Annotated in this window: 56 protein-coding genes and 3 pseudogenes (1 of these 59 running past the window's edge); 25 read left to right on the forward strand and 34 right to left on the reverse strand. The window is 52.1% G+C overall.

Annotation, left to right across the window (positions count from 1 at the left end; translation table 11 throughout):
* Positions 1 to 77: 77 nt before the first annotated feature.
* Positions 78 to 233 (reverse strand): annotated as a pseudogene (locus Q4A85_RS05245) (IS1 family transposase); the annotation flags it as partial.
* Positions 234 to 309: 76 nt separating this feature from the next.
* On the reverse strand, positions 310 to 1,044 hold the full coding sequence (locus Q4A85_RS05250) for a hypothetical protein (protein WP_303108275.1): 735 nt from the start codon (positions 1,042 to 1,044) through the stop codon (positions 310 to 312).
* A gap of 60 nt (positions 1,045 to 1,104) precedes the next feature.
* On the opposite strand from Q4A85_RS05250, the gene Q4A85_RS05255 reads away from it, so the two are divergent.
* The gene (locus tag Q4A85_RS05255) at positions 1,105 to 1,590 is read left to right on the forward strand and encodes a pilin (RefSeq protein ID WP_303108277.1); all 486 of its coding nucleotides are present in this window, start codon (positions 1,105 to 1,107) and stop codon (positions 1,588 to 1,590) included.
* An 86-nt stretch (positions 1,591 to 1,676) separates the two neighbouring features.
* On the opposite strand, the gene Q4A85_RS05260 is transcribed toward Q4A85_RS05255, so the two are convergent.
* The 3 genes from Q4A85_RS05260 to Q4A85_RS05270 all read right to left on the reverse strand — a co-directional run bounded on the left by Q4A85_RS05260 (position 1,677) and on the right by Q4A85_RS05270 (position 6,484).
* Entirely contained in the window at positions 1,677 to 3,128 is a 1,452-nt protein-coding gene (locus tag Q4A85_RS05260) for a sulfatase-like hydrolase/transferase (RefSeq protein WP_303108279.1), read from the reverse strand.
* A gap of 98 nt (positions 3,129 to 3,226) precedes the next feature.
* The gene (locus tag Q4A85_RS05265) at positions 3,227 to 3,724 is read right to left on the reverse strand and encodes a pilin (RefSeq protein ID WP_303108281.1); all 498 of its coding nucleotides are present in this window, start codon (positions 3,722 to 3,724) and stop codon (positions 3,227 to 3,229) included.
* Positions 3,725 to 4,249: 525 nt separating this feature from the next.
* Positions 4,250 to 6,484, reverse strand: coding sequence for a 3'-5' exonuclease (locus tag Q4A85_RS05270; RefSeq protein WP_303108385.1), 2,235 nt, complete (start codon positions 6,482 to 6,484; stop codon positions 4,250 to 4,252).
* Positions 6,485 to 6,725: 241 nt separating this feature from the next.
* Between Q4A85_RS05270 and Q4A85_RS05275 the strand changes: the two genes are divergently transcribed.
* Positions 6,726 to 6,932, forward strand: a complete 207-nt coding sequence (locus Q4A85_RS05275; RefSeq protein WP_303108283.1) for a bacterioferritin-associated ferredoxin — start codon at positions 6,726 to 6,728, stop codon at positions 6,930 to 6,932.
* Between the two features lie 258 nt (positions 6,933 to 7,190).
* On the opposite strand, the gene Q4A85_RS05280 is transcribed toward Q4A85_RS05275, so the two are convergent.
* Both Q4A85_RS05280 and Q4A85_RS05285 read right to left on the reverse strand, forming a co-directional pair.
* Complete coding sequence (locus tag Q4A85_RS05280) at positions 7,191 to 7,337, reverse strand: hypothetical protein (protein WP_303108285.1); 147 nt, start codon at positions 7,335 to 7,337, stop codon at positions 7,191 to 7,193.
* A complete protein-coding gene (locus tag Q4A85_RS05285; RefSeq protein ID WP_303108287.1) occupies positions 7,330 to 8,100 on the reverse strand; it encodes a TSUP family transporter in 771 nt (256 codons plus the stop codon). The genes Q4A85_RS05280 and Q4A85_RS05285 overlap by 8 nt, the downstream gene beginning before the upstream one ends.
* Positions 8,101 to 8,314: 214 nt before the next feature.
* Between Q4A85_RS05285 and Q4A85_RS05290 the strand changes: the two genes are divergently transcribed.
* Positions 8,315 to 8,716, forward strand: a complete 402-nt coding sequence (locus tag Q4A85_RS05290) for a hypothetical protein (RefSeq protein ID WP_303108289.1) — start codon at positions 8,315 to 8,317, stop codon at positions 8,714 to 8,716.
* A gap of 156 nt (positions 8,717 to 8,872) precedes the next feature.
* Here Q4A85_RS05290 and Q4A85_RS05295 read toward each other — a convergent pair whose 3' ends face one another.
* Positions 8,873 to 9,106 (reverse strand): SbmA/BacA-like family transporter, encoded by a 234-nt coding sequence (locus Q4A85_RS05295; RefSeq protein WP_303108291.1) that lies wholly within the window; start codon positions 9,104 to 9,106, stop codon positions 8,873 to 8,875.
* 68 nt (positions 9,107 to 9,174) lie between these two features.
* A pseudogene (locus Q4A85_RS05300) lies at positions 9,175 to 9,855 on the reverse strand (SbmA/BacA-like family transporter); the annotation flags it as partial.
* Between the two features lie 428 nt (positions 9,856 to 10,283).
* On the opposite strand from Q4A85_RS05300, the gene Q4A85_RS05305 reads away from it, so the two are divergent.
* The 10 genes and pseudogenes from Q4A85_RS05305 (at position 10,284) to Q4A85_RS05350 (ending at position 20,931) form a co-directional block, all read left to right on the forward strand.
* The gene (locus tag Q4A85_RS05305) at positions 10,284 to 13,766 is read left to right on the forward strand and encodes a PilC/PilY family type IV pilus protein (RefSeq protein ID WP_303108293.1); all 3,483 of its coding nucleotides are present in this window, start codon (positions 10,284 to 10,286) and stop codon (positions 13,764 to 13,766) included.
* Between the two features lie 231 nt (positions 13,767 to 13,997).
* On the forward strand, positions 13,998 to 14,339 hold the full coding sequence (locus tag Q4A85_RS05310) for a hypothetical protein (RefSeq protein WP_303108295.1): 342 nt from the start codon (positions 13,998 to 14,000) through the stop codon (positions 14,337 to 14,339).
* Positions 14,340 to 14,378: 39 nt separating this feature from the next.
* Positions 14,379 to 14,585, forward strand: a complete 207-nt coding sequence (locus Q4A85_RS05315; RefSeq protein WP_303108297.1) for a hypothetical protein — start codon at positions 14,379 to 14,381, stop codon at positions 14,583 to 14,585.
* A 92-nt stretch (positions 14,586 to 14,677) separates the two neighbouring features.
* A complete protein-coding gene (locus tag Q4A85_RS05320) occupies positions 14,678 to 14,938 on the forward strand; it encodes a hypothetical protein (protein WP_303108299.1) in 261 nt (86 codons plus the stop codon).
* 102 nt (positions 14,939 to 15,040) lie between these two features.
* Positions 15,041 to 15,469, forward strand: coding sequence for a hypothetical protein (locus Q4A85_RS05325; protein ID WP_303108301.1), 429 nt, complete (start codon positions 15,041 to 15,043; stop codon positions 15,467 to 15,469).
* Between the two features lie 434 nt (positions 15,470 to 15,903).
* Positions 15,904 to 17,802 carry an ESPR-type extended signal peptide-containing protein gene (locus Q4A85_RS05330; protein WP_303108303.1) on the forward strand — a complete coding sequence of 633 codons (1,899 nt, stop codon included), beginning with the start codon at positions 15,904 to 15,906 and terminating at the stop codon, positions 17,800 to 17,802.
* Positions 17,787 to 18,323: pseudogene (locus tag Q4A85_RS13235) on the forward strand (hypothetical protein); the annotation flags it as partial. The gene Q4A85_RS05330 and the pseudogene Q4A85_RS13235, both read left to right, overlap by 16 nt.
* 161 nt (positions 18,324 to 18,484) lie before the next feature.
* Entirely contained in the window at positions 18,485 to 19,918 is a 1,434-nt protein-coding gene (locus Q4A85_RS05340; RefSeq protein WP_368500185.1) for a hypothetical protein, read from the forward strand.
* Positions 19,915 to 20,337: a YadA-like family protein gene (locus Q4A85_RS05345; protein WP_303108308.1), complete on the forward strand. Its 423-nt coding sequence runs from the start codon at positions 19,915 to 19,917 to the stop codon at positions 20,335 to 20,337. Before Q4A85_RS05340 ends, Q4A85_RS05345 begins: the two co-directional genes overlap by 4 nt.
* Positions 20,338 to 20,610: 273 nt before the next feature.
* Positions 20,611 to 20,931: a hypothetical protein gene (locus Q4A85_RS05350; RefSeq protein WP_303108310.1), complete on the forward strand. Its 321-nt coding sequence runs from the start codon at positions 20,611 to 20,613 to the stop codon at positions 20,929 to 20,931.
* 3 nt (positions 20,932 to 20,934) lie between these two features.
* Here Q4A85_RS05350 and Q4A85_RS05355 read toward each other — a convergent pair whose 3' ends face one another.
* A complete protein-coding gene (locus Q4A85_RS05355) occupies positions 20,935 to 21,075 on the reverse strand; it encodes a hypothetical protein (RefSeq protein ID WP_303108313.1) in 141 nt (46 codons plus the stop codon).
* 72 nt (positions 21,076 to 21,147) lie between these two features.
* Between Q4A85_RS05355 and Q4A85_RS05360 the strand changes: the two genes are divergently transcribed.
* Positions 21,148 to 22,221 (forward strand): AI-2E family transporter, encoded by a 1,074-nt coding sequence (locus tag Q4A85_RS05360; RefSeq protein WP_303108315.1) that lies wholly within the window; start codon positions 21,148 to 21,150, stop codon positions 22,219 to 22,221.
* 147 nt (positions 22,222 to 22,368) lie between these two features.
* On the opposite strand, the gene Q4A85_RS05365 is transcribed toward Q4A85_RS05360, so the two are convergent.
* From Q4A85_RS05365 to Q4A85_RS05405, 9 genes are all read right to left on the reverse strand, one after another.
* On the reverse strand, positions 22,369 to 22,884 hold the full coding sequence (locus Q4A85_RS05365) for a ClbS/DfsB family four-helix bundle protein (RefSeq protein WP_303108317.1): 516 nt from the start codon (positions 22,882 to 22,884) through the stop codon (positions 22,369 to 22,371).
* A gap of 103 nt (positions 22,885 to 22,987) precedes the next feature.
* Positions 22,988 to 23,416, reverse strand: a complete 429-nt coding sequence (locus Q4A85_RS05370; protein WP_303108319.1) for a type II toxin-antitoxin system VapC family toxin — start codon at positions 23,414 to 23,416, stop codon at positions 22,988 to 22,990.
* Complete coding sequence (locus Q4A85_RS05375) at positions 23,416 to 23,670, reverse strand: type II toxin-antitoxin system Phd/YefM family antitoxin (RefSeq protein WP_303108321.1); 255 nt, start codon at positions 23,668 to 23,670, stop codon at positions 23,416 to 23,418. The genes Q4A85_RS05370 and Q4A85_RS05375 overlap by 1 nt, the downstream gene beginning before the upstream one ends.
* A 110-nt stretch (positions 23,671 to 23,780) precedes the next feature.
* Complete coding sequence (gene fabB, locus Q4A85_RS05380) at positions 23,781 to 24,995, reverse strand: beta-ketoacyl-ACP synthase I (RefSeq protein WP_303108323.1); 1,215 nt, start codon at positions 24,993 to 24,995, stop codon at positions 23,781 to 23,783.
* 264 nt (positions 24,996 to 25,259) lie between these two features.
* Positions 25,260 to 25,784, reverse strand: coding sequence for a 3-hydroxyacyl-[acyl-carrier-protein] dehydratase FabA (gene fabA, locus Q4A85_RS05385; protein ID WP_303108325.1), 525 nt, complete (start codon positions 25,782 to 25,784; stop codon positions 25,260 to 25,262).
* 144 nt (positions 25,785 to 25,928) lie between these two features.
* Positions 25,929 to 26,750: a class I SAM-dependent methyltransferase gene (locus Q4A85_RS05390; RefSeq protein ID WP_303108327.1), complete on the reverse strand. Its 822-nt coding sequence runs from the start codon at positions 26,748 to 26,750 to the stop codon at positions 25,929 to 25,931.
* A gap of 10 nt (positions 26,751 to 26,760) precedes the next feature.
* The gene (locus Q4A85_RS05395) at positions 26,761 to 26,913 is read right to left on the reverse strand and encodes a hypothetical protein (RefSeq protein WP_303108328.1); all 153 of its coding nucleotides are present in this window, start codon (positions 26,911 to 26,913) and stop codon (positions 26,761 to 26,763) included.
* 50 nt (positions 26,914 to 26,963) lie between these two features.
* Positions 26,964 to 27,764 (reverse strand): DUF4198 domain-containing protein, encoded by an 801-nt coding sequence (locus Q4A85_RS05400; protein WP_303108330.1) that lies wholly within the window; start codon positions 27,762 to 27,764, stop codon positions 26,964 to 26,966.
* A gap of 181 nt (positions 27,765 to 27,945) precedes the next feature.
* Entirely contained in the window at positions 27,946 to 28,089 is a 144-nt protein-coding gene (locus tag Q4A85_RS05405) for a hypothetical protein (protein ID WP_303108333.1), read from the reverse strand.
* Between Q4A85_RS05405 and Q4A85_RS05410 the strand changes: the two genes are divergently transcribed.
* On the forward strand, positions 28,088 to 29,224 hold the full coding sequence (locus Q4A85_RS05410; RefSeq protein ID WP_303108335.1) for an ABC transporter permease: 1,137 nt from the start codon (positions 28,088 to 28,090) through the stop codon (positions 29,222 to 29,224). The genes Q4A85_RS05405 and Q4A85_RS05410 overlap by 2 nt on opposite strands.
* Positions 29,225 to 29,389: 165 nt before the next feature.
* Positions 29,390 to 30,517: an ABC transporter permease gene (locus Q4A85_RS05415; protein WP_303108337.1), complete on the forward strand. Its 1,128-nt coding sequence runs from the start codon at positions 29,390 to 29,392 to the stop codon at positions 30,515 to 30,517.
* A 404-nt stretch (positions 30,518 to 30,921) separates the two neighbouring features.
* Here Q4A85_RS05415 and Q4A85_RS13240 read toward each other — a convergent pair whose 3' ends face one another.
* Both Q4A85_RS13240 and Q4A85_RS05420 read right to left on the reverse strand, forming a co-directional pair.
* On the reverse strand, positions 30,922 to 31,146 hold the full coding sequence (locus tag Q4A85_RS13240) for a hypothetical protein (protein ID WP_368500186.1): 225 nt from the start codon (positions 31,144 to 31,146) through the stop codon (positions 30,922 to 30,924).
* The gene (locus tag Q4A85_RS05420; RefSeq protein WP_368500187.1) at positions 31,083 to 31,667 is read right to left on the reverse strand and encodes a dioxygenase; all 585 of its coding nucleotides are present in this window, start codon (positions 31,665 to 31,667) and stop codon (positions 31,083 to 31,085) included. Before Q4A85_RS05420 ends, Q4A85_RS13240 begins: the two co-directional genes overlap by 64 nt.
* 152 nt (positions 31,668 to 31,819) lie before the next feature.
* Here Q4A85_RS05420 and Q4A85_RS05425 point away from each other — a divergent pair, with 152 nt between their 5' ends.
* On the forward strand, positions 31,820 to 32,095 hold the full coding sequence (locus Q4A85_RS05425; RefSeq protein ID WP_303108339.1) for a hypothetical protein: 276 nt from the start codon (positions 31,820 to 31,822) through the stop codon (positions 32,093 to 32,095).
* A 111-nt stretch (positions 32,096 to 32,206) separates the two neighbouring features.
* Positions 32,207 to 33,673, forward strand: a complete 1,467-nt coding sequence (locus tag Q4A85_RS05430; protein WP_303108341.1) for an efflux transporter outer membrane subunit — start codon at positions 32,207 to 32,209, stop codon at positions 33,671 to 33,673.
* Between the two features lie 54 nt (positions 33,674 to 33,727).
* Here the strand turns inward: Q4A85_RS05430 and Q4A85_RS05435 are convergent, their stop codons facing one another.
* On the reverse strand, positions 33,728 to 34,984 hold the full coding sequence (locus Q4A85_RS05435) for a chloride channel protein (RefSeq protein WP_303108343.1): 1,257 nt from the start codon (positions 34,982 to 34,984) through the stop codon (positions 33,728 to 33,730).
* A gap of 345 nt (positions 34,985 to 35,329) precedes the next feature.
* Here Q4A85_RS05435 and Q4A85_RS05440 point away from each other — a divergent pair, with 345 nt between their 5' ends.
* The 4 genes from Q4A85_RS05440 (at position 35,330) to gyrA (ending at position 39,585) form a co-directional block, all read left to right on the forward strand.
* Positions 35,330 to 35,998, forward strand: coding sequence for an NAD(P)H-dependent oxidoreductase (locus tag Q4A85_RS05440; RefSeq protein WP_303108345.1), 669 nt, complete (start codon positions 35,330 to 35,332; stop codon positions 35,996 to 35,998).
* A 93-nt stretch (positions 35,999 to 36,091) separates the two neighbouring features.
* The gene (locus Q4A85_RS05445; protein WP_303108347.1) at positions 36,092 to 36,340 is read left to right on the forward strand and encodes a hypothetical protein; all 249 of its coding nucleotides are present in this window, start codon (positions 36,092 to 36,094) and stop codon (positions 36,338 to 36,340) included.
* A gap of 16 nt (positions 36,341 to 36,356) precedes the next feature.
* On the forward strand, positions 36,357 to 36,680 hold the full coding sequence (locus tag Q4A85_RS05450; protein WP_303108349.1) for a hypothetical protein: 324 nt from the start codon (positions 36,357 to 36,359) through the stop codon (positions 36,678 to 36,680).
* Positions 36,681 to 36,834: 154 nt separating this feature from the next.
* Complete coding sequence (gyrA, locus tag Q4A85_RS05455; RefSeq protein ID WP_303108351.1) at positions 36,835 to 39,585, forward strand: DNA gyrase subunit A; 2,751 nt, start codon at positions 36,835 to 36,837, stop codon at positions 39,583 to 39,585.
* 64 nt (positions 39,586 to 39,649) lie between these two features.
* Here the strand turns inward: gyrA and Q4A85_RS05460 are convergent, their stop codons facing one another.
* Positions 39,650 to 39,775, reverse strand: coding sequence for a hypothetical protein (locus Q4A85_RS05460; protein ID WP_303108353.1), 126 nt, complete (start codon positions 39,773 to 39,775; stop codon positions 39,650 to 39,652).
* A 15-nt stretch (positions 39,776 to 39,790) separates the two neighbouring features.
* Between Q4A85_RS05460 and Q4A85_RS05465 the strand changes: the two genes are divergently transcribed.
* Complete coding sequence (locus Q4A85_RS05465; protein WP_303108354.1) at positions 39,791 to 39,931, forward strand: hypothetical protein; 141 nt, start codon at positions 39,791 to 39,793, stop codon at positions 39,929 to 39,931.
* An 8-nt stretch (positions 39,932 to 39,939) separates the two neighbouring features.
* Here the strand turns inward: Q4A85_RS05465 and Q4A85_RS05470 are convergent, their stop codons facing one another.
* The gene (locus Q4A85_RS05470; protein ID WP_303108355.1) at positions 39,940 to 41,151 is read right to left on the reverse strand and encodes an esterase-like activity of phytase family protein; all 1,212 of its coding nucleotides are present in this window, start codon (positions 41,149 to 41,151) and stop codon (positions 39,940 to 39,942) included.
* A gap of 360 nt (positions 41,152 to 41,511) precedes the next feature.
* Here Q4A85_RS05470 and Q4A85_RS05475 point away from each other — a divergent pair, with 360 nt between their 5' ends.
* A complete protein-coding gene (locus Q4A85_RS05475; protein WP_303108356.1) occupies positions 41,512 to 42,366 on the forward strand; it encodes a hypothetical protein in 855 nt (284 codons plus the stop codon).
* Positions 42,367 to 42,484: 118 nt separating this feature from the next.
* Positions 42,485 to 44,344, forward strand: a complete 1,860-nt coding sequence (gene uvrC, locus Q4A85_RS05480; protein WP_303108358.1) for an excinuclease ABC subunit UvrC — start codon at positions 42,485 to 42,487, stop codon at positions 44,342 to 44,344.
* Between the two features lie 99 nt (positions 44,345 to 44,443).
* Here the strand turns inward: uvrC and Q4A85_RS05485 are convergent, their stop codons facing one another.
* The 10 genes from Q4A85_RS05485 to rplA form a co-directional block, all read right to left on the reverse strand.
* Complete coding sequence (locus Q4A85_RS05485) at positions 44,444 to 44,575, reverse strand: hypothetical protein (RefSeq protein WP_303108360.1); 132 nt, start codon at positions 44,573 to 44,575, stop codon at positions 44,444 to 44,446.
* 37 nt (positions 44,576 to 44,612) lie between these two features.
* The gene (locus Q4A85_RS05490) at positions 44,613 to 44,972 is read right to left on the reverse strand and encodes a hypothetical protein (protein ID WP_303108362.1); all 360 of its coding nucleotides are present in this window, start codon (positions 44,970 to 44,972) and stop codon (positions 44,613 to 44,615) included.
* Positions 44,973 to 45,084: 112 nt separating this feature from the next.
* Complete coding sequence (locus tag Q4A85_RS05495; RefSeq protein WP_303108364.1) at positions 45,085 to 45,333, reverse strand: hypothetical protein; 249 nt, start codon at positions 45,331 to 45,333, stop codon at positions 45,085 to 45,087.
* Positions 45,334 to 45,399: 66 nt separating this feature from the next.
* Complete coding sequence (locus Q4A85_RS05500) at positions 45,400 to 45,966, reverse strand: hypothetical protein (RefSeq protein WP_303108366.1); 567 nt, start codon at positions 45,964 to 45,966, stop codon at positions 45,400 to 45,402.
* Between the two features lie 356 nt (positions 45,967 to 46,322).
* On the reverse strand, positions 46,323 to 46,808 hold the full coding sequence (locus tag Q4A85_RS05505) for a prolyl-tRNA synthetase associated domain-containing protein (RefSeq protein WP_303108368.1): 486 nt from the start codon (positions 46,806 to 46,808) through the stop codon (positions 46,323 to 46,325).
* A 284-nt stretch (positions 46,809 to 47,092) separates the two neighbouring features.
* A complete protein-coding gene (gene rpoC, locus Q4A85_RS05510) occupies positions 47,093 to 51,328 on the reverse strand; it encodes a DNA-directed RNA polymerase subunit beta' (protein ID WP_303108370.1) in 4,236 nt (1,411 codons plus the stop codon).
* Between the two features lie 161 nt (positions 51,329 to 51,489).
* Positions 51,490 to 55,686, reverse strand: coding sequence for a DNA-directed RNA polymerase subunit beta (gene rpoB, locus Q4A85_RS05515; protein ID WP_303108372.1), 4,197 nt, complete (start codon positions 55,684 to 55,686; stop codon positions 51,490 to 51,492).
* 277 nt (positions 55,687 to 55,963) lie between these two features.
* Complete coding sequence (gene rplL, locus Q4A85_RS05520) at positions 55,964 to 56,338, reverse strand: 50S ribosomal protein L7/L12 (RefSeq protein WP_003793150.1); 375 nt, start codon at positions 56,336 to 56,338, stop codon at positions 55,964 to 55,966.
* Positions 56,339 to 56,420: 82 nt separating this feature from the next.
* Positions 56,421 to 56,918: a 50S ribosomal protein L10 gene (gene rplJ, locus Q4A85_RS05525; protein WP_303108375.1), complete on the reverse strand. Its 498-nt coding sequence runs from the start codon at positions 56,916 to 56,918 to the stop codon at positions 56,421 to 56,423.
* 247 nt (positions 56,919 to 57,165) lie between these two features.
* Positions 57,166 to 57,671: the 3' portion of a 50S ribosomal protein L1 gene (rplA, locus tag Q4A85_RS05530; protein WP_303108377.1), read on the reverse strand. It continues 190 nt past the right edge of the window; only the last 506 of its 696 coding nucleotides appear in the window; its start codon lies beyond the right edge, outside the window — the gene reads right to left on this strand; its stop codon occupies positions 57,166 to 57,168.

A 57,671-nucleotide genomic window follows, 5' to 3' on the forward strand; every position in this document is an offset into this window, starting at 1 on the left:
TAGGGGAAATTCTAACTTAATGTGAATTTCCTGAGTTATCTAGGACAGCCCCTTAGTTTAATCTTATTGTCAGCTTCGGAATGGCAGCCTTGATAAGTCAAATTATGGTCGCTAATAAACTGTCTGCCGCAGTTTTTGCACAGATAGTTTTGTTTGCAGTAGCTTTTTACGCCGTTTTTCTTTATGCTTGCGCTGCGGCATCTAGGACAATAGAGTGGTATGGATATGTTCACACCTTAATCATACGATTCTTTGCCTTGATGCCGCTTGATTTTTTCGGGTAGCATACTTTTTAGGACACTACCCCAATTAAATATATTCCTCGCCTAGCTTGGCAACAAAATTAAAATCTTTATCCAACACAATATATGCGCCCGTATATTTGCCCATCATAGACAGCACATATAATTTCCCATGCTGTTTTTCCAAATTAACCAACTCAGCTTGCACCTGCGGCGTATTATTAGCAGCTGTTTGGCGAGACAACTTATCTGCTTGTTCCACCATATCCAAAGATTGCTGGATAGCATCGTAAGATTTTGTCGTACCACGCACATGCAAACCTGCAATAGGAATACCTTCCAAGCGCGATAATTGATTCAAATCCACTTTCGCAAGCTGCTCATCTTCCGTCACTTCGCGCGCATTAAGTACAGCAGCCGAGCTAGTATTGTAAATCACTACCAATTTTGGGCGCTCTTGATAAACCGTATGGATGCCGTAGCCCAATGCTGCAAACTGAACCACCGCAATAATCAATAAATCGCTAATAACCTCTCTGCGTTTTTTATGCGGATTAAAAACCAGCAAAGTAATCAATGGACCAATTACCACATCCACCCCAGCCATCAGCATCAGCCCCTGCCAGCCACCGCTCATACTAAAATAAAAAGAAGGATAAAGTTTCAATAACATCCATGCCACAATTGCCGCAAATATTAACAATGAAAGACAAATATGGATGAACATTGCAAAAAATTTTGCACGAATAAGTGATTTAGAAAGCATATTATTAACCTCAACATTATAAAAATTTTTTGGCACACGACTTGCTTATATTCAAAGCCAAGCTTTTTAAAGCAAATTATAAAGGAAAGAAATAAAATGAAAAATCAAATCATTAACAAAGGATTTACCCTTATAGAACTGATGATTTCAATCGCTATTTTAGGAATCCTAGCGGCAATTGCCTTGCCAATGTATCAAGACTATTTGATTAAAGCACAAGTAAGCCGCGTATTTTATGAACTAAATGGCGCTCGCACAATCGTGGAATCCATTATTGCCAATGGCAATTCACCCACCATTGTGGAAAGCGATGATGGCAAAAGCGATGGCTCATTTGATGGTCGCTATGAATATATTGGCATCAACAATAATGGGGGTTCATCTAATCTTATTCGCATTGCCGCAGTGGATGGAAGCACGGGGACACTAAGCGCCGTTTTTGGTAAAGCTGCCTACACGGGCGTTAAGGACACCAAAATCACACTCACGCGCACAAGCAATGGTTGGGAATGCACAATTGATGGCTCTGCTGCGCAAGCATGGAATGTCAAATACACTCCTGGCAACTGTAAAAATATTTAATACAACGTAAAAAAACCGTTATCTACTATTGTGGATAGCGGCTTTTATATTTTTCGGACCATCTCAATCAACAGTCCAACTTATAATTACTCTCTCACTTTAAAATGCACCCAACTTACATCACTCCAGCGCAAATTTTTATGCAACGGAGCTTTTGTTAGCCTATCTACACTAGGTAAATTAATAATTGGTGGCATATGGTCTCCCACTACAATTACTTCCACTCCTTTCATTTCAGGTTTTTTAATCAACTCGCCCAAATCATCAAAAAACTGAGCCTCTAATCGCATATTATTACAAATATCCCCCTCAAATAATCCATATTTTTGACAATCTAAGCCTGCTTCATGCATATCAGTTTGTATGTAAGGAAAATGGGATGTGAGTGTGAGCCAATAAACAAATTTTTTACTATCTTTGGTATCGGCAAATTCCTTAGCGACCACATCAGTTAATGCGCTATCACATACACCATTAAATGCATGGCATTTAGGTAAGTTCATCATGTTTTCAACGAAGAGAACTTTGGAAAAACCCGCTTTAGGATACCATTTAACACGATCATATAATCGACCGCTGGCTCCATGCAAAGCTGTGGTTTGATAACCTTGCTGCTTGAGTTGATAGGGCATGCAATCAATAAATTCTTTATCTTCTAACATACCAAAAGCATAGCCATTTTTGATAGCTTTATTACAGAGCTCGCGCATTTCACCCTGAACGGTTGCGCCTGAAAATTCAAAATACCCTTCATTAATGAATTCTAAATTATCTTTTTGTTTGTAAATATTATTCAATATTTGACGTTGTACTTCTTTCTCCCTTGCAACACCCCATGACTCAGCAATAATAAATAAAATCTTGTTAGATAATGGCTGTTGTAAATTAGACATCGCCCTATTTCCTAAATTAGGCGAAATTTGAGGTTTTGTTTTAGCAAAAATAGAAAAATCGCTTTGATTTTCAGAATCGTATAAAAAAAACTGGCTATTGATAATAAAATAATTGCTGCGCCCAAAGCGTTCATATGCCACATCACGATAAGTTGCTTCCTTTACCATCCAGCCAATCGTGCCAAACACAATCGCGCAAGCTAAAACAAATTTAAATGTTGCCTTCTGTGCTACTTTATTAAGCAAGAATGGAAACACTAAGGCATAGAATGCCACGCCAAAAGTAGCCACAATATATAAGGTGGGAGCCTGAAATAAGAAAGGCGCCAATGAGCGGATAGCAGCAAAATCCATAAACGGAAAAAACTGAATCACGAACATCAACACATCAATAAACAAGGAGATTATCCAAGTGATAACACCTAAAATTTTGCCTAATTTAAAAGGTAGCGGCAGTGCAAACAATACCAAACACAGAAAATAGTCCAAATTAATGATAGGACGCCCCAGTCCTAATACTGTGCCCACTATCCAAAACAAAACGTTAGGCAACAACAATGTAAGAAGCGCCCAAAACAAACGCTGACGATAACTATGAAATGGAGGAAGTTTATAATCCTTGCTTAAAACTTTTACAAAAGACATTTTATTTCCAATACACCCATCAGATATATGATTCAATATAATCAAGAAGACCATACCACATATGTGGTATGGTCCAATTTTGTCAAAAAATCTAACTATTATGGCGCAGTAGTACCTTTAGTACAGCCGCTAGGAATGAATTTTTCTTTGAATTTTGCTGCAGGAACGATAGTACAAGTCCATACGCCATCCGCATCACGATTTTGCTGCACTACAGTACCATGGATATCTTTATTAGCATTACCACCTAAAGTACCTGAAATATAACCAGAATTACCAGTAAATTTAACCTCTGCTGCTGACAACAAATTAGAGCGTACAGCAGTACCAGAACCTATACCAGTTTTCAAACCAACGGGAGCTTTTGTTTTAGCATCAGTTGAAGAAACATCAGAACCAGCTACTGGATCTTTACCGTCAAACAAAGCAGCATCAACAGCAGTTTTAGCAGCAGCCAATTCGCTCACTACGCGAGTAGTTTGAGATTTAGAAATGTAGTCTTGGTACATAGGCAGCGCGATAGCAGCCAAAATACCCAAGATTGCGATTACGATCATCAACTCGATCAAAGTGAAACCTTTTTGCATAGTTTTCATGTTTTATCTCCAAGATAAATTAAAGAATGTGCGGCGCGTTTTTCAGGGAAGAACACTTGCTCGTGCACCGCGTTGCGAACCAAGTGTGTTGTGCTTAGGTTTTAGCATGGGTTGTGCCAGCTCGTATTTTTATTTCAATTTATTGTTTTTTATGTTATTTTTATTTTTATGACATTTTTGGGCAGTGGCGTTTTGGGTAATTTTGGATGATTTTTGGCAGCTTGGCTGACGGAATTTGTCAGGTTTTTGAGTGTCGGATATGGATTATTTCCAGTTTGAAACTTTTGCAAAATCTAAAATACAACAAGAAACAGCAACTTCTTCGTCATTCCCGCGCAGATGGAAATCTTGATGGAGTTTAAACAACAGTTTGTTTTTACAATTATTTCTGAATATTAAACAAGATTCCCGCCGGCGCGGGAATGACGGTATTTCTTATTTTTCAGGCTGCACTATGAGTTCAAAGATTTCAGTTTGACCAAGGATTACTTCCATAATAAGGCAGTCTGAAAATGCTTACGCGCCCTACCCCAGCTTTTCCAGCTTAGCAAACGCGGTATCCAACTCTTTAATGCCGTTTGCGCCGAAGTTGATGGTGAGTCGTACGCTTGCGCCCTTATCTATGGCTTCGATAATCACGCCCGTGCCAAATTTGGCGTGGCGGACATTTTCGCCGAGTGTGTAGCCGTGGTAATCGCGTGGGGTTTGGCTGGTCTCGTTATACTCGTTTTCAGGCTGCCTTTGGGGTTGCGCCCAATGGCTTGCGCTTGCGGTTTTCAGGCTGCCTGTTGGTTTGGGTGGGGATAGGTGGTGCAGCAGTTCGCTGGGGATTTCGTCAATAAAGCGGGAGACGATGCTGGTTTGGGTGATGCCGTAGAGTTGGCGCTGTTGTGCCATGCTTATATATAGGCGTTTTCTGGCGCGGGTGATGGCGACATACATGAGCCTGCGTTCTTCTTGCAGCCCGCCGTGTTCGGCTAGGCTCATTTCGCTGGGGAATCGCCCTTCTTCCATGCCGCTGAGAAATACGTTGTCAAATTCTAGCCCTTTGGCGGCGTGCACGGTCATCAGTTGCACGGCTTCTTGCCCTGCGCTGGCTTGGGTTTCGCCGCTTTCTAGGCTGGCGTTGCTTAAAAAGGCGAGAATGGGGAACTCGGGGCTGTTAGTGCTGTTTTCAGGCTGCGTTTCAAAGCGGCTGTCTTCGGGGCGGAAGTATTCGGCGGCGTTGATGAGCTCGTCTAGGTTTTCGGTGCGTTCGCGTTCGCTGGTTTGTTTTTGCGCTTGGTAATGCGCGTATAAGCCGCTGTCTTGCAGGATGGTTTGCAGGATTTCAGGCAGCCTGAAATGGGGGATTTGCTGTTGGAAGCTGTCTATCAGTTGCACGAAAGCGGCGATTTTGCTGGCTTTTGCGCCCATGCCGCAGGCGGCTTGCCATAAGCTGATGCCTTGTTCGGCAGCGGCTGCTTGGATGTTCTCTACGCTGCGCGTGCCAATGCCGCGCGGGGGGAAGTTAATCACGCGCAGCAGGGCGTTGTCGTCGTTAGGGTTCACGGCTAGGCGCAAGTAGGCAAGGGCGTGTTTGATTTCTTGGCGTTCGTAAAAGCGCAAGCCGCCATATATCCTATAAGGTATGGCAGCCTGAAAAAGCTGTTGCTCAATAATGCGCGATTGGGCGTTGCTGCGGTATAGGATGGCGATTTGGTCTAGCGGCGTGCCGTGGCGTTGCAAATGGCGGCATTCTTCGGTGATGAACTGGGCTTCTTCGTAGTCGTTATACGCGCAAAAATAGCGGATTTTGTCGCCGTTTTCGGCTTCGGTGCGCAGGTTTTTGCCCAGCCGCTCGCTGTTGTTTTGGATAACGGCGTTGGCAGCGGCAAGAATGTTGCCCACGGAACGATAGTTGCGTTCCAGCTTGATGGGGGCGGCGATGTGAAATTCGCGCATCAGGTCGGTCATGTTTCCCACGTTTGCGCCGCGAAAGCGGTAGATGGATTGGTCGTCATCGCCCACGGCAAAAATCGCGCTTTGCTCGCCCGCGATGAGTTTGAGCCATGCATATTGCAGCTTGTTGGTGTCTTGAAATTCGTCCACCAAAATATGATTGAAGCGGTTTTGGTAGTGCGTGCGCAGCACTTCGTTGGCATTGAGCACTTCGTAGCTGCGCAGCATCAGCTCGGCAAAATCCACCACGCTTTCTTGTTGGCATTGCTTTTCGTATTCGGCGTAGCACAGGATGAGCCGTTGCAAATGCGGGTCGGGCGCGTTCAGGCTGCCTGCGCGCAAACCCGCTTCTTTTTGCGCGTTGATAAAGCCTTGCAACACGCGCGGGGCTAGGCTTTCTTCGGCTATGTTGAGCTGTTTGAGCAAGCGTTTAATCAGCGAGAGCTGGTCGCTGCTGTCTAAAATTTGAAACGTTTGCGGCAAGCCCGCTTCGCGGTGGTGCAAACGCAAAAAACGGTGGCACAAGCCGTGAAACGTGCCCAACCACATGGCGCGTAAATTCAGCGGCAGCATCGCGCCCAGCCGCGTTTGCATTTCTTTGGCAGCTTTGTTGGTAAACGTTACCGCCAAAATGCTGTGCACGCTCGCCATTTGGTTTTGCAGCAGCCATGCGATGCGCGTAGTCAGCACGCGCGTTTTGCCACTGCCTGCGCCTGCCAACACCAGCGCGGATTGTGGAGGATAAGTTACAGCGGCAAGCTGCTCGGGGTTAAGGTTGTTTAACAGCGATTGGGATGGGTTTTCGGATGAGAAGTGCATGGTGATGATGGCGCGGCGGCGTGGATGCTGATTCAAAATAGGCATCAGGCAGCCTGAAAACAAAAGGAACGCGATTGTAGGGCGTTTTTCAGGCTGCTTACAAGGGAGCGATGGCGCAACGGTTGTTGTATTTTGGTTGCACATTATTTTCATAAATTTACCTCTTGCAAACCAAAATGAACAACATTATCATTCGCGCAATAATATTAAGAGTGGTTATCACTCAATAAGGAGGCACACCATGTATGTTTGCATTTGTAACGCGATTACCGACCACAAAATCAAAGAAGCCGTTGCCGCAGGCGCATCTTCTTTAACCGATTTGAAAGACCAATTGGGCGTGGCATCTTGCTGCGGCTGTTGCGCGGATTTGGCTACTTCGTTTTTAGCGGTGAACAACATCGCGGGTAATAAAACAACAATTTCGGGCATTAGGGTTGAACAATAACGGGAAAAGATATATAATATTCAAACAGTTTTTCATTTTGATGTATCCTTTCCTTTATCAAGTTTTTTGGGCAACCGCACAGGTTGCCCCTTTCTTTTGCTGCTTGGATTGCGTTTAGACTGCGCGTAAAAGGCAGCCTGAAAACACAATTTCCGTTTTCAGGCTGCCTTTTTTGTTGCCAACAAAATCTCTTACAGCTGGTGCAGCGCAATTGCAATCCACCGCATAAAACGCCGCGCCATCATCCACACCATCGCGTTATTCCATCTCGCCACCGCGCTCGGCAAATATGGCGCGGTTCTGCGTTACCCAATCGCGCACCTGTTGGCGGATGGTTTCAAATTGTTTTTGCTCACTTATTTTTAGCTCCGCAACTCCGCCACGCTCCGCAGGCTGCCTATCCACGCATCACAATATCCCAGCCAAATTTCCCCATCAGCACCACCAGCGCAACCATAAAGCCCATGCGCAAAAACTTCGCGCCGCCGCGCATCGCCAGCCATGAGCCGACAAATCCGCCGCAAAAATTCGCCGCCGCCAACGGCAACGCCCAAGCCCACACAATATGCCCGTTTGGCACAAAAAAACTTAACGCCGCCAAATTGGTGGTCAAGTTAATTACCTTTGCCGAAGCCGTTGCGGTTAAAAAATCATACGCAAAAAAGCGCACAAACACAAACGCCAGCAAACTGCCCGTGCCTGGCCCCAAAATGCCGTCATACAGCCCAATCGCCGCGCCTGTTGCCAAGCCGATGGCGTATTCGCGCCGCGTTAAAGCCGCATCGCGCACCATCTGCCCCAAATCCTTCTTGCAAAACGTGTACACCAGCATTGCCAGCATCACCCCCAGCATCGCAGGCTTCATATAATGCACAGGCACAAGCGATGACAACTTCGCCCCCAAAAACGAAGCCGCAAACGCCAACGTCGCCGCAGGCAATAACATCCGCCACGGCACGCGCACCCGCCGTACAAACTGCCCTGCCGCCATCGCCGTGCCTGTAAACGAAGCAAACTTGTTCACACCCAACACCGACGACACAGGCGTGCTATTCGGCAACAAACCAAACAGCGCAGGAATCTGCAACAAGCCCCCGCCGCCCACCGCCGCATCCATCAACCCCGCCGCAAAGCCCGCCACCATCAAACCCAACAAAACACCATCCATAAACACTCCCAAGGCAGCCTGAAAAGCATTTCCGCCCCATCAAACCGCGACACATTATATATATGCGTTACACCGATAAACGAACAGCCAACCCGCCTTAACACATTTTCAGACTGCCTAACATTCGCCCACCCAATTTTGCACAAACCCGCTATACACCCAACCCAACGCTTGCCACAATGCCGCCATTTCAACCGCCACCAAGGACAACATTATGGCACAACGCACCCAATGGCAACGCAACATCAGCGCAATTCTCGCCACCAGCATCCTCGCAGGCGCACTTTCAGGCTGCACCATCTCCGACGACCCGCTCACCAACGCCGCCGCCACAGCCGCCACCATCGGCGTAGCCAGCCTACTCTTCTTCAACACCAGCGATAACCACTACTACGACCGCGACTACAACCGCCTGCCCCACGACTACCGCCCATCGCGCAACGCCCGCGTAGAGCGCATCCGCAATTATGACGACTACCGCCGCTACCGCAACGACTACGACCGCCGAGATGACCGCGACCGCCGCGACTGGCACGAAGACAACCACCGCGAATACCGCGACCGCTGGAATCGCGACCATTATCGCAACGACAATCCACAACGAATGATGTGGTAAACAACCCAAAAGCACGCCCCCCCCCAAAGCGTGCTTTTATCATCATACCAACCACACACATTTTCAGGCTGCCTATTCATAGAAACCAATAGGCAGCCTGAAACGAAGTTCAACGTAGCTCAAAACAGTTTACCCACATCCACCCAGCTAAACCCATCATCCCTTGCGCAGCACAATCTGCCGCTCAAACTCCCGCAACCGCTTATAAATAGACATCAACTCCACAATCGTCGTCCAAGACAACACCAAAAACTGAAACGCATCCTGCACCTTACCAAACGCCCGCACCACCTGTTGCAACACCCCCAGCGACAACACCCCCGCCAGCAAACTCGGGCCCAACGCAATATAAGGCACCACCACCGCAAACTGCAAATAAGACCACCGCACCAAATCAAAATACAAATATAATGCGCATACAACACAAAATTATTCCGTCGCACCGCCCCAAACAACGCCCGCAAATTTTCAGGCTGCGCCCGCCCCACATCATCCTCCCCCAACACCAACTCCTTACGATACGCCGCCTCCACCCGCTGATTGTTGTACTCCAACCCCGGTAACTTCACCCTCACCGTCGCCAAAACCACCGTCCCCACAATAGAAAACACCAACGCCACAAACACCAACGAATGCGGCACACGCCCCACCCAAGGCAACACCGTAACCTTCTCGCTCAACGTCCACAAAAGCGGCAAAAACGCCACCAAAGTCAAAACCGCCCGAATAAAACTCTCCCCCAAAGCCTCCATCGTCCGCGCAAAACGCATCGTATCTTCCTGAATACGCTGCGAAGCCCCCTCCACCTGTCGCACCCAATGCCAATTTTTCTCATAATATTCCGTCATCGCCGAACGCCAACGAAAAATATAATGCTTACCAAAAAAATCCAACAACACCGTCAGCGCAATCGACACCCCCGCAATCTTCGCAAACACCAACAACCGAGCCCAAAACTGCGGAAACGTAACCGAATTAGGCGACTTCAAAATCTCCTGAATCCAATCATAAAACATCCCAAACCACTCATTGATTTTCACATCCAATTCCACCTTAAACCAAATCGCAGCCAAAACCACCGCCGTCCCCAACCAAGCCCAAAGCCGCCACTTACCATTCAAAAAGAAACAACGAAACATAAAATTCCCGCAATCATCAAAAAAAACACATTTTAACAAAACCCCATCACGCAACCTGAAAATAAATAACACAATGATTTAAAACAATAAATAGCAATACGACAAAACTGGCAACCAAATTTCAGGCTGCCCAAATAAAAATATGACAAATTTTGTCGCTTTTTCTTGCCAAAACAAAAATTGTTAGCTAGAATACGCCCATCTTGCACAGTTAAACGCAATTTTGCATATCTCCAAAGAATAATTTCCCAGCACGTTCCCCGCCGAACGTGCTATTTTTTTGCTTTAAAAAGCATAAAAACCCCAAAACACGCAATGCAAAAAAAGGTAAAATCAAATTAAAATAATGTGTTATATTTGGAATATAAATTGCTAAAATACAAAACATTTACTCTCAAAGTTTGTTCGCACGATAAAGGACAAGAATCATGAAACACAAAAAACAACTTCGTCTCAAACCCATAATCATAGGTTTAGCATCAATCTGCTACATCGTCCCCGTGGCAAATGCGGTATTGATTAACGAGGATTTCACAAAAGGGCAGACTACGCAGAAGTGGTATATGCCGCTGCCAGGTGGCGGTATGACGAACAACCCTAGAGGCAAACCCGCTGTTAATACCGCATGTTTAACCTCTCGTGCCGCCCCCACCACGGGTACAGCTAGGGGCGCATCTGTTTCCGACCCCGTGAATCCTACAGGTTCTGCCACACCAGGTACACCAGGCTCTCCTGGTCGTTGCCCCAAAGATAATGATGATGATGGCAAAGGCGCATTGCGTTTGACGCCTACTGATTACCATAGAGTAGGCGGTATCGTTTCAACCGACCCCTTCCCTACCAATGACGGGGTAGATATTACATTTACCACATACACATGGGGAGGCACGGGTGCCGATGGCATGACTTTCTTCTTAGCAGATGCTGACCGTCCCGTTACATTGGGCGCATCAGGTGGTGCTTTGGGTTATCCATGCTCCAATGAAAACCCGATATATAACGGCGTAGATGGTGCCTACATCGGTATCGGTATGGATGAATATGGTAACTTCCTAAATGGTGCAATGGATATGCCTTGGTCTGGTAATTATACTTCGCCTCATCCCGTTGGTGATAACACCCGAACAGGTCCTAATTACAGACCCGATGGTTCAAAACGTGATGGTTTGAACAACTTCCATGACACTATTGGTATTCGTGGTAAAGGCAACATTGCATTCAGCTATCTTTATAACGATTGGCTGCAAGATATTTATACCTACCATGGCTGGGGCAAAGTGCCCGCTGCAACATTGCAAGCTTTCAAAAATGAATGGTGGACAAAAAAATTCGGACAACTATTCCAAAGAAACGGCGGTTTTGATAATCAACCCGAAATGCACATCAAACATATGTGTCGTTATGGGTATCAAACCATTCAAAAAAAATACCTGCCTGCTGGACAAAACGACTTACGGGTAGATGATACGGATAAGACACCCGAGCCCATCCGCTTATATGACTACAAATTCCTAGCATATAAAAAACTACCGCAATCAATGGACTTCCCTCATGTAAGAAGCCGTGCTGATGCTAAGCCCATTCAATATCGGATTCGCATTGATAAAACAGGTAAAGGTAGCGTGTGGTACTCCTATAATGGTGGAGAATTCCAAGCCATTATGTCTGAACAAGATTTGGTAAAAACTAATGGTCCGTTGCCTAAAGCATTCCGTTTTGGTTTTATGGGGGCAACAGGTGGTTCGCACAATAACCACGATGTAACTTGCTTTAAAGCCTCATCCATTACCGAATCCGAAGGTAATATTTCGGTGAACAACCCAGATTCGCAAATCGTAGAAAACACCCAAGTTTACATGACTTTCTACAATAACTATTTCTGGACTGGGCAAGTTCAAGCGAAAAACTTGATAGTTGCAGGCGGAGATGTAAGCGTTGCACCACAAGCTGCGTGGGATTCAGCCTGCTTGCTTGATGGCGGTACTGCTGATGCGGGTGCGGGGACCTGTTCTTCAACAGGCAAAACTGGTTTGACCCGCCGCAACTACACCACGCGTAACTTGATTACATGGAACGGCAGTTCAGGTGCGAATCTCACTTGGGGCAATCTTACCTCAGACCAAAAAGCCAGCCTGAAACACGATGGCGAAGACGATGCACGCGGCGAAGCACGCTTGAACTATTTGCGTGGCGATCGCGCCAACGAAGCATCGGATGCTACTGTTGTTAATGGTTTCCGTGCGCGCCGCAGCGTATTGGGCGACATCATCAACTCATCACCATTATGGGTGGGCTATCCTGACAAAGATTACAGCACGGTTAACCCAAGCTTTAACGATAAAGTAACAGGTGCAACAGGTGCAGAAGCTAATGCTACGCAAAACTATGCTGCTTACAAAGCAAACCGCATGAGCCGTAGCAATGTTGTTTACGCAGGCTCTAACGATGGCTTCTTGCATGGCTTCCGCGCAGGTTCGCATACTGCTGCTGGCAAAGTAAATTTGGCAACCAGCGATGGTTATGAATTGATGGCTTATATGCCTTCTAGCGTGTTGAAACGTATCGCCAAAGTAACCACTACTGGTGGTTCAACTAACTACGCGCAAGACTTTACCCATGAGCAATATGCCCACAACTACTATAACGATGCGCCTCCGGGAACAGGCGATGTATTCTATGGTGGTCAATGGCACACTTGGTTGATGAGTGGTTTGGGCGCAGGTGGTAGCACTGTTTACGCTTTGGATGTAACCGACCCTGACAACTTTACTGCCGCTAATGTAATCGGTGAGTGGTCAAATGGCGATGCGCCTATTTGGAATAATTTGCACAACTCTTACGGCACGCCTGTATTCGGTCGCTTCCACGATGGCAACTGGGGTGCGGTGTTTGGTAATGGTTGGTGTAACACCAAAGATGAAGAAAACGGCAACTGTACCGCTAGCGATGGCGAAGCGGGCATTTATGTGATGTCTATCAATCAAACCACAGGTGTTCCATCATTTGTGTTTATCGGCACAGGTGAAAGCGGCACGAAAGATGATCCAAACGGCATCGCATACGTTACCCCATTTGACGTAGATGGCGACAATATTTACGACTACGCTTATGCTGGCGATATCAAAGGTAATGTATGGCGTTTTGACTTAAACGGTAACACCGCAGCTAGCTGGTCAAGCGTTAGACCCAATAAACTATTTGAAACACGCAGCAACCCTGTAAACGCAGGAAGACAGCCTATCTCTTCTCGAGTGGTTGTGTCTCAAAATAGATTGATTGGTGCTGACCCCATCATCAACTTTGGTACCGGTATCCGCATAAATGGCTATCTCAGCACCGATGATACTTATGCACAAGGCATCCAAAGTATTTATGGTTTGCGTGATACTACTGCGGTAAGCCGTCAACCGTTTACCCAAGTTACTTATGCACAATTGCAAGAGCAACAAGTAACAGGTAATAAATTGTCTACCAATGAAATTGACTGGGGTAGCAAAAAAGGCTGGTATATGAATCTGGGTAAAACAGAACGTAGCGATGGTAAAACAGCCTACGAGCAAGTTATCTATGACATTACCTTGCAAGCAAACCGCTATGTATTGGTGAATACATACATTGATGCGAAATCAGCAACGCTCACTTGCGATACCACCACTCAAACGGGTTACACTTATCCGCTTTACACCGAAAACGGCGCGGGTTTGAAAAACTTCTATGATGGTTTAAGAACTGACGAGGCGATCCGTAAGCAATTCAATATTTCTGGTTCTGCTTATGTATTAACGCTGACCATCAACGGTAAAACCTATTTGGTTTCCAAAGACTCAACAGGTAAGCCTATCTTGGAAGAAGTGTTCCCACGCTTGGGCGACCCTGCTCTCCGCCGCGTTTCATGGCGTGAAATCTTCTAAACCAGTTAATCGCTAAGCAAACGGCATCTGTATTAAAACAGATGCCGTTTTTTTGTTGGCCGTTTTCAGACTGCCTGAATACGTTGTTTGAGCACAGAAAAGGCAGCCTGAAACGCGAAAAATAATTTTCAGGCTGCCTTTTGCCTTTCAACAAAAGCAATTATAAAATAATGTCTTAACCCTTTTTTGCAACACCACAACCATTCCACCCATCCCCAAGGCAGCCTGAAAATGCACCCCATCCGCAAATTCACCCGCAATCCCGCCGATAGCAGCCATTACGACTATTGCGCTCGCCACCGCTACCCCGTTATCACGATTACCAATCTAGATGCCGAGCATTGCATCTTGTTCTACGACATCACCGAACGCGATGGCGACCTAGCCGCCATCTCCGCCGCCATGCGCCCAATCGCCGAAGCCTACGCTGAAATGTTCGCCCTGCCCACCCACATCCGCAGCCGCTTTGCCGACCAAAGCTACTACTTCAATCTCCCCGTGCGCCGAGAACACGCCGAATATGCCGCTGATGCGCTGTTTGATTACCTGCTGCGCCAGTTTAAGGCAGCCTGAAACCCAATCCCAACCACCCAACTCAAAAAGGAAACCCCCATGCACCCACTGCTCCACTCCCTGCTCACCGCCGCCAACCCCCGCTTCACCGAATCAGCCGAAGCAGGCAGCGGCGAAATCCTGCTTGCCCACCAAGCCGCCGCAGGCAAATGGTGGCTGTTTTGCGCCGCCGTGTTCCCGTTTAACCTTTTCGCCGCCGCCCACGCCCGCCAAAAAGCCCAAACCCTGCGCCAGCGTTGCCCATAGTTTCAGGCTGCCTATGCCGTTCCCATCAACACAGCATTAGGCAGCCTGAAAACAAGGTAGCGTAGGGTGTGCCGCTTTGCTACTCACGCTGTTTGCCAAACCGCCTGCCCGCCGTAGATGGCGACGACCGCGAACTCTTTATCAGACTGGGCTGCGCCACCGAAAACCTTTGCCTTACCGCCGTCCATTTCGGCTACACCGCCCAAGCCCATCTTGCCGACAACCACGCCATCCACATCACCCTACACAGGCAGCCTGAAAACCAAAAGCAGCCTGAAAACGAAGCCCTATATGCCCAAATCCCCCGCCGTCAAACCAACCGCGCCACCTACAACGGTCAAACCATTCCCTAAACCGAGTTAGACAGCCTACTCGCCGCCCAACAAAGCAACACCGTTTCCCTACACGCCTTCGCCCCAAACGCGCCCGAGTTCGCCACGCTCACCCAAGCCGTGATGGCAGGCAACGCCGCGCAAATGCACGACCCCGCCTTCAAAGCCGAACTGCTGTCATGGATACGCTTCAACAAAAGCCACAGCAACGCCACCCACGACGGGCTCAGCTACGCCGTGATTGGCGCGCCCAACCTGCCCGCATGGATTTCACGCCCCATTATCCGCACCATGCTCAACGCCAAACGGCAAAACCGCAGCGACCGCGCCAAAATCGCCAGCTCATCGCACCTGCTGCTTGCCAGCGCAGACAACCACCCCGTCGCATGGCTCGCCACAGGGCGCATGCTGCAACGCACCCTGCTCGCGCTTACCCAGCACAACATCGCCCACGCCTATCTCAACCAACCCTGCGAAGTCCCACTCAACGCGCCCTGCTCGCCCAACTGCCCATGCTCGGCGGCAAACAACCGCAAATCCTACTGCGGCTAGGCTACGCCGCTGCCATGCCCTACTCGCAGCGCAGAGCGGTGGACAGCGTTATTCAGTAAACCAAGGCAGCCTGAAACTCTTTCCACCGCTTTCAGGCTGCCTAGCGCCCAGCCACATTTTTGTAAAAATACAACGATTTACCCATTGCACACAAAATCAAACGTTGTATAATTTCGCCGATTCCATTACACCCAGCCTTCTCTTTTATGAGAAGGCTTTTTTATGGCAGCCTGAAAAGGCTCAGTTCAATCAATCAAGCACAGAAACATCGTTTGTTCCTGTTTTATTTTTTAGAACCTGTATTCACTATTTGCATAGGCAGATTTGATGACATAAAAGCGCAGCAAGGTTGTACGCAGTGGCCGCGTTTTTAGGGCATGAAAGATGCCTATGAAAATAGTAAATACAGGTTCTTAAACTCACAGGAAAAATACATGAACAAAACCTATCGCGTTGTGTGGAACGAACACACAAACACATGGACAGCCGTACAAGAAACCGCCAAAGGCAAAGGTAAATCCAGCAGTCGTGCCAAAAGCCTAACTCTGCTGGCAACCTCCTTGCTATTAGCAAGCGGACAAGCCACAGCAGCCGCTTCGGTGGGCAATGGCACAGGGCAAAACTCAATTGTCATTAAAGGCAGCACCGTAACCACCACAACCGCCGCAGGGCAAGATGCCACCGCCATCGGCACAGGCGCGCAAGCCGACAACCAAAGCTCGTTTGCCGCAGGCACCAACGCAAAAGCTACCAACAACAATGCCATTTCTATCGGCACCAACTCAGCTGCCAGCGGCGCAACTTCAACCGCAATAGGTCAAGGCTCAGTTGCCAGCCACCAATCCGCCACCGCGCTAGGCGATGGCGCAAAAGCCATCAATAGCCAAGCAACTGCCATCGGCGTAGGCGCACAAGCCAGCGAAGCAGGCGCATTGGCCGTTGGCATGACTTCCGCCGCCAGCGCATGGAACAGCGCGGCAATCGGCAGCCTAGCCAACGCATCAGGCTCAACCTCGCTTGCCGCGGGCTACAAAGCCGCCGCCAGCAGCAGCAACTCGCTCGCCGTGGGTAGCTCTGCTACCGCCCAAACCGCAGGCGATATGGCATTCGGGCAAGGCGCAAACGCACAAGGGTGCAGCAGCGTAAACGGCACAGCCGCCAACACCATCACCAACGAAACCTACGGCCCTGCCATGGCGCAAGGCGCGTTTGCCACCGCCACAGGGCACAACGCCATTGCTATCGGCAACAACGCCAAAGCGCAAGGCACAATCGCAGACGGCACGGTAAACAATGTCATCGCCATCGGCGGCAACAGCACCGCATCAGGCAACCGCGCCGTTGCGCTGGGCTACAAAGCGACCGCAGGCGCAGCAAATCAAATTGCCATCGGCGAAACCACAGGCAACGCCAATTCGCAAAATGCCGTCTTCATTGGCAAAAGCGCAGGCAGCGGCAACTCTTCCGCCACAGGCAATACCAGCGGCATCGCCATCGGCAACGGCGCGGGTACAGGCATGGCAGGCGGCACAGAAAACGTTGCCATTGGTACAAGTGCAGGCACAGCCGTAAACGGCAACACCAACTACGCCATCGGCGCGCGCGCAGGGCAAACCGTAACCGGTGCAGACAACTACGCCATGGGCATTGAAGCAGGTCAGCGTGTAACAGGCAGCCAAAACGCAACCTTCGGCTACCATTCCGGCACAGACATTGCAGGCAGCAGTAACAGCGCATTCGGGCGCGATGCAGGCAAAAACATTGTCGGCAGCCAAAACCTTGCCTTGGGCGCGTATGCAGGGCAATACACAGGAGCGGCAGGCACGGCCGTTGAAAACAACATCGCCATCGGCACCAACGCCAACAAATTTGCCGCAGGCAGCGAGCTGACCACCAGCGGCAACACCGCCATCGGCGCAAACAGCGTTGCCAAAGGCGGCAACAGCCTTGCGCTCGGCACAGGCGCAACATCTGACAAAGCCAACGCCGTTGCACTCGGCACAAACAGCAACACCAACACCAACGCCACGCCTGTTACCACCGCCACCATCGGCAACATCACCTACAACGGCTTTGCAGGCACTAATATTACGGCGGGCGACCAAGTATCCGTGGGCAATGCGAATTACAACCGCCAAATCAAACACGTTGCCGCAGGCGCAATCACCGCCACCAGCACCGATGCCATTAACGGCAGCCTGCTTTACGCCATTGCCAGCCAAATGCAGGCTGGGCAAACCCATTATTACAGCGTGAAATCAGGGCAAACAGCGCAGACACGAACTACGCCAATGACGGCGCAACAGGCACGGATTCGTTGGCAGCGGGCGTAAAAGCCGTTGCCAATGCCGCCAATTCCGTGGCAGTCGGCACGCAAGCCAATGCCGCAGGCAAAAACGCCATTGCCGCAGGTTTTCAGGCTGCTGCTACTAATGATGGCGCGGTTGCCGTGGGCGCGAACACCAGCGCAACCAACGCTTCCACCGCTTTGGGCGATGGCTCAAAAGCCACAGGATTGAACGCCACCGCGCTGGGCTGGAATGCCAACGCGGCGGGTCGTGCCGATGTGTTTATCGGCAAACAAGCAGGCATGAATACAGGGCACGCCAATAACAACAGCAATATCGGCATCGGCGAAGGCGCAATCAGCAATGTGGGCAATACCGTTGCGGTGGATAACGTTATTGGGATTGGTACGGGCGCGGCAAAAGGCATTCAGGCCAAGCACAACATCGCGCTGGGCGCATACGCCGACGGCACAGACAACGGCTCTGCCGCCGTTACCACCACCAACAACGTTGCCATTGGCGAGCGCACCCGCGCCAGCGGCGGCAATTCCCTTGCCATCGGCAACCGCACCAAAGCTGAAGGGCAAGCCGCGATTGCTTTGGGCGTAGGCGCAAATGCCGGAGCGCAAAACAGCTTCGCCGCAGGGCAAAGTGCCGAAGCCAAAGGCATCGGTGCGATTGCGATTGCGGCGCGCCACAGGCAGACAACGCCGCCAAAGCCAATGGCGTGCAAGCCGTCGCCATTGGCCGCCAAGCCGCCGCCAGCGGTTCCAATTCGCTGGCTTTGGGCAAGGGCGCAAAAGCCACCCACAATAACTCCGTTGCCCTTGGCGCGGATTCTGAAAGCGCAGCCAGCTTTGGCGCAGTCGGCAACGTTACCGTAAACAACATCACCTACGGCGGCTTTGCTGCCGACAACGTTGCTTCCACCGTGAGCGTAGGCAAATCGGGCAGCGAGCGCGCGAACACCAACGTGGGCGCGGGGCGCATTTCCGCCGCCAGCACCGATGCCGTCAACGGCAGCCAGCTTTATCTCACCCAGCAGGCAATCGGCAACGTGGGCACCAGCATCAAAAACATCCTCGGCGGCAACGCTGCCCTGTCGCCCAACGGCACGATTAGCATGACCAACATCGGCGGCACGGGGCAAAACACCGTTCACGGTGCAATCCAATCCATCAGAACTTCTGCCAACACCGCCAACGCTGGTTTCAAAATCGCATGCAACGAAAAAGCCAGCGGCATCATCACCGATAACGAAACCATCAAGCCAAGCGAAACGCTCACCGTGCAAGGCACAGGCAGCCTGAAAACGGGCAGCACGTTTGCCGCTGACTACAACAGCGACAATATTCGCACCCAAGTAAGCAGCGACGGCACGATTACCGTGGGCTTGAAACGCGAGTTGGACGTAACCAGCATCACCGCCACCGATGCCAATGGCAACAAAACCGTTACCAACGGCGCAGGCGTAACCACCACGGATAACAACGGCAACACCACCAGCACAGGCGCAAACGGCATCACCATTGCCCCCACAGGCAAAAACGCCGTAAGCCTAACAGGCGATGGGCTGAACAACGGCGGCAACAAAATCACCAACGTGGCAGACGGCACGATTGGCGCAAACAGCAAAGATGCCGTAAACGGCGGGCAATTGCACACCGCGTTGAACAACATCAACACCAACATCGCCGCCGCCAAAACTGTGGTAACGTCCAACGACGGCAGCGTCAGCATCGCCCCCAGCACCAACGGCGCAGGAGCAACCGTGTATGACCTTGCCGTGAAAACAGACGGCACCACGATTACCAAAGCCGCAGACGGCAGCCTGAAAGCCAACACCACCGCGCCCACGCCCGCCGCCAACGGCAGCATCGTAGCCCCAACCGCCGCCGATGCAGGCAAACTCGCCACCGCAGGCGATATTGCCAACGCCATCAACCAAGCAGGCTTCAACCTGACCACCACCGCCAGCGCAGGCAGCGTGTCAGGCAGCAGCGTAGAGCGTGTGAACGCAGGCAAAACCGTTACCATTGATGCCGGCAAAAACATTCGCGTAACCCAAACAGGCAACATCGTGAGCATCGCCACCCAAGACAACGCCAGCTTTGACAGCGTTACCACCGGCAACACCAAAAAATCGACAACAACGGCTTGACGATTAACGGCGGCCCCAGCGTAACCCAAGCAGGCATTGACGCAGCAGGCAACAAAATCACCAACGTTGCCCCTGGTACTGCCCCCACCGATACCGTCAACGTGAGCCAACTGAACGCCCGACTCGGCGCAACAGGACAAGTTGCCGCCGCCCAAATGCAGCAGTTGGAAAACAAAATTGACCAAAACCAAGACCGTGCCAACGCAGGCATCGCTGGCGCAATCGCCCAAGGCACGATTCCGCAGGTTACCCGACCCAGCGCGTTTGGCTTAGGCGTAGGCACAGGCTACTACGGCGGACAATCCGCGCTTGCCGTAGGCGCATCAGCCATGACCGACGGCGGCAACTGGATTTTCAAAGGCAATTTCTCCGTGAATACCAAAGGCCGCGTGGGCGCAGGCGCGTTGTTCCAATGGTAAGCATGGGCGCAAGCACGATGATGCGCTGATGCCGTAAGCAGCAGTAAGCAAAGGCAGCCTGAAAAGGGGTTTTTCCCGTTTCAGGCTGCCTTTTTGTGTGCGAATGGTTTGCGATGTGAGAGATCAGCCGTAGGGTGTGCAGCTTGCTGCGCACGCGGTTAAACACACGGTTTAAGGCTGCATCAAAACATTCCTTATTTTTGCCAGAGCAGGCGTTTCGCCGCCTACCACGAGCAGGGGCACGCCCCTGCACCCCACCGCAGCGTCCACCATTTGCAGCCAGCATCAAGGCAGCCTGAAATCGGTACAATCAACTTTCAGGCTGCCTTATCGCCCCAACAGCAACACATTTCGCCCGCCCCGCCACCACGAAAGCAATCCACCATGAAATCCCCCATCTTAACCAGCCTAACCAGCGGCATCATCGCCCTAGCGATAGCTCTAACCGTCCACCACTTCACCGATGAACTGCGGCAAGTGCTGGGCGCAGAACACCTGTTTGACAAGCAAGTCCTGCTATCCAGCGTATTGTTTGCCGCAGCGTTGTTAAGCAAAAATTGGCTGTACAAACGCATCACGCGGCGAAAAGATTAAACACTAAGGCAGCCTGAAAACGGATTTCCCCCCTTTCAGGCTGCCTTTAAACCAAACAGCACTCATCTTTGCCCACACAAACACCCCACCCCGCCAAAGGCAGCCTGAAAGCGCGTCCACACGCTTTTGCAAAGCAAAAACCAAAAATTCCCCCCTTTCAGGCTGCCTTTTTTGTTTACAATCCCCCTTTCTCAACCACCCGCACACAACAACATCATGTATCTCCCCAACAAAAAACGCCCGTGGCTGCCGTGGCTGGCGGGTTTTCTGCTTATCGCCTTTTTGGTTGCCTTTTTCCACTTTCTCGGCGGCATACTCACGCCGTTTATTGTTGCCGCCGTGCTGGCGTATATTCTCAACCCGCTGGTGAGCAAGCTAGAAGCGCACGGAATCAAGCGCGCCCGCGCGTCTATGTGGGTGATGCTGTTCGCGCTGTTTTTGCTCACCGCGCTGCTGCTGGTCATCGTGCCGATGCTGGTGCAGCAATCGCAAAGCATTATCCAAAAGCTGCCGCAGCTTGCTGATTATCTTCATCACACCGCGCTGCCGTGGCTGAACCAAAAATTGGGCAGCAACATCTCGCTCAGCAGCACCACCGCCGCCGCATGGCTGCGCAGCAACGCGCAAAATATCCAAGCGCAAATCCAGCAAGCCCTGCCCACGCTGATGGAGCGCGGCACATCGCTTGCCATGAGCCTGAGTAATCTGATTTTGCTGCCGCTGCTGCTGTATTACTTTTTGCTGGACTGGGCACGTTGGGAAGCGGGCGTAACCGAACTCGTGCCACGCCGCTACCTTGCCACCTATCAGCGCATCACGGGCAATATGAACACCGTGCTGGGCGAATTTTTGCGCGGGCAGCTGATGGTGATGCTGATTATGGGCTTGCTCTACGGCACGGGGCTGATGCTCACGGGCTTGGAATCGGGCTTTGCCATTGGCATGGTGGCGGGCATTTTGGTGTTTGTGCCGTATTTGGGCGCGTTTACGGGGCTGCTGCTGGCAACGCTCGCCGCGCTGCTGCAATTTGGCTCGTGGAGCGGGCTGATTTCGGTATGGGCGGTGTTTGCCGTGGGGCAGCTATCGGAAAGTTTCTTGATTACGCCGAAAATCGTGGGCGACAAAATCGGCTTGTCGCCGTTTTGGGTGATTTTCTCGCTGATGGCGTTTGGGCAACTGCTTGGCTTTGTGGGCATGCTGGTGGCGTTGCCGTTGGCGGCGGTGTGCCTTGTGCTGCTGCAAGAAGGCAAGCAGGCGTATGTGAACAGCGGGTTTTATCGCAAGCGATAGGCAGCCTGAAAATGGCGCGCTGATATTTTGGCTGATGATAAATGCCATCCTATTTCATCCAACATTGGGCAACGAGCCATCGCTACTCCATCGGCTATTTGGTTTTGCAAAGGTTTCAGCCTGAAAGTATGCTTTCAGGCTGCCTTTTTATACCGATAACACTGTCTTTTTCCATTGGCGAATCTTGTCGCGAAAGTTGGTAAACGGCGCAACGGTGTTGATATGCACCCATTTAACAATCGCCCAGCCCGCGCTGTTGTTCGCCCATTGGCGCGCGCCTGTTTGAAACAGCTCGTCATCGCGCAACGTTGCCAGCCACGCGCAAATTTGCTCAACCTGTTCATGCAAGCGCGTCTGCTGCTCGGCAAGTGTTAAACCACCATAGCTTTGGTAAAAATGCTGATGCAAATCGCCCAGTTGATTCCATTTATAGCCCTCATCAGGCGTGTGCACGGTTTTGCCCGCCTGCTCATCGCGTTCCCATTGCAGCAGCAACTGCGTCCAACCCAGCTGATACGCCAAATGCTCAGACGGTGTTTTTTCGCCAGCCATCGCGCGAATGTCCTTCGCCTGCTCGGGAATATCGGCGAACTCGGCAAGATAGCGGTCAAGCGCGGTGTGAATGGTGGCGATTAGCTCGGCGCGGTTAGCATAGGTTTTCATTTTTCACTCCTGTTTTTCCAAAAATTAAGGCAGCCTGAAAACAAGCGAAGCCAAAACAGCAATTCAAATACGTTTTCAGGCTGCCTTTGGTCGGCTTCTCAAACTATGCCTTGCCTGAAAACGGGTTGAGCAGCGGCACGTTCAGTTCGGCAAAATCGCGCACGTTGCGCGTTACCAGCGTAAGGTCGTGGCGGATAGCGGTAGCGGCAATCAGCGCGTCGTTGTAGGGGCGTTGGTCGGGCACGTGCAGGCGGGCGCAGATGCGGGCGGTGTGGCGGTCGATGGGCAGAATGCGTTGGTCAAAGGTGGGGATAACGGTGTTGTTCAGCCATTGTTGCAGGCGCATAAATTTGGCTTCGTCGCCACGATGCCGCACGCGCAAAATGCCTTGTTCTATTTCCAGCAAGGTGATGACGGAAAGGTAGCAGTCGTTCAGGTTGATTGCGTTGAACCACGCCAAAAACTCAGGCGGCGTGTGGCGGCTTTGGATTTTGCGAATTTCAGATAACACATTGGTATCAAGCAAATACATCAGAACAACTCCTCGCGGTCGGCGATAATGCAGCGTGGAAACTCCACTTCGCCGACAAATTCCAAATCTTCCACGCTCATGCCCAGCCGTTCGGCATTGCTTTTGGGGTGTTTGCTTAAAGACTGATACGCCGCATAGTTCATCAACACATAGGCAGGTTCGCCACGGTCGGTAATGCACACGGGGGCGGTATCGCTCATGTTTTTGGCTTTGGCGACGTTTTGGTTGAATTCGCGGCTGCTGATGGTTTGCATAATCGCCTCCTTGTATGTAGCAACGTTTGCACATTGTAGCCGATTGGCTGGAAAAGACAAGGCAGCCTGAAACGAGAAATACGTTTTCAGGCTGCCTTGATTGTCTCAACTTACGCCACGCGGCTAAAAATCAGCGTGGCATTCGTGCCGCCAAAGCCAAAGCTGTTGGACATCACCGCGTTCAGTTTCAGGCTGCGGTTTTCGCGCAGGATGGGCAAGCCTTCTGCCTGCTCGTCCAGCGTGTCAATGTTTGCGCTGGCGCAGACAAAATCGTTTTGCATCATCAGGATAGAATAAATCGCTTCGTTTGAGCCTGCTGCGCCGAGCGCATGACCCGATAGCGATTTGGTGGAGCTGATAAGCGGCACGGTTTGCCCCGCAAAGGCTTCGCGGATGGCGCCCAATTCGCGCGTGTCGCCCACGGGGGTGGACGTGCCGTGGGCGTTGATGTAGTCCACGCTGCCGCCGTGTTGCGCCAGCGCCATCTGCATACAGCGCACCGCGCCTTCGCCCGATGGCTGCACCATGTCGTAGCCGTCTGATGTTGCGCCATAGCCGGTTAATTCGCATAGGATATTTGCGCCGCGCGCTTTGGCGTGTTCATACTCTTCCAGCACCAGAATGCTGCCGCCGCCCGAAATCACAAAGCCGTCGCGGTTGGCATCGTAGGCGCGGCTGGCGGTGTGCGGCGTGTCGTTGTATTTGCTGGACAATGCGCCCATTGCGTCAAACAGGCTGCTCATCTGCCACGACACTTCTTCGCCGCCGCCGGCGAACACGATGTCTTGCTTGCCCAGTTGGATAAGCTCGGCGGCGTGTCCGATGCAGTGCGCCGAAGTGGAGCAGGCGGAGCTGATGGAATAGTTTACACCTTTGATTTTAAACGGCGTTGCCAAGCAGGCAGCAACGGTTGAACCCATCGTTTTGGTTACGGCGTAAGGCCCGACGCGCTTGATGCCGCTGGCGCGCAACACGTCGGCGGCTTCCACTTGCGATGCCGATGATGCGCCGCCACTGCCTGCCACGATGCCGGTGCGGATATTGGAAACCTGTTCTTCGGTTAAGCCTGCATTTTCAATGGCTTCCTGCATGGCGATGTAGGCATAGGCGGGTGCGCTGCCCATAAAGCGCAGGATTTTGCGGTCGATGCGCTCTTTCAAATCGATGTTGATGTTGCCCGCAACGTGCGAGCGCAAGCCCATTTCGCGGTAGCTTTCGTCAAACGAAATGCCTGATTTTAGGTTTTGCAGCGATGCCAGCACTTCGCGGCAGTTGTTGCCCAAGCTGGATACGATGCCGATGCCGGTTACGACCACTCGTTTCATGTGTTATCTCCTATTGGTAAGGCAGCCTGAAATCTTGTCAGACGGCAGAATTGGCAACGCCGTCATTCCCGCACAGGCGGGAATCTTGCCTGATACCCAACAGTTTATTTAAAAACAAACCATTTTGTTTAACCGCCACCAAGATTCCCGCCTGCGCGGGAATGACGTGGGGGATGGTTTCGGCATTGTGTAGAAATCTCGGCTTTGAATAGATAAAAGGCAGCCTGAAAAGGGATTTTCGGTTTCAGGCTGCCTTTGGCGTGATTAAAAATCTTCGGTACTGGTGAACAAACCCACGCGCAAGCCGTTGCCTTCGTAGATTTTTTTGCCGTCCACGCTCATTTCGGCATCGGCGATGCCCAACACCAGCTTGCTGTTCATCACACGCTTGATGTGGATGTGGTAGGTGATTTTTTTGTGCTTGGGCAGCACTTGTCCGCTGAATTTCACTTCGGCGCAGCCCAATGCGCGACCCCTGCCGGGTGCGCCCGTCCAGCCCAGATAAAAGCCCACCAACTGCCACATCGCGTCCAAGCCCAAGCAGCCCGGCATCACGGGGTCGCCGATAAAATGGCAGCCGAAAAACCATAAATCAGGGTTAATATCCAATTCGGCGATGATTTCGCCCTTGCCGTATTTGCCGCCCGTGCTGTTGATTTCAACAATGCGGTCAATCATCAGCATATCGGGCAGCGGCAGCTGGGCGTTGCCCGCGCCAAACAGTTCGCCGCGCCCGCAGGCGAGCAGTTGTTCTTTGGTGTAGCTGGATTGGGGGGTGAAGGTGGTCATGTCGTTTTCCTTTAATGCCGTGTTGGCGCGATAAGTATAGAATGTCTATTCTATTGCATTACGGCGATGGGCGCAAATTTGGGAACCTGTATTCACTATTTGCATAGGCAGCCTGAAAGTTGATTTTCAGGCTGCCTTTTATGTTTACAACTGCACGCGCAGCATCCGCATATCCATATTTTCCCGCCCCCATTTGGTTTTATAAATCAACCGCAAAATAAACGGATACCGCTTGCCGCAATAATCGCTCAAATATTGCTCTTCCACCAAGCGGCTGCCCTGCGCCAGCTTCAACACATCGTTCGCATTGCTGATGCCCCAGCGAAACTCGGGCGGTTTCTCGCCCATTTGGCTCAACGCATCGTGATACTGCGCCTTGCCCACCATTCTTTTAAACAGCGCATCCATCACAATTTGCGTGTGCGGCAGCTTGCGTTGCACCATTTCAAAAAATGCTTTCACCTGCGCTTCGTCAAAATACATCAACACGCCTTCAATAATCAGCACCACAGGCTTGCCATGCGCAGCAACGGTGTCCGTCCAGCTTTCGTCAAACATGGACGTGCCCAAATAATGATTGCCCGATTCAGGCAGCAGCATACGCCGCACTTCTATCACTTCGGGCAAATCAAGGTCGTACCACGCGGTAACGGCGGGTCGCCCCATGCGCTCGTAACGCGCGTCCAAGCCTGCGCCGAGCTGCACCACCACGGCATCGGGGTGTTCGGCGATAAAGTGCGCCGCCATGTCGTCCAACAATTTTGCCCGCGCGCAGCAGCCCACTTGCGAAGCGTGGGCTTTGGTAAACGGGGTGAAGTCGTAATCAATCATCGCCAGCATACGCGCGGCTTCTTTGTCGCGCAGCAGCGCATCGGGACGTTGATATTCCACCGCCTTTGCCCACAGCGGAATCAGCATGGTGGTGGACAGCACGGTGATGTCTTGGGGGGAAATTTTCTCGCTCATTTTGTGTCTCCTAGTTGGCGGGTGTAGATGGGAATGATTGGCGATTGACAATATACGCCGATGCCATCGCGCGGGCAAATTCCATGCCGTTGCGGCAAGCAATAGGCAGCCTGAAAACGGAAAAATCATTTTCAGGCTGCCTTGTGCGTTTACCCCACCCCAAAACATTTTCAGGCTGCCTTATCACTATCTAAGGCAGCCTGAAAACGTTTGTTAATGATGAGAATGCCCAATCTGGAACGTCAGCGTGCTATACGTGGCGATTTTTTGGCAAACTTTGGGGTCGGGGAAATCCGATTTATGCTCCACGCTGGCTTTCCAAAAGCCCTGCCGCAGCGGAATAATCGCCACCGTGCCATCGTCGCCTGTGGTATCGGAAAACGCCTGCGCTTCCACTTTGTGCGTTTTGCCACGGTCGCTGGTGTCAAAGCCGTCAAACGTTGCCGTGAGCGTGGCGTTGGGCAGTGGCTCGCCGTTGAGCAGCACTTTCACTTTAAACCGCTCGCCCACGTGCACATTGGCGGGGTTATCCAGCGGCACAATCTCCACCATCTGCCCCACAGGGCGCGTAATCACCGCCGTATCCGCGCTGTCATGCCCCACGTTCACGATATTTTTGCCATACATCCGCGTTTGCTCGCAGTAAGACGCATCAGGCATTTCCTTGATGCTTTGGCGTTTCCAGCCCGCTGCGTTTTTTGACCAAAAAGTCGGCACATATTCCGCCGTTACCAAATAGCTGCCATCGGCAACGGGTTTCGCGCTTTGGTATTGGTAGTTATACGTCCCCTTTTGCACGAGATTTTGCTTGCCTGCGGGCGTAATCAGTTGCAGCGGTTTAAACAAATCGCGCCGTGCTTCGGGAATCGGCTCAAACTCGGGGAACTCGCCGTAGCCCAGCTCGGCTTTCAAAATTTCGCCGCCGTGTGTGTGGTCGGTGGACACCCAAACGCGGTGCGCATGGGCGGATAACGAAACCGCGCACAGCAGCGCGGCTAATAGGGTTTTGTTCATGCTCTCTTTTTCCTTGGATTAATTTTGTGCGAAATCGCGGGTTAGATGTTATGGCATAACGCGGTTTTTGTAAAGATTTGTTTGTTTCGCGCTGTTTTTGTTTACAAATTTTAGGGTGATGTGAAACGAAGTAGCGTTGACAAGCCCCAAAAGCAAGATTGGACACCCGTCCAGTAACGCCCTATAATTTGGCAGCCTGAAAACGTGGTTGATTCAACAGCCACTTATCTACCCCCATCGCTCCATCCAGCACACCCTTTGGCGACGAGCCGTTGCCACTCCATTCGCTTTTCAGGCTGCCCCATTGCTTCCGAGACCCCATCATGCCCCATTCTCTATCCTACTGGTTTTCCACCGTGCTCACCTTTGCCCGCCGCGAAGCCAAAGAATTGCTGCGCGACAAAATCCGCCTATTTTTCGCCGCGCTTGGTCCTGCCATTATGCTGGCGGCGGTGGGCTGGGCGATTTCGTTTGACGTAAACAATTTGAAATTTTCGGTGTTAGACCGCGACCAAACCATAGAAAGCCGCCGCGTGATTGAGTATTTTCGCGGCTCGCCCTATTTCAAAGAGCAAGCCCCTGTATATTCCTTGCCCGAAGCCGAAGCGCGGTTAAAGCGCAACCAAGTGGTGCTGGTGATTGATATTCCGCCCGATTTTGGGCGCAGCTTGGCGCAAGGCAGGCAGCCTGAAATCGGGTTTTACATTGACGGCACCATTCCTTTCAACGCCAGCAATATCCAAGCCTACGCGCAAAGCATGGTGCAGCGGTATAACATGGATACGCTCAAAGCGCGCGGCATGGAGCTGCCCAAAGCCGCCGCCGTTGTGCCACGTTTTCTTTACAATCAAGACTTTAAAAGCATGAACGCGATTGTGCCCAATGTGTTGATGATGGTGCTGACCATGATTCCCGCGATTATGACCGCGCTGTCGGTGGTGCGCGAACGCGAAATCGGCTCCATCGCCAATCTATACGCCAGCCCCGCCAGCGTGCCGCAGTATTTGATGGGCAAGCAACTGCCTTATTTGGCGATGGGCGTGTTTAATTTTGTCTCGCTCACGCTGATGATTGTGTTTTGGTTTGGCGTGCCGCTTAAAGGCTCGCTGCTGGCGTTGTTTATTGGCACGCTGTTGCACGTTGCGGCGGCGACCGCGTTTGGGTTGCTGATTTCGGCGTTCACCAAATCGCAAACGGCGGCGTTTTTTATCTCTGCCATCGGCAGCGTAACCATCGCTTCCAACTTCTCGGGCATGATGTACCCTGTCTCCACCATGAGCGGCGGCGCGTATGTGATTGGCGTAAGTTTTCCCGCGTCGTGGTATCAGCGCGTGTCCATCGGTGGCTTTACCAAAGGCTTGGGCTTGCTGGATTTTGGCAGGGAATTTGCCATGCTGGCGATGTTTACCATCGTGTTTTTAACGCTGGCATGTTTGAGTTTGCAAAAGCAAGAGAAGTAGGCAGCCTGAAACCTTTGCAAAACCTACAACCGATGGAGCGTCAGCGGCTCGCCGACATTGTTTCCAACCGATTAAAGCTCCATTGAATACACCATTTGGCGACGAGCCGTCGCCGCTCCATTTTAGTTTTCAGGCTGCCTAATCCCCCACAAGAAAGCCCCCCCCATGCGAACCCTAAAAAACATTCTCGCCCTATCGGGCAAAGAACTGCGCAGCCTGTTTGGCGACACCATCTTGGTGATTTTTATCGTGATGATGTTCACCAGCATGGTGTACAACTCCGCCAAAAACACCACATCAGACGTGCGCAACGCCAACGTGGGCATTGTGGACTACGACCGCAGCCCGCTTTCGCGGCAGATTGCCGACGCGCTGCTGCCGCCGCAGTTTGCCAAGCCTGTTTACATCAATCCGCAAGACACGCACGAATTGCTGGATAAAAGCCAGCTCACCTTTGTGTTGGAATTTCCGCCCAATTTTCAGCGCGATGTGGCGGCGGGGCGCGCACCCGAAGTGCAGCTTTTAGTGGATGCCACCGCGATGACGCAAGCGGGCGTGGGCTCGGGCTATATTGCGCAAATTTTTAACCGCGAAATCCAAGCGTTTATGGGCGTGAAGCAGCAAATCAGCCAAGCCATGCCTGCCCGCGCGGTGGTGAATTTGCAATACAACCCAAACAACGAAAGCAGTTGGTTTATGGGCGCGGCGTTGGCGGGCAACAATATTATGCTGATTACGCTGGTGTTGGTGGGCGCGGCGGTGATTCGTGAGCGCGAGCGTGGCACGATGGAGCATTTGCTGGTGATGCCTGTAACCGCCACCGAAATCGTTGCGTCTAAAATTTTGGCAAACGGCTTGGTGGTGAGCGTGGCGGCAGTGTTGAGCATGAAGTTTATTGTGGGCGGCGCGGTGGGCGCGGAATTGGTGGGTTCGTTTGCGCTGTATGCGCTGGGCGTGGTGTTGTTTATGTTTTCGGTGGCTTCGCTGTCGGTAATGCTGGCGACCATTGCGCCCACCATGCCGCAATACAGCTTGCTAATGGTGCCGACTTATATTGTGTTTATGATGTTTTCAGGCAGCACATCGCCGCGCGCCAATATGCCCGAAATGGCGCAGCGGGTGAGCGAATATTGGCCCAGCACGCAGTTTGCTTATTTTGCGCAGGCGGTGATGTTTCGCGGCGCGGGGCTGGAAACGGTTTGGGTGCAGCTGGTGGCGTTGTCGGTGGCGGGGGTGGTGTTTTTGGGGCTGGCGTTGGTGCGCTTTCGTAAGATGTTGGAGAAGCAGGGGTAAAGTTGAAAGGCGCGTTAAGGCAGCCTGAAAAACCATCAATGCTTGGGCAACGCCATGCAAACGGTTCATCGGCTGCTCTGCTTTTTCAGGCTGCCGCAATGCCTTGCCAACAGTTTGTAGGTCGGGCATTCATGCCCGATGTTCCCTAAATTTGCTGCGGTTTGTCGGGCATCAATGCCCGACCTACTCTTCTGCCCTTGGGCGCATCCAACAACACGGCGCAAAAAAAGGCGTATTCAACATACGCCCAAAAGAAGCAATCGCGTTGTGCTTCGTAATTTGGTTAGGTGGCGGCATAGGCAGCCTGAAAAACCGTGAATGCTTGGGCTACGGCAACCCAGCGTGGGTATGGCGGCGCAACGCCATGCAAACGGTTCATTTACCGCCATGCCGTTTCAGGCTGCCTAATTCACCCGCACGGAAGTCATGCTTAATGCGCCGCCGATGATTTCATCGTTAAACAGCTCCACCGCCTGCCCGTCGTCGTGTTGCGCCATCACATACAGCAGCGGCAGAAAATGCTCGGGTGTGGGCGCGGCAAGGCGGGCATCGTCGCCCCATTGGTTCAGGTAATCGGCGATGCGGTCAAACTCGCGCTGTTGATGCCGAGCCGAAAGGCTTGCGCCCATTGGTGCGGCGGGGCATCGGGGCGGTAGACGCGCAGGTTGTGCACGATGTTGCCGCTGCCCACAATCAGCACGCCTTGTTCGCGCAGCGGGCGCAGGCGTTTGGCGAGCGCGAAGTGTTCCGCGCTGCCGGGCGTTGCGTCCAAGCTGAGCGGCACAACAGGAATATCGGCGCGGGGGAACATGGGTTTGAGCACTGTCCACGCGCCGTGGTCCAGCCCCATCTCGGGGTCGGGCCGGTCGTGCGGCAGCAGGCGGCAGATTTCTTCGGCTAGCTCGGGGCAGCCTGAAACGGGGTATTGCTGCTGATACAGCGCGTCGGGGAAGCCGTAGAAATCGTACACCAGCCCGGGGCGCGGGCTGCTGCCCACGCGGATGCCGTTGCCGTAGCCGTGCGCGGAGATGCACAAGATGGCGCGGGGTATGGGCAGGCTGTCGCCGATTTGGCGGAAGGCGCGGTTGTAGGCGTTGTCGTGTAAGACGTTCATCGGGCTGCCGTGTCCGAGAAATAAGGCGGTTTCCATGTTGTTGCTCCGTTTAGTTTGAATGGACTGCATTGTATTTTTTCGCGCGGGGCGGATAAATAGCGAAAACATGAAGACTGTTTTTCTTGCGGGTAAAGGGTGGGCAGCCTGAAAACGGATTGAGCTAAGCCAAAACGCCCCAGGATAATTGAATGACCACACTCATCGCCCTGTTTAACCTATTCGCCACCACATTCGGCGTGTTTATCGGCTGGTATGACGACGCCCGCGACAAGGTTTGGGCGTATGTTGCCGTGCGCGCGCTGCTGTTGGCGGCATCTTACGGCGCAGCCATCGCCGTGTTTTGGCTTACGCCGCCCGCTTGGCTGCTGGCGTGGCACATGGTGGCGATGCTGCCGGTGTTTTATGTGCTCGCCAAAGTTACTTACCATGTTGTTTGCGCTTCCAAGCTCAACCGCAAACGGTGAACCCACGTTTCAGGCAGCCTGAAACAAAGTTCAGCGTAGCTAAAACCCACTTTCAGGCTGCCTATACCGCGCCACCTTCCCCATTCCCTTAACAAACCAAAGGCAAAAACCATGCACACCCCAACTAAACTTCTCGCCCTGATTATCCCGCTCGCCCTTGCCGCCTGCGCGGTGCAAACCGAAGTACCCAGCAGCGTTGCCGTGCCGCCGTCATTTGAGCAAGCGGGCGCGTCCAATGGGCAGCCTGAAAATCCAAACCCAAAGCCGAATGATTTATCGCGCTGGTGGACAACATGGCAGGACCCTGTGCTGCGCGACTTGGTGGAACAAACCCTGCGCGAGAACCGCAATTTGGCAGCGGCGCAAGCCACCATGCAGGCGGCGCAGGCGCAGGCAGATTTAGCCGCTGCCGACCGCCGTCCGCAAATTGGTGCGGGGGCGAATTTATACGCCACGGGCAAGCAGGATAATCCGCTGCCTGCCAACTTGCGCCCCGCAGCGGGCGGCATCAACTCGCATTTGGCGCAGGCAGAATTTGACAACGCCAACCTGCGCAGCGCGGCGTTGTCGGCATCGTGGTCGCCCGATATTTTTGGGCAGAAGAAAAGCGATGCCGAAGCCGCGCGGCAAATGGCGTTGGGCGAAGCGGAACGTTGGCACGGCGCGCAGCTAATGCTGGCAGCGGAAACCGGGCAGCATTATTTGAACGCGCGGGCGTTGGAAGCGCGGCAGGCGCAGGCGGCGCAGCGCGAAGGCAGCCTGAAAAACCTGTTGCGCTATGTGCAGGGGCGGTTTAAAGCGGGGCACGTGAGCGCGTATGAAGTGCGCCAAGTGGAGACGCAGCTTGCCGCCGCGCAAGCCGAATCTGCCACGCTGGATGCGCAACGCGCCGCCCATGTGCGCAGCATCGCGGTGCTGACGGGGCAAGTGCCGCAGGGTTTCAGGCTGCCTGAAAGCGGGGCGAACGTGTTGGCAAACCTGCCCGCCGCGCCGCAAGGGGCAACGCCGTTGGACGTATTAACCCGCCGCCCCGATGTGCGCGCCGCCGAACGCCAAGCGCAAGCCGCCGCCGCCAAGCTCGCCAGCGCGAAAATGGACAGACTGCCGCGCTTTGACATCCAATTTGCGTGGAGCAACGGGCGCATCGGGCTGGACAACAATTTGTCGTCCGTCACCAAAAGCACAGGCGGGCTATTGAGCGCGGGCGTAACCGTGCCACTGTTCACCGCTGGGCGCATCAAAGCCAACATCGCCGCCGCCGATGCACGGGTGAAAGCCGCCGCTGCGCAATACGACAACACCGTGCTCACCGCGCTATCCGAAGTGGACAGCAGCTACCATTTGCAACGCGGCTTGTTTGGCCAACGCGCCCGCGCCGCCGATTCTGCCGCGCAAAGCAGCCGCCAAGCCAGCCAATCGCGCCGCTTGTTTGAGTTGGGCAAGCTCACGCTAGACCAAGTTTTAACCGCCGAAGTGAACGCCAGCCAAGCGCAAGATGCGCTGGTGCGGGCGAGACTGGCGGAAGGGGAAAATCTGCTGCGGCTGTATCAAGCGCTGGGGGGCGGATGGCAGGATTGAGTTGGGTGGGGAAAAGGCAGCCTGAAAACGTTATTCCCGTTTTCAGGCTGCCTTTTATACTGCCTTGCGCCGCGCCCACCCCATCTGCACCGCCATCGCCACGCCCATACACACGCACACGGGCAGCCAAAACGCCGTGCTCAGCCGCGATAATTCCAGCATAAACACAATCGCCGTCAGCCGCATATTCTGCGCCAGCCCCAAAAACACGGTTGCGCCCACAAACGCCGCCGCGCCCGCCGAAATCGGTGGTAACGCTGCATTCCAAGCCACCGCGCTGGCAAAAGCAATCATCCCGCCCAGCATCATAGACGGCGTAATCCGCCCGCCATACGCCCCCGCCAGCGTTGCCAGCAGCACCGCCGCCCATTTGGTTGCCAGCAAAGCCAACGCCGTTTGCCATGTGAGCGCGTCGGCAAAACTCAACTGATTGCCCGCCTTGCCGTTGCCCAAGATTTCAGGCTGCCACGCGCCCAGCGCGCCAATCGCCGCAAACGACAGCAGCGCAATCGGCAGCATTTTCCAACTCGCCTTGTTCAGCTTCGGCAGCTTGCCATTGCTCCACGCAAACGCATTCACGCCCAGCGCAATTAACACGCCGCACACCGCCGCCCAAGCCAAAAAACTCGCGTCAAACGACACGTTTTCCAAATTAGGCAAATGCGCGTATTGCACCGTATCGCCCAGCCCCACGCGCACCACCAGCACCGCCACGCCGCAAGCCAACAACGCCGCCAGCACCATCGGCACCGCCCAAGAAGCCAACAGCGTTTCCAACACAAACACCGTCGCCGCCAGCGGCACGTTATACACCGCTGCCAAGCCCGCACCCGAAGCGCACGCCAGCACCACGCTCTTTTGCGCGGGCAACAAGCGCAACCAGCCCGACAGCGGCGTTGCCAGAGCCACACTCATCTCACGCGGCGCAACTTCGCGCCCCAATGGCGAACCCATGCCCACGGTGACAATCTGCAAAATCGCATGGCACGCCGTGGTTTTCACGGGCATATTCTTTTCAGGCTGCTTCACCGCCGTTTTCACTTCCATCAACGGCGCGCCATATTTTTGCAACAGCGTCCAACACACGCCCACCACCGCGCCACACGCCAGCAACGCCGCAAACCGCCGCCCCGCCGAAGCCTGTTGCACCAGCTCCCGAAACGAAACGTGCCCATCCACCAAGCCGCCATGAAACACCAGCTGCTGCAACAGATGCAGCAAATGGGTGAAGCCAATCCCCACCAAGCCCGCCAGCAGCCCCGTAAGCAACAACGCCACGCCCAAGCGCAGCGAAAAATCGCGCGATTCCATCGCATTATCCTGTTTACTGTGTACCAAAAAACGGCGGCTATTTTAACGCAAATAAACACAAAGGCAGCCTGAAATGGCAGTAGATAGGGCATTCATGCCCGACAACACACAAAAACGTAACGTCAGGCATCAATGCCCGATGACAAAGGTTTCAGGCTGCCTACATGCCAAAGGCAGCCTTACCTCTTTGTCCAAATTTTTGATTTGGGTATTAAGTAAGCATCTAAATCTTTGATTTAGCCATGCGAACTTATGCAAGCTCAGGGCTATACCGTAGCGCAGCGAAGGTTGAAACTCATTATAATCATAATCCCCCTTTTCAACCCAACCCCAAAGGAAACCACTATGTCCCCATTCTTCACCCCCGAGCAAATCCTGCCCGCCTACCAATACCGCAAATCCTGCCGCCAATACGACCCCAGCCGCAAAATCAGCGCCAGCGATTTCAACTACATCCTAGAACTCGCCCGCCTATCGCCCAGCTCCGTGGGCAGCGAGCCGTGGCGATTTCTCGTGGTGCAAAACCCCGCGCTGCGCCAAAAACTCAAACCCTTCGCATGGGGCATGGCCGCCACGCTAGACACCGCCAGCCACATTGTCGTCATCCTAGCCAAGAAAAACGCCCGCTACGACAGCCCCTTTATGCTAGACGGCATCAAACGGCGCGGCATCACCGACCCCGAAGCCATCAGCAAAACCATCGCCAAATACCACAGCTTCCAAGAGCAAGATGCCCACCTGCTAGACAACGAACGCACCCTGTTTGACTGGTGCAGCAAACAAACCTACATCGCCCTTGCCAACATGATGACAGGCGCAGCCCTAATCGGCATAGATAGCTGCCCGATTGAAGGCTTCAATTATGACGACATGAACCGCACTCTCGCCGAAACAGGCGCGTTTGACCCCGCCGAATGGGGCGTATCCGTTGCCGTAACCTTTGGCTACCGCGCCCAAGATATTGCGCCCAAAGCGCGTAAAGCCGCCGGAGATGTTATCACTTGGTTAGAATAAATCCATCCAAAGGCAGCCTGAAAGCGTATTGGGCGTTTTATGCTTCACTCGTTTTCAGGCTGCTTTAATCCACAAAACCCACAAGAAAACATCATGCCCCGCAATATCCTAGCCACCGCCCTGCTTACTGCATCGCTCGCATTTACCGCCCCCGCCATCGCCGCGCCCAAAGCCACCAAGCCAGCTACCGCACAAATCAATCCCCAAAGGCAGCCTGAAAATAGCAATCCCCCTACAACTCGCCCAACACATCCAAACCGAAGACCTAATTGGTGTATGGGCAAACTCAGCCGAAACAGATGGGGGCTCATTGCTTACCATAACCATGATGGGTACAGATAGCAAAGGCTTAGACATCATGTTTATTGAACTCAAAAAACCTCAAAAAAGCCTGCTTATCATGCAAAATTTCACATGGCAATTTAACGGAAAAACACAAGAATTTACCCAGCGTGTTACTGATTTTTCTACTATCCTAAACAACGGCACGCCAAAACAAGAAAAATCCAAAATTGGTGAAACTGATACTGCCAAAGTGCAAATGGCGTTGCTAGATGGTAAACCTTTCATGTTTGAATTTACCTACAAATCAAACGGTGAAAAACACGGCTACTTCAAACAAGATACCGACCAACTGAATAAATACCTGAATGAATATTTAAACAAACAAGCCTTAAACTAACCCGCTCACACCCAAGGCAGCCTGAAACCCTATTTAGCGTTTCAGGCTGCCTTTCTCATCCGCAAACCCACCCTAACCCCTTGTTTTACAACCAACCGAACCCCCGCAATTTATGTTAAAATTGCCCCCTTTTTGACCCCATCAAAATACTCTCATGACCCACACCACCGACCACCAATTTGCCAAAGAAACCATCGCCGTCAGCCTAGAAGACGAGATGAAAAAATCCTATCTGGATTACGCCATGTCCGTTATCGTTGGGCGCGCGCTGCCCGATGTGCGCGATGGCTTAAAACCCGTGCATCGCCGCGTGCTGTTTGCCATGCACGAGCTGAAAAACAACTGGAACAGCGCGTATAAAAAATCCGCCCGCGTGGTCGGCGATGTGATTGGTAAATACCACCCGCATGGCGATTCCGCCGTGTACCAAACCATCGTGCGTATGGCGCAGCCGTTTTCCATGCGCTATATGCTGGTGGACGGGCAGGGCAACTTCGGCTCGGTGGACGGCGACGCGGCCGCGGCCATGCGTTACACCGAAATCCGCATGGCAAAAATCGCCCACGAAATGCTGGCGGATATTGAAGAAGAAACCGTTAATTTTGGCGACAACTACGACGGCAGCGAGCAAGAGCCGCTGGTGCTGCCCACCCGCTTTCCCGCGCTGCTGGTAAACGGTTCGGAAGGCATCGCCGTGGGCATGGCAACCAACATCCCGCCGCACAATCTCAGCGACACCATTTCAGCCTGCCTACACTTGCTGCACCAGCCCGAAGCCGACATCAACGAATTGATTGACATCATCAAAGCCCCCGATTTCCCCACAGGCGCAACCATCTACGGCTTAACAGGCGTGCGCGCGGGCTATCAAACAGGGCGCGGGCGCGTGGCCATTCGCGCCAAAACGCATCTTGAACCGATTGGCAAAGGCGGCGAGCGCGAAGCGATTATCGTGGATGAAATCCCGTATCAAGTAAACAAAGCCAAGCTGGTGGAAAAAATTGGCGAGCTGGTGCGCGAAAAAAACATTGAAGGCATCGCCGAACTGCGCGACGAATCCGACAAAGACGGCACGCGCATCGTGATTGAATTGAAGCGCAACGAAAACGCCGAAGTCATCCTGAATCAACTCTACAAACTCACGCAACTGCAAGACACCTTTGGCATCAACATGGTTGCGCTGGTGGATGGGCAGCCGCGCCTGCTTAATCTGAAACAGATTTTGAGCGAATTTTTGCGCCACCGCCACGAAGTAGTAACGCGCCGCACGCTGTTTCGCCTGAAAAAAGCCCGCGCCGAAGGGCATATCGCCGAAGGCAAAGCCGTTGCACTGTCTAATATTGACGAAATGATTGCGCTGATTAAGGTTTCGTCCGATGTGGAAGCCGCGCGCGAAGCCTTGTTGAGCCGCGCTTGGCAATCCAGCTTGGTGAGCGAAATGCTCAGCCGCAGCGATTTGGATTTAAGCCAAGCCCGCCCCGAATGGCTGCCTGAAAACCGTGGGCTAAAAGCCGATGGCTATTGGCTGTCGGACGAGCAAGCCCGCGCCATTTTGCGCATGAGCCTGCGCAACCTAACAGGGCTAGACCAAGACGAAATCGTTAAAGAATACAAAGCATTGATGGCGATTATTGTGGATTTGTTAGACATCTTGGCAAAACCCGAGCGCGTACGCCAAATTATTGAAGACGAATTAGTAGAAATGAAAAGCCAGTTTGGCGACGAGCGGCGCAGCGAAATCAACGCCTTTGGTGGCGGCGACATTGCCGATGAAGATTTAATCCCACCGCGCGACATGGTGGTAACGCTCACCCACGGCGGCTACATCAAAACCCAGCCCACCAGCGATTACCAAGCGCAACGGCGCGGCGGGCGCGGCAAACAAGCTGCCGCCACCAAAAACGAAGACTTTATTGAAACGCTGTTTATCGCCAACACGCACGATTATCTGATGTGCTTCACCAATCTGGGTCGCTGCCATTGGATTAAGGTGTATCGCCTGCCCGAAGGCGGGCGCAATTCGCGCGGTCGCCCGATTAATAACGTGATTCAGCTCGACGAAAACGAAAAAGTTTCCGCCATTTTGCCTGTGCGCGAGTTCCCAGAGAACGAATACGTGTTCTTCGCCACCGCGCTGGGCATGGTGAAAAAAGTGCAGCTTTCTGCGTTTAAAAATGTGAGCAGCAAAGGCATCAAAGCCATCGCGCTCAAAGAAGGCGATAGCTTGATTGGCGCGGTGAAAACCAGCGGCGCAGACGACATCATGCTGTTCTCCAACTTGGGCAAAGCCTTGCGCTTTAACGAATATTGGGCAGGCAAAGCCGATGTCGCCGACGATGATGCCGAGTTAGACAACGAAATGCAGCCTGAAAACGATGATGCCGACAGCGAAACCGCCGCGCCCAAATCGGGCAACGGCGTGCGCCCCAGCGGACGCGGTTCAGGCGGCTTGCGCGGGATGCGGCTGCCTGAAAACGGGCGCATCGTGAGCCTGCTGGTGGCGCAAGAAAACTGCGGCTTGCAAGTCTTAACCGCCACCGCCAACGGCTACGGCAAACGCACGCCGATTGACGGCTATCCGCGCAAGGGCAAAGGCGGGCAGGGCAACATCGCCATCAACACAGGCGAGCGCAATGGCGATTTGGTCGCCGCCACGCTGGTGTCGCCCAACGATGATTTGATGCTGATTACATCGGGCGGCGTGCTGATTCGCACCAAAGTGGAGCAAGTACGCGAAACAGGGCGCACCGCCGCGGGCGTGAAGCTGATTAACCTAGACGAAGGCACCACGCTGGTAAGCATTGAACCTGTGGCGGAAAGCGATGACACGGATGATGTGGATGCGGCTGCGGTTGATGCAGTTGAACAGGACGGCAGCGGCGGGGATGGCAACGCCGAAGCGTAAATAGCCGCGCAGAGAAATAGGCAGCCTGAAAACGTAGCCATCGCGTTTTTAGGCTGCCTTTTGGTTAGGCGCGGGCTGCGTGTTGCGCGGACGATGGAGCGGCAACGGCTCGTCGCCAAATGGTGCATTCAACAGGCGTTGCGGGTTGCGTAAAATATTTTAGGCAGCCTGAAACTTTTGCAAAAACCAAGTAGGTCGGGCATTTATGCCCGACGTTTTTATGTGTTCGTATTTGTCGGGCATAAATGCCCGACCTACAAACTACGGTACACACCCCACACCGCAAATAGGCAGCCTGAAAACGAGCGAAGCTAACAGCATTCAAACCCATTTTCAGGCTGCCTAAATGTTGCATTATTTGATATTCAACGGAATGCGATACAACCGCGTGGCATCGGTTTCGCCGTTGGGCAGGCGTTTGGGCACGATGGTTTTTTCGTCTTTGGAATCAATGCCAAAGTCATCATCGTTGATAATCCACAGCGTTTTGCCGCCGTCGGCAACCCACATGCCTTCAAATTTGGACGACTGAAAATCCACGTCTTTTTTCACATCGCTCACCAGCGTTTTGTTTACAGGCTTGATGCCCGCTGCGGCAAGCTCTTCCCATGTGTTTTCTTCAATCGCTTTGCCGTTCACTTTTAAACCCGTTTCGCTGTCGGCGGGGTCGGAAACATCGGTTGCGCCGTTCAAATCAATCAGATAAACGTGTTTCACCGTTTTGCCGTTGTGTTCGTCCACCAAAAAGCGATGTTCGTCCAGCGCGCGGATTTCGGAGTTTTTCCAATAATCGCCGCCTTGTTGATACAGATATTGCTTGGTTTTGCCCGTTGCCAAGTCAAACACCAAAATGCGGGTTACCGATTTGTTCAGCACCGCTTGCTTACTGGGGTTGTGCAGCGCGGACTGCATGATGCCCACCAACACGCGGTTGCTCGGCGTGGTGGTGATGCCTTCCATGCCGCGATTGGGGCGCAGATGCCCGAGCACGGCGGGCAGGCGGCGACCTGTGGTTTGCACGCCGCGCGGGCTCATGCGTTCCAGCTCAATGCCGTTGCGGTCAAAATGCACGATGTGCGGACCGTATTCGTCTGACACCCAAAATGTGCCGTCCTTCATCACCGCCAGCCCTTCGCTGTCTATGCCTGTTTTATCGCGCTGCAAGGGCTGGTGGTTGGCATCTACCACGGTTTCTTTGGATGTGCCGTAGCCTGCGGGGTTGGGCAAGCCTGTGAGCGGGTTGCCGCTGGCATCTCGGAGCGGAATGTCGCGCAGTTTTTTAATCGTGCCGTTGGCTTGGATTTCAAAATGCCCGATGCTGGGGGTGAAACGGGGCAATAGGAAAATTTTTACGTTTTCGCCGCCATCGGCATTGGGCCCGCGGTCGGTTAAGCCGTAGAACCGCTTGGGGTTTTGCGGGTCGGCATCAATGGACGAGCCGTAGCCTTTGTAAAACGGCACGCCTTGCACTTCGCCCAGCTTTTCCACGGGCATGGGCAGGGTTTCGGCAAGGGCTGGCTGGGCAACGAGTAAACCGATAACGGCGGCAAGAATGGTGTGTTTCATAATTTCCCTTTGTTAATTGGTGGTGTCCTAAAAAGTATGCTGCACTGCTGTCTCCTCTCCCGCTGGCGGGGGAGGGTTAGGGTGGGGTGAGGTGGGGTGGCTGTTCAAACCTACCTCCCCCATCCTAGCCTTCCCCCGCCAGCGGGGGAAGGAACAGATTGCAGAATTTCTAACCAATACTGCTTTCTATCAACAATAATTAAGCCAGCATACTTTTTAGGACACCACCTGTTAATTTAAGGTGTGGTTTGTAAAAAAGTGCGCATTCTAATTTATTTTTTGTTAAGAAATAAGGCGAGAAGTCAAGACTACCCCAAAAAACGTTAAAATCTCTTATTTTTGTTGAAAAGGTTATTCAAAATGTTGCAAAAAACCACCATTGTTTTGCTGTGCGCGTTGTTGCTTTCAGGCTGCCGTAATGCGGATGATGCCGCCGCGCTGGTAAGAACAATCGGCGCATTGGTTGGCTTGGCTCAATCGGATGCCAAAGCAACCTTGCACAACCAAACCGCGCCGCGCACCGCCGATTATGCGCTGCGCTTGCCCGATGGCTGGCAGCAAATCGCCACGCAAAACAGCCAAAGCTACACCAGCCCCATTGCGTTCACGCCCGCCAAAGAAAAAACGGTTTACTACTTTGACCGCGACAGCCAAATCGCCAGCGCGCCCAGCAATGAAGGCTATTACCGCGAATTGCTGGGCAAAACCGCCGATGGCAAGCGCGTGGTGCAAGATTTTTACCAAAGCAGCCAAACGCCGCAAACTTCGCCCTTTGTGCTGAAAAACGATGCCGATATTGAATCGTTTGATTCTGATGGAAGCGATGGGCAGATTGTGTGGTTCTCGCGCGGCGGCGATGTGGCGCAAATTGGCGATTTTAAACAAGGCGCGTCTGACAATATTATTGTGAACGTGCGCCGTGGCAAAGCCGTGCTGGCAATGGAAAAAACCAGCCAAGGCTTAACCAACTACATCTTGGACGACAACGCCCAAATCGCATCCGTTGTGAACAAACAAGGCGACACCATCCGCGCCATTGTGTTCTACCCCAACGGCAGCGCAATGTTTCAAGGCGACATCGCTGCCAGCGGCGGGAAATTCAACACGGCTTATTGCTGGAACGAAGCCGCCCAGCCGATTGCTTGCGACAGCATTCAAGACAAACTGGAAACGGGCTTGCAACAGGTGGATGGCGCGATGCAAAACGCTATCTAAGGCAGCCTGAAAACAGCAAGCCGAGCCATCGCCCAAGGCAGCCTGAAAGCCGTTTTCCACTTTCAGGCTGCCTTATTCCCCACTACCATCCCAAAATCATCCAATAGGCAGCCTGAAAATGCCCACCGCCGCCCCCCAACCCAACGACTTCAACCTAGAAATCTTCCTAAAATCCCTGCCCAACAGCGCAGGCGTGTATCGCATGATAGCCGCCGATGGCACGGTGTTATACGTTGGCAAAGCGGTCAATCTAAAACGCCGCGTGTCCAGCTATTTCCAAAAAAACGGCCATTCGCCACGCATCCAGCTCATGCTCAAACAAGTGGCGCGGATAGAAATCACGCTCACCCAAAGCGAAGCCGAAGCCCTGATTTTGGAAAACAATCTCATCAAATCGCTCTCGCCCAAATACAACATCCTGTTCCGCGATGACAAATCCTATCCGTATTTAATGATTAGCGGGCACGCCTACCCCCAGCTTGCCTACTATCGCGGCAGCCTGAAAAAGCCCAACCAATACTTCGGGCCCTATCCCAATGGCTACGCCGTGCGCGACAGCATAGAAATTTTGCAAAAAGTATTCCAACTGCGCACCTGCGAAGACAGCGTGTTCGCCCACCGCGACCGCCCCTGCCTGCTCGCCCAAATCAAACGCTGCTCCGCCCCCTGCGTGGGCGCAGTTTCCGCCGAAGAATATGCCGAGCAAGTGCGCTGCGCCACCGCCTTTTTAAACGGGCGCACCGCCGATTTAACCCGCGATTTAGAAGCCGCCATGCACGAAGCCGCCGAACGGCTAGACTTTGAACGTGCTGCAGGGCTGCGCGACCAAATCCAAGCCCTAGCCGTGATGCAATCCAAACAATTCATCGACAGCCAAAACCAAAACAGCAAACAGCAAGACATAGACATCATCGCCATCGCCCAAGCGCAAGGCAGCATCTGCCTGCATTGGGTGAGCATACGCGGCGGGCGGCACGTGGGCGACCGCAGCTTCTTCCCCGACACCCGCCAAGACCCCAACCCCAATCCGCAAGACTACGCCGAAGCCTTTATCGCCCAACATTATCTGGGCAAGCCCAAGCCCGACGTGTTCATCAGTCATTTCAGGCTGCCTGAAAGCCTGCAAACCGCGCTCAACAGCGAACACCCGCGCCAAATCGTGTTCAGCCAAGGCGAGCGCGGCGAGCGCAAAGTGTGGCTCAACATGGCAACGCGCAACGCCGAACACGCCCTAGCGCAACATCAACTGCAAAACAGCAACCAGCAAGAGCGCGTTGCCGCCCTTGCCGCCATCATCGGGCTGCCTGAAAACGAATTGCAACGCCTAGAATGCTTTGACATCAGCCACACCCAAGGCGAAGCCACTCTCGCTAGCTGTGTCGTCTATGACGGCTACGCCATGCAACCCGGCCAATACCGCCGCTACACCATCACCACCGCCAAAGCAGGCGACGACTACGCCGCCATGCGCGAAGTGCTCACCCGCCGCTACGGCAAAATGCAACAAGCCCGCAACAACGGCGAAACCGTGCGTTTCCCCGATGCCGTGCTGATTGACGGCGGCAAAGGGCAAATCCGCATGGCAACCGAAGTATGGGCCGAGCTGGGCTTACACATCCCGCTGGTGGGCATCGCCAAAGGCGTAGAACGCAAAGCAGGCTTGGAAGAACTGATTTTGCCGTTCCAAAACCAGCAATTCAGGCTACCGCCCAACAGCCCCGCGCTGCACCTGCTGCAAACCGTGCGCGACGAATCCCACCGCTTCGCCATCACAGGCATGCGCGCCAAACGCGACAAAGCCCGCATCACATCATCGCTGGGCGACATCGACGGCATCGGCGCAAAACGCAAAGCCGCGCTCCTAACCCGCTTTGGCGGACTGCGCGGCGTGCAAGCCGCCAGCATCGACGATTTAGCCAAAACCGATGGCATCAGCCGCGCGCTGGCAGAGAAGATTTACGGGTATTTTCATGGCTAGGGGCGCAGCGCAAAAGGCAGCCTGAAAACGAACGGATGTGTTTTCAGGCTGCCTTTTCTTTTGGGTGATGTCCTAAAAAATATACTGCACCGTTATTCCCTACACATAGGCAGCCTGAAAAACCTTTGCCAAACCTGTAACCGATGGAGCGTCGGCGGCTCGCCGACATCTTGGCAAATCAGTAATGCGCTGTTTAATAACCAATTTGGCGACGAGCCGTCGCCGCTCCATTTTAATTTTCAGGCTGCCTTTGGCGCATAGAACACCATCAACGCAACATCAACGCCTTCTCTATTTTCTGCTTATCCACATCAGCAATCTCTTTAATCAGCACAACATTCTGATTTGCCAATTTTTTCGCACTCGTCTCGTTTACAGCAGACAAGGGCGTGCGGCGGGCAAACTGCAAAGAATACAGCCCATCTTTGCCTTTCCAATAGCGGAACACATTGGACTCAATCACACCATTTTTGCCCGCTTGGTAAGCATAAAACTGCACAATCGTCCCATCCTTCTGCGGCAAAACATTCGGCTGCGGCATATCAGGATATTGTCGCCGCGCCAAAGCCGCCATATTCTGCGCCATTTGCAGCGGGTCGTTATTAGAACCTGTATTCATTATTTGCATAGGCATCTTTAATACCCTAAAAACGCGGCTACTGCGTTAAAAATGCTCGCAAGGTGTTCAACCTTGCTGTGCTTTTTGCCTTGTATCCGCGCTTTTATGCCATCAAATCTGCCTATGCAAATAATGAATACAGGTTCTTAATCTGCGCCGCATTTTGCAAACGCAACCCCATCAAGCGCGTCCACCGCTCAAAGGTTTCGTTGGCGGGGATATATTCTTTCAGCCGTTCCGATTGCGTCATTTGCCCCACAAATTCCTGCGGCAAAGTTTTGCCTTCCATTTTCACTGGCGACGGCGCGGCAATCGCCCATGATGCTGCCAACAATAAAGTAGCCACTACGGCTGTGCGAACTTGTTTCATCAATCATCTCCTTGTATTGCAATAAAAATAAGGCAGCCTGAAAACCACTTTCAGGCTGCCACGGGCTTATTCTCCCATTTGCGCGGGGATTTTGTGTTTCGCCATAAACGCATTGAGCGCGTTGTTCCACTCATCGGTCAGCGCAACGTGTTTATCGTTAAACGCTTTAAACGCCGCGTCCAGCTCGGGCGTATTGCTACTCTCATCGGACTGATTACGGCACAACGCCACAATGTTTTTCAACTCGGGCAACAGTTTGCCAAACGCTTCGGCGTGCGCGATGGCGGCTTTCGCCAGCGACATATCGTTGTTTACCGCTTCTTCGGGCTCTTCTTCGCGCATATCGTTCACCAAGTCTTGCGCATCCTCGCGCAAAGTATCAATTTTCATCTCTGCCTCGTCAAAGCTGCGGCGTTTGAGCGCGTCAGTAAAATCTTCCGTGTTCAATCCGCTCACGCTGCGTGCAATGCCAAACACATACCGTTGCGCGGAATACATATCCAACGCATCCGAATTGGCAGACGATTGCGCCATGCCCGCCGCCATTTGCGCCACGCCGCCAATCGCCGTTGCCGTGGTCTCGTCCACGCCCGCCAAGCCCAACAAACTTTTAATCATTTTGATGATAGACATACAACACTCCATATAAATTAGATTAAGAAATCAGAATCTGCATTCACTATTTTCATAGGCATCTTTAATGCCCTAAAAACGCGGCTACCGCGTTAAAAATGCTCGCAAGGTGTTCACCTTGCTGCGCTTTTTGCCTTGTATCCGCGCTTTTATGTCATCAAATCTACCTATAAAAATAGTGAATGCAGGTTCTCACTTTCAGGCTGCTTGTATCGTGGTAAAACCAAAGCCAAACGAGCAAGCACAAGCATGATACCCGAGTTTGCCATTTCGCCCAACTCGCTCAATGTTTTTCAGGCTGCCTAATGTGTCTTTTTCCAACCACTAAGGCAGCCTGAAAACAGAGCTGAGCGCAATCAACACATCACGCGCAGCGGCAAATGCCCCACATATTCCAAAAAGCGCACAAAATCCGCGTAGGCAATATTGAGCGTGGTGGTGTTGATAAACGGGTGAAAGCCCACCGTTTGCGTTGCGTCCACTTCCGCATCAATCACCACTTGCACCTTGTTGTCCGCATCAAACAGCACGCCAAACGGCGTAACCGCGCCCGCTTCCACCGCCAGCAGTTCCGCCAATTCTTCATCGCCCACAAACGACAAACGGCTCACGCCCAACGCCTCCGCCAAGCGTTTTAAATCCGCGCTTTTTTCATCACGCAAAATCACCAAAAAATACTGCTTGCCCTTTTTGGTTTTCAGGCACAGGTTTTTGACTTGCTGACCAGGCAACACAATATCCGTGTCGCGCACCGAAGTAATCGGCGCATGGTCTAATCGCTCATAGGCAATGTTCAATTTTGCCAACACATCATAAGCCACATCGGGGGTGGGCATGGTCATCGTGTACTCCTTTCGGGTTGAAATCTTTGCAAAACCTAAGACAAACAAGAAATAGTCAATTCTCCGTCATTCCCGCGTAGGCGGGAATCTTGTTTGATATTCAGAAACGGTTGCAGAAACAGACTGTTGTTTAAATGTAACCAAGATTTCCGCCTACGCGGGAATGACGGCATTTCTTATTTTCAGGCTGCCCTAGGGTCTCGCAAAGGTTTCAGATTAAGTAAATAAAAAGGCAGCCTGAAACGCGATTTTACTCGTTTTCAGGCTGCCTTTATAGCTGCGCTTTATGCTTCTTCGTTATCCATAGCCACGGCATCGGCTGCTTCTGCCGCTTCCGCTGCCATCACTTCGCTGCTTTCTGCCACAGCCGCCACGGCTGCGGCGGCGCGTTGTCCTGCCCAAGCGGCGCGGCGAGCGCGGTGGTAGCTCAAACCCGTGCCCGCAGGAATCAAGCGACCCACAATCACGTTTTCTTTCAAGCCGCGCAAGTCGTCTTTGCGCCCCATAATCGCCGCTTCGGTGAGCACGCGCGTGGTTTCTTGGAACGAAGCCGCCGAGATAAAGCTGTCGGTGCTCAAAGACGCTTTGGTGATACCGAGCAACACGTTATCAAACCGCGCTGGCTCTTTGCCCGCTGCAATCGCCGCTTCATTAGCCATCATCACTTCGGCGCGTTCCACTTGCTCGCCTGTGATGAAATGGGTATCGCCCGCGTCCACAATGCTCACGCGGCGCAGCATTTGGCGAATAATCACTTCAATGTGCTTATCGGAAATTTTCACACCTTGCAAGCGATACACTTCTTGCACTTCTTGCACGATGTAGCGCGTTAATGCCTCGATGCCTTGCAAACGCAAGATGTCGTGCGGGTCAACCGCGCCGTCCACCACCGTTTCGCCACGGTTCACCACTTGGCCATCATGCACCAAAAGCTGTTTCTCTTTGGAAATCAAGGTTTCGTGGGTTGCGCCGTCCAAATCGGTAATCACAAGGCGCTGTTTGCCTTTGGTTTCCTTACCAAACGACACCGTGCCAGTAACTTCCGCCAGCATACCCGCGTCTTTCGGCACACGCGCTTCAAACAATTCGGCTACGCGCGGCAAACCGCCCGTAATATCGCGCGTTTTGGTGGTGGCTTGCGGAATACGCGCCAACACATCGCCCTTACCAATTTCCTGCCCCTCGCGCACTTGGATAATTGCGCCCACAGGGAAAGTCATGCTAACAGGCGTTTGCGTGCCCGCAATCAACACAGGCTCGCCGTTTTCGTCCAACAGTTTCACCGTTGGGCGCAGCAATTTGCTGGTGCTGGCGCGGCGTTTGCCGTCAATCACCACCAAAGTGGACAAGCCCGTAACATCATCGGTTTGGCGGGTAACGGTAACGCCCTCTTCCACGTTTTCAAACTCCACACGACCTGCATGTTCGGTAATCATGGGGTGGGTGTGCGGGTCCCAAGTTGCCAGCGTTGTGCCCGCTTTCAACTCTTCGCCATCGGTAACTTTCAGCGTTGCGCCGTAAGGGATTTTGTGCAACTCGCGTTCACGACCTGCCGCGTCCAAAATCATGATTTCGCATGAGCGACCAATCACGATGAGCTCGCCTTTGTTGTTGGCGATGTAACGCATTTGCCCACCAAAACGCACCGTGCCGTTAGATTTGGCTTCCACTTGGCTCGCCGCCGCCGCACGCGATGCCGCACCACCAATGTGGAAGGTACGCATCGTCAGCTGAGTACCGGGTTCGCCGATGGATTGCGCTGCAATCACGCCAACGGCTTCGCCCGCGTTCACCAATTTACCGCGCGCCAAATCGCGTCCGTAGCATTTCGCGCACAAGCCATAGCGGGTTTGGCAGGTAATCGGTGTGCGAACTTTCACTTCGTCCACGCCCGAATTGTCAATCAAATCAACCAGTTTTTCGTCTAGCAACGTGCCCGCTTCAATAATGGTTGCACCCGAATTGGGGTCAATCACATCGGTGGCGGTAACGCGCCCTAAAATACGGTCGCGCAGAGCTTCAATGATGTCGCCACCTTGCACCACGGCTTTCATGGCAAAGCCCTCGTCCGTGCCGCAATCGTCTTCCACCACCACCAAATCTTGGGTAACGTCCACCAAGCGACGGGTCAAATAACCCGAGTTCGCGGTTTTCAACGCGGTATCCGCCAAGCCTTTACGCGCACCGTGGGTCGCAATAAAGTATTGCAATACGGTCAAGCCCTCGCGGAAGTTCGCGGTAATCGGCGTTTCAATGATTGAGCCGTCAGGTTTCGCCATCAAACCGCGCATGCCTGATAACTGTTTAATCTGCGCTGCTGAACCCCGCGCCCCAGAGTCCGCCATCATATAAATGGAGTTAAACGACTCTTGGTTTACGGTGTTGCCCTCGCGGTCTTGCACTTTTTGCACCGACAAATTGTCCATCATCGCCTTGGCGATTTTGTCGCCCGCGCGTCCCCAAATATCCACCACTTTGTTGTAGCGTTCGCCGTTGGTTACCAAACCCTGACGGTATTGGTCTTCAATTTCTTTCACTTCGGCGTTGGCTTCGGCAAGCAATTTGGGTTTTTCTTTTGGAATTTCCATGTCGTCCACGCAAATGGAAATGCCGCCTTTGGCCGCCAAAGCAAAACCTGTGTACATCAAATGGTCGGCAAAAATCACCGTGTCGCGCAAACCGCACAAGCGGAACGATGCGTTAATCAGTTGCGAAATCGCTTTTTTCTTCAACGCTTTATCAATGTAGTTAAATGGCAAGCCTTTGGGCAAAATTTCGCTTAACAACGCGCGTCCAACGGTGGTGTCGTAGCGGTTAATCACGGCTTCGTATTCGCCCTCATCGTTTTTCACCCACTCTTTCAGGCGCACGGTGATTTTGGTGCCCAATTCCACTTGTTTGGTGTGATACGCGCGGTGCACTTCTTTCACATCGGCAAACAGCGAGCCTTCGCCCAAGCCGTTGATTTTGTCGCGCGTCATGTAATACAAGCCCAACACGATGTCTTGCGACGGCACGATAATTGGCTCGCCGTTGGCAGGCGCAAGTACGTTGTTAGAAGCCAGCATCAGCGTGCGTGCTTCCATTTGCGCTTCCAAGCTCAATGGCACGTGAACCGCCATTTGGTCGCCGTCAAAGTCGGCGTTAAACGCGGCGCACACCAAGGGGTGCAGCTGAATGGCTTTGCCTTCAATCAAAATTGGCTCAAACGCTTGAATACCTAAGCGGTGCAAAGTAGGCGCACGGTTGAGCAAAATGGGGTGTTCGCGAATCACTTCTTCCAAGATGTCCCACACTTCGGGCACTTCTTGTTCTACCAATTTTTTGGCCGCCTTAACAGTGGTCGCCAGTTCGCGCTGTTCTAGTTTGTGGAAAATAAACGGTTTGAACAATTCCAACGCCATTTTTTTCGGCAAGCCGCATTGGTGCAGGCGCAGGTAAGGGCCTACGGTAATCACGGAACGACCAGAATAGTCCACGCGTTTACCCAGCAGGTTTTGACGGAAACGACCGCTCTTACCTTTAATCATGTCTGCCAGCGATTTCAATGGGCGTTTATTTGCGCCCGTCATGGCTTTGCCACGGCGACCGTTGTCCAGCAGGCTGTCCACGGCTTCTTGCAGCATACGTTTTTCGTTGCGCACGATAATGTCGGGCGCGCGCAATTCCAACAAGCGTTTCAAACGGTTGTTGCGGTTAATCACGCGGCGATACAAATCGTTCAAATCGGAAGTGGCAAAACGTCCGCCGTCCAAAGGCACGAGTGGGCGCAAATCGGGCGGCAGCACGGGCAGCACGTCCATAATCATCCATTCCAGCTTCATGCCGCTGCGGTGGAACGCTTCCAGCACTTTCAAGCGTTTGGCGATTTTTTTGATTTTGGTGTCGGAGCTGGTGGCTTGCAATTCTTGACGCAAAATTTCAATTTCTTGCTCCACATTCAGGCTGCGTAGCAACTCGCGTATGCCTTCCGCGCCCATGTGGGCATCAAATTCTTCGCCGTATTCTTCCAGTTTGTTGTTGTAGTCTTCTTCGGTGAGCAATTGGCGGCGTTGCAGCGTGGTTAAACCGGGGTCGGTTACCACAAAGGCTTCAAAGTACAACACGCGCTCAATATCGCGCAAAGTCATGTCCAACACCATGCCCAAGCGCGATGGCAGCGATTTCAAAAACCAAATGTGGGCAACGGGTGCGGCCAGCTCAATATGCCCCATGCGCTCGCGGCGCACTTTGGTCAGCGTTACTTCTACGCCGCATTTTTCGCAGGTTACGCCTTTGAATTTCAGGCGTTTGTATTTGCCGCACAGGCATTCGTAGTCTTTAACCGGACCGAAAATTTTGGCGCAGAACAAGCCATCACGCTCGGGCTTGAAGGTTCGGTAGTTAATGGTTTCGGGCTTTTTCACTTCGCCATAAGACCATGAGCGAATAGTCTCGGGGGAAGCGATGCCGATTTTAATGGCATCAAATTCTTCTGAACCTGCTTGTTGCAGGGGGGCGAATAAATCGGTTAGGTTCATTTTTGCTCCTAATAATTGGGCGATTTTTGCAATGGGGTCGCTTTCAGGCTGCCTGAAACCTGTTTGATGGCATATTTCTATTTTCAGGCTGCCTCAGCATCGCTAGGGTTTAGATGCAGCCTGAAACGGTTTTCTGGCTTTTCAGGCTGCCTCTCTTGGCATCAATTATTTTCCAAATCAATATCCAAGCCCAGCGAACGGATTTCTTTCACAATCACGTTAAACGACTCGGGCATGCCCGCATCAATTTTGTGTTCGCCTTTAACGATGTTTTCATACATTTTGGTGCGCCCTGTAACGTCATCGGATTTCACCGTCAGCATCTCTTGCAGCGTGTAAGCCGCGCCGTATGCTTCCAATGCCCACACCTCCATCTCGCCGAAACGCTGACCACCGAACTGCGCTTTACCGCCCAACGGTTGTTGCGTTACCAAGCTATATGGACCAGTTGAACGCGCGTGCATTTTCTCATCAACCAAGTGGTGCAGTTTCAGATAGTGCATCACGCCCACGGTAACGCGGCGGTCAAACGGCTCGCCCGAACGCCCGTCATACAGCGTGATTTGCGTTTTGGTGTCGTTAAAGCCCAATTTTTGCACTTCGGGGTCATCGCTTGGATACGCCAAGTTCAGCATTTCGTAGATTTCTTTTTCCTTCGCGCCATCAAACACAGGCGAAGCAAAGGTTGCACCACGGCGCAGATTGTCTGCCAATGCCAAAATTTCGTCATCGTTCAGGCTGTCCAAATCCTCGTGCTTGCCGCTGCCGTTATACAACGTGTTCAAGAACTTGCGGATTTCTTTCACTTTGCGATGCTCTTGCAGCATTTTGTCAATGCGCTGACCAATGCCTTTTGCCGCCCAGCCCAAATGCACTTCCAAAATCTGACCAATATTCATACGCGAAGGCACGCCCAGCGGGTTCAACACGATGTCCACCGTGCGACCGTCTGCCATATAAGGCATATCTTCCACAGGCAGAATGCGCGATACCACGCCTTTATTGCCGTGGCGACCCGCCATTTTGTCGCCCGCTTGCAAACGGCGTTTAATGGCGATAAACACTTTCACCATTTTTTGCACACCTGGGGGCAGCTCATCGCCTTGGGTCATTTTTTTCTTTTTAATCTCAAACAAGGCTTCGGCTTCGCTGCGTTTTTCTTGCAACGACAATTTCATCAGTTCAAGCTGTTTGGCGATTTCTTCATCGGCAATACGAATATCAAACCAATCGTGGCGACTGGCTAATCCGCTCAAATACTCTTGCGTGATTTCTTTGCCTTTGCCCAATTTATTCGGGCCGCCATTGGCTTTTTGTCCCACAATCATGCGTTGAATACGGTCAAACGTATCGTTATCAAAAATACGAATTTGGTCGTTCAAGTCTTGGCGATAACGTTTCAACTCCGCATCAATAATGGATTGAGCACGTTTGTCGCGTTGAATGCCCTCGCGGGTAAACACTTGCACATCAATCACAGTGCCGCTCATGCCTGTTGGCATACGCAGCGAAGTATCTTTCACATCAGACGCTTTTTCGCCAAAAATGGCACGCAGCAGTTTTTCTTCGGGGGTTAGTTGCGTTTCGCCTTTGGGTGTTACTTTGCCCACCAGCACATCGCCCGCTTCCACTTCCGCACCAATATAAATGATGCCGCTTTCGTCCAAACGGTTTTGCATTTTTTCGGACAAGTTTGGAATATCGCGCGTGATGTCTTCCGCGCCCAACTTGGTATCGCGCGCCACCACGTTTAACTCTTCAATGTGGATAGACGTGTAACGGTCGTCTGCCGCCACTCTTTCGCTAATCAAAATAGAGTCTTCGTAGTTGTAGCCATTCCACGGCATAAACGCGATGGTCATGTTTTGACCGAGCGCGAGTTCGCCCAAATCGGTTGATGCGCCATCGGCAATCAAATCGCCACGTTGCAACACATCGCCTGCGCTTACGGCTGGGCGTTGGTTGATGTTGGTGGATTGGTTGGAGCGAGTGAATTTCACCAAATTGTAAATATCCACACCGCCTTCTTTGGCAGTTGCTTCATCATCATGCACACGCACCACCACGCGGTTTGCGTCCACGTATTCCACCACGCCGCCACGTCGCGCCACAATCGCAGTCGCGCTGTCCACAGCTACCGAGCGTTCAATGCCTGTGCCCACCAGCGGTTTTTCCGCACGCAAGCAAGGCACAGCTTGACGTTGCATGTTCGCACCCATCAAAGCGCGGTTCGCGTCATCGTGTTCCAAGAATGGAATCAACGAAGCCGCCACGGAAACCACTTGCCCTGTTGCCACGTCCATATATTGCACGCGGTCGGCGGTTGCCAAAATGGTTTCGCCTTTTTCGCGGCAGGTAATCAAATCGCCGAGCAATTTGCCGTGTTTGTCCAAATCGGTATTCGCTTGGGCAATCACATAGCGACCTTCTTCAATCGCCGACAAATAATCAATTTCGTTGGTTACTTTGCCGTCTACCACGCGGCGATACGGCGTTTCCAAAAAGCCGTATTCATTGGTGCGCGCGTAAACCGACAGCGAGTTAATCAAACCAATGTTTGGACCTTCTGGCGTTTCAATGGGGCAAACGCGGCCGTAATGCGTTGGGTGCACGTCGCGCACTTCAAAGCCTGCGCGTTCACGCGTCAAGCCACCTGGTCCTAAGGCTGAAACACGGCGTTTGTGCGTGATTTCAGACAGCGGGTTGGTTTGGTCCATAAATTGCGACAACTGGCTAGATCCAAAAAATTCTTTAATCGCGGCAGAAACAGGTTTCGCGTTAATCAAATCGGTTGGCATCAAGCCTTCGCTTTCAGCTTGGTTCAAACGCTCTTTAACCGCACGCTCCACACGCGCCAAACCAGAGCGGAATTGGTTTTCTACCAATTCGCCCACCGAACGCACGCGACGGTTGCCCAAGTGGTCAATATCGTCCACTTCGCCATGACCATTGCGCAATTCCACCAGCGTGGCAATCGTTACTACGATGTCTTCCACGCTCAGAATATGCAGTTTGGCTTCTTTTTCGCCCACGCCCGCAAAGGTTTGATTGAGCAATCTGCCATACCAGTTGTTTTCTTGTGCAGGCAGCAGTTTTTGTTCATAAGTGCGGGTGTTGAATTTCATACGACCCACGCGCGACAAATCATACGTTTCTTCTTGGAAGAACATACGGTGGAACAAGGCTTCTACTGCTTCTTCGGTAGGCGGTTCACCAGGGCGCATCATGCGATAAATGGCAATGCGCGCCGCTTGTTTGTCGGCAGTTTCATCGGTTCGCAGCGTGGCAGAAATGTATCCGCCCGCTTCGGTTTCGTTGATAAACAACGTTTGAATTTCGCCAATGCCTTGAATATCAAATTGCGCCAGCAATTCTTCGGTGATTTCATCGTTTGCCGCAGCCAGCACTTCGCCCGTATCAGACACAATCACATCACGCGCCAATACTTTGCCCACCAACATTTCAGGGTCAATGGTTAAGCGGGTTAAACCAGCAGCCTGAATATCGCGAATATTTTTGGCATTAATGCGTTTGCCCGCCGCCACCAATACTTTGCCTTCGCTATCCACAATATCAAATTTTGCCGTTTCTCCACGCAAGCGTTCCGCCACCAATTCAGTTTGCACGCCTTCGCGCGACAAGAAATATGTTTCCTTGTCGTAGAACATGTCCAGCATTTGTTCATTGGAGTAGCCCAATGCACGTAACAAAATGGTTACAGGCATTTTGCGGCGGCGGTCAATGCGGAAATAAAGCAAATCTTTGGGGTCAAACTCAAAATCCAGCCACGAGCCGCGATAAGGAATAATGCGCGCAGAAAACAACAACTTACCCGAAGCGTGTGTTTTGCCACGGTCATGCTCAAAGAACACACCAGGTGAACGGTGCAATTGCGACACGATGACACGCTCTGTGCCGTTAATCACAAACGAACCGCTGGGTGTCATCAAAGGAATTTCACCCATGTACACATCGTTGGCACGAATTTCTTTCAATTCGCGCTCTTCTACTTTGTTTGAGCCTTCTTTATTGAAAATCGCCAGCTTAATTTTGGCACGCAACGGCGCAGCATAAGTGATGCCACGCAGTTGGCATTCGGCAATGTCAAACTCTGGTTCGCCCAACACATATTGGTCAAATTGCAATTCTGCATAACCATTGTTGCTCACAATGGGAAAAATGGAGCTGAATGCCGCTTGTAAACCTTCATCTTGGCGTTTTTGGGGCGCGCGATCTTGTTGCAAAAACTTGCTATACGATTCCAACTGAGTTGTCAGCAGATAAGGCACGTCCAAAACGGTTTCACGTTTGGCGAAACTTTTGCGGATGCGCTTTTTCTCGGTAAAGGTGTAACTCATAATTTAGATACTCCAAATGGGCAACAATGACGAAAACAGAATTTCAGGCTGCCTGAAAACAGAAAAACCCAAATATTCAAAATAATCAAAACAAATAAAATAGACAACAAGCCTGTTTCAGGCTGCCTGAAAAGCTGAATTAGTATAGATCTACCAAAATTTTACTCATGTTTACAATGTTGAAGTAAATTTTGGTAAATTTACACGAAACGAGAATTTCAAAGCACAACAAGGCTGGCAGTAAAACTGCCAGCCCATTGCGCTAATTGGCGAAATCTTATTTGATTTCCACTTTTGCGCCAGCTTCTTCCAATTGTTTTTTGATGTCGTCAGCTTCGGCTTGTGAAACACCTTCTTTAAGTGTTTTAGGTGCACCATCAACCAAATCTTTGGCTTCTTTCAAGCCCAAGCCAGTAATGGCACGAACCACTTTAATCACGCCAACTTTTTGGTCACCAGCAGACGCCAAAATCACATCAAATTCAGTTTTGGCTTCGCCAGCAGCAGCACCGCCAGCAGCAGGACCAGCCGCAACAGCAACAGCCGCAGCAGATACGCCAAATTTTTCTTCAAAAGCCTTAACCAGCTCGTTCAATTCCATAACAGTTAGGTTGCTTACCGCTTCCAAAATGTCTTCTTTAGTAATAGCCATGCTATCAAACTCCTAAATATTGAGTAAATACAAAAATGTTTAAATTAAGAAATACAATCTCATGCATCTGTTGGCAAGAAAATTAAGCGGCTTCGCTTTCTTTTTTCTCTGCCAACGCAGCCAAACCACGCGCAAAACCTGAAACAGGTGCTTGCATAACGAATAGCAGTTTGGACAACAGCTCTTCGCGGCTTGGAATAGAAGCCAGTTCGCCTACTTGGGTAACGTCTAACACTTCGCCGTTATAAGCACCAGCTTTGATGATGATTTTGTCGTCTTTTTTCGCGAATTGATGCAGCACTTTCGCAGCGGCAACAGCATCTTCCGATGCGGCATATACCAATGGACCAACCATTTGGTCAGCCAAAGCTGCGAAAGAAGTTCCTTCAACCGCACGGCGAGCCAATGTGTTTTTCAGAACGCGCAAATAAACGCCTTCTTTACGCGCATTAGCACGCAGCTCAGTCATGCTGGCAACACTGATACCGCGATATTCAGCCAACACCATAGTTTGAGCATTGCCAATACCTGCAATAATCTCTTCTACGGCTGCTTTCTTGGTTTCAATATTGAGACTCAAGGTCTACCTCCCACTGTTTAAATTTAGGCAGCCTGAAAAATAGACTACCCACCAGCGCGGCAACCTGACATTAAAGACACTTTGCAAGCAATATGCTTACGCACCACCTTGTTTCAGGACTACCGTCTGCGTAGGGTTTCTAACGATTAAAACTTGCGTTCCCTACGGTCTTGGACTTCTACTTAATTTTATTTAAGTAGCCCAGTTTTCGGGCTGCCTGAAAACTCTCAAACAGCCCAAAGTTTATTTAGCTATTAACACTAGATGTATCTACGCGCACACCCAAGCCCATTGTGCTGGATACGGCGATTTTTTTCAGATATTGACCTTTGGCAGCAGCAGGTTTTGCTTTTACCAAAGCATCAAGCAACGCATCAAAGTTTTCTTTCAAATCTGCTTCCACAAATGAAGCGCGACCAATTGTTGCATGAACAATACCTGCTTTATCGGTACGATATTGCACCTGACCTGCTTTGGCATTTTTAACTGCTTCTGCCACATTAGGCGTTACCGTGCCAACCTTAGGATTCGGCATCAAGCCACGTGGACCCAAAATTGTGCCCAATTGACCCACAATGCGCATGGCATCAGGCGAAGCAATCACCACATCAAAATCCATATTGCCTTTTTTGATTTCTTCTGCCAAATCTTCAAAACCAACAATATCTGCACCAGCTGCTTTTGCCGCATCAGCATTGGCACCTTGCGTAAATACAGCCACGCGCGTAGTTTTACCTGTACCTTTTGGTAGCA

The organism is Kingella sp. (in: b-proteobacteria) (assembly GCF_030527935.1).
In the GTDB taxonomy this organism is placed as follows: Bacteria; Pseudomonadota; Gammaproteobacteria; order Burkholderiales; family Neisseriaceae; genus Kingella_B.

Coding starts and splice junctions, on each gene's coding strand:
- Q4A85_RS05255 (WP_303108277.1), top strand. CDS start 1,105: ATGAAAAATCAAATCATTAACAAAGGATTTACCCTTATAGAACTGATG.
- Q4A85_RS05260 (WP_303108279.1), bottom strand. CDS start 3,128: ATGTCTTTTGTAAAAGTTTTAAGCAAGGATTATAAACTTCCTCCATTT.
- Q4A85_RS05265 (WP_303108281.1), bottom strand. CDS start 3,724: ATGAAAACTATGCAAAAAGGTTTCACTTTGATCGAGTTGATGATCGTA.
- Q4A85_RS05270 (WP_303108385.1), bottom strand. CDS start 6,484: ATGCACTTCTCATCCGAAAACCCATCCCAATCGCTGTTAAACAACCTT.
- Q4A85_RS05275 (WP_303108283.1), top strand. CDS start 6,726: ATGTATGTTTGCATTTGTAACGCGATTACCGACCACAAAATCAAAGAA.
- Q4A85_RS05285 (WP_303108287.1), bottom strand. CDS start 8,100: ATGGATGGTGTTTTGTTGGGTTTGATGGTGGCGGGCTTTGCGGCGGGG.
- Q4A85_RS05290 (WP_303108289.1), top strand. CDS start 8,315: ATGGCACAACGCACCCAATGGCAACGCAACATCAGCGCAATTCTCGCC.
- Q4A85_RS05305 (WP_303108293.1), top strand. CDS start 10,284: ATGAAACACAAAAAACAACTTCGTCTCAAACCCATAATCATAGGTTTA.
- Q4A85_RS05310 (WP_303108295.1), top strand. CDS start 13,998: ATGCACCCCATCCGCAAATTCACCCGCAATCCCGCCGATAGCAGCCAT.
- Q4A85_RS05315 (WP_303108297.1), top strand. CDS start 14,379: ATGCACCCACTGCTCCACTCCCTGCTCACCGCCGCCAACCCCCGCTTC.
- Q4A85_RS05325 (WP_303108301.1), top strand. CDS start 15,041: ATGGCAGGCAACGCCGCGCAAATGCACGACCCCGCCTTCAAAGCCGAA.
- Q4A85_RS05330 (WP_303108303.1), top strand. CDS start 15,904: ATGAACAAAACCTATCGCGTTGTGTGGAACGAACACACAAACACATGG.
- Q4A85_RS05360 (WP_303108315.1), top strand. CDS start 21,148: ATGTATCTCCCCAACAAAAAACGCCCGTGGCTGCCGTGGCTGGCGGGT.
- Q4A85_RS05365 (WP_303108317.1), bottom strand. CDS start 22,884: ATGAAAACCTATGCTAACCGCGCCGAGCTAATCGCCACCATTCACACC.
- Q4A85_RS05370 (WP_303108319.1), bottom strand. CDS start 23,416: ATGTATTTGCTTGATACCAATGTGTTATCTGAAATTCGCAAAATCCAA.
- Q4A85_RS05375 (WP_303108321.1), bottom strand. CDS start 23,670: ATGCAAACCATCAGCAGCCGCGAATTCAACCAAAACGTCGCCAAAGCC.
- fabB (WP_303108323.1), bottom strand. CDS start 24,995: ATGAAACGAGTGGTCGTAACCGGCATCGGCATCGTATCCAGCTTGGGC.
- fabA (WP_303108325.1), bottom strand. CDS start 25,784: ATGACCACCTTCACCCCCCAATCCAGCTACACCAAAGAACAACTGCTC.
- Q4A85_RS05390 (WP_303108327.1), bottom strand. CDS start 26,750: ATGAGCGAGAAAATTTCCCCCCAAGACATCACCGTGCTGTCCACCACC.
- Q4A85_RS05400 (WP_303108330.1), bottom strand. CDS start 27,764: ATGAACAAAACCCTATTAGCCGCGCTGCTGTGCGCGGTTTCGTTATCC.
- Q4A85_RS05410 (WP_303108335.1), top strand. CDS start 28,088: ATGCCCCATTCTCTATCCTACTGGTTTTCCACCGTGCTCACCTTTGCC.
- Q4A85_RS05405 (WP_303108333.1), bottom strand. CDS start 28,089: ATGATGGGGTCTCGGAAGCAATGGGGCAGCCTGAAAAGCGAATGGAGT.
- Q4A85_RS05415 (WP_303108337.1), top strand. CDS start 29,390: ATGCGAACCCTAAAAAACATTCTCGCCCTATCGGGCAAAGAACTGCGC.
- Q4A85_RS13240 (WP_368500186.1), bottom strand. CDS start 31,146: ATGGGCGCAAGCCTTTCGGCTCGGCATCAACAGCGCGAGTTTGACCGC.
- Q4A85_RS05420 (WP_368500187.1), bottom strand. CDS start 31,667: ATGGAAACCGCCTTATTTCTCGGACACGGCAGCCCGATGAACGTCTTA.
- Q4A85_RS05425 (WP_303108339.1), top strand. CDS start 31,820: ATGACCACACTCATCGCCCTGTTTAACCTATTCGCCACCACATTCGGC.
- Q4A85_RS05430 (WP_303108341.1), top strand. CDS start 32,207: ATGCACACCCCAACTAAACTTCTCGCCCTGATTATCCCGCTCGCCCTT.
- Q4A85_RS05435 (WP_303108343.1), bottom strand. CDS start 34,984: ATGGAATCGCGCGATTTTTCGCTGCGCTTGGGCGTGGCGTTGTTGCTT.
- Q4A85_RS05440 (WP_303108345.1), top strand. CDS start 35,330: ATGTCCCCATTCTTCACCCCCGAGCAAATCCTGCCCGCCTACCAATAC.
- Q4A85_RS05445 (WP_303108347.1), top strand. CDS start 36,092: ATGCCCCGCAATATCCTAGCCACCGCCCTGCTTACTGCATCGCTCGCA.
- Q4A85_RS05450 (WP_303108349.1), top strand. CDS start 36,357: ATGTTTATTGAACTCAAAAAACCTCAAAAAAGCCTGCTTATCATGCAA.
- gyrA (WP_303108351.1), top strand. CDS start 36,835: ATGACCCACACCACCGACCACCAATTTGCCAAAGAAACCATCGCCGTC.
- Q4A85_RS05465 (WP_303108354.1), top strand. CDS start 39,791: ATGCCCGACGTTTTTATGTGTTCGTATTTGTCGGGCATAAATGCCCGA.
- Q4A85_RS05470 (WP_303108355.1), bottom strand. CDS start 41,151: ATGAAACACACCATTCTTGCCGCCGTTATCGGTTTACTCGTTGCCCAG.
- Q4A85_RS05475 (WP_303108356.1), top strand. CDS start 41,512: ATGTTGCAAAAAACCACCATTGTTTTGCTGTGCGCGTTGTTGCTTTCA.
- uvrC (WP_303108358.1), top strand. CDS start 42,485: ATGCCCACCGCCGCCCCCCAACCCAACGACTTCAACCTAGAAATCTTC.
- Q4A85_RS05485 (WP_303108360.1), bottom strand. CDS start 44,575: ATGGAGCGGCGACGGCTCGTCGCCAAATTGGTTATTAAACAGCGCATT.
- Q4A85_RS05490 (WP_303108362.1), bottom strand. CDS start 44,972: ATGCAAATAATGAATACAGGTTCTAATAACGACCCGCTGCAAATGGCG.
- Q4A85_RS05495 (WP_303108364.1), bottom strand. CDS start 45,333: ATGAAACAAGTTCGCACAGCCGTAGTGGCTACTTTATTGTTGGCAGCA.
- Q4A85_RS05500 (WP_303108366.1), bottom strand. CDS start 45,966: ATGTCTATCATCAAAATGATTAAAAGTTTGTTGGGCTTGGCGGGCGTG.
- Q4A85_RS05505 (WP_303108368.1), bottom strand. CDS start 46,808: ATGACCATGCCCACCCCCGATGTGGCTTATGATGTGTTGGCAAAATTG.
- rpoC (WP_303108370.1), bottom strand. CDS start 51,328: ATGAACCTAACCGATTTATTCGCCCCCCTGCAACAAGCAGGTTCAGAA.
- rpoB (WP_303108372.1), bottom strand. CDS start 55,686: ATGAGTTACACCTTTACCGAGAAAAAGCGCATCCGCAAAAGTTTCGCC.
- rplL (WP_003793150.1), bottom strand. CDS start 56,338: ATGGCTATTACTAAAGAAGACATTTTGGAAGCGGTAAGCAACCTAACT.